At 59.2% G+C, this 57,671-nt stretch carries 48 protein-coding genes, 7 tRNA genes and 1 other annotated feature (2 of these 56 running past the window's edge); of the genes, 31 read left to right on the plus strand and 24 right to left on the minus strand.

The window, feature by feature from the left end; translation table 11 throughout:
- The 8 genes from DWY95_RS00310 to DWY95_RS00350 form a co-directional block, all read left to right on the plus strand.
- Window positions 1–117 carry the 3' portion of a LacI family DNA-binding transcriptional regulator gene (locus tag DWY95_RS00310; RefSeq protein WP_118551447.1) on the plus strand. It extends 948 nt beyond the left edge of the window, so 117 of the gene's 1,065 nt are visible here — the last part of the coding sequence; its start codon lies off the left edge, out of view; it ends in the stop codon at window positions 115–117.
- A 272-nt stretch (window positions 118–389) separates the two neighbouring features.
- Window positions 390–2,069: a substrate-binding domain-containing protein gene (locus DWY95_RS00315; protein ID WP_118551449.1), complete on the plus strand. Its 1,680-nt coding sequence runs from the start codon at window positions 390–392 to the stop codon at window positions 2,067–2,069.
- A gap of 18 nt (window positions 2,070–2,087) precedes the next feature.
- Window positions 2,088–2,990, plus strand: a complete 903-nt coding sequence (locus DWY95_RS00320) for an ABC transporter permease subunit (RefSeq protein WP_097793518.1) — start codon at window positions 2,088–2,090, stop codon at window positions 2,988–2,990.
- Window positions 2,991–3,006: 16 nt separating this feature from the next.
- Window positions 3,007–3,882, plus strand: coding sequence for a carbohydrate ABC transporter permease (locus tag DWY95_RS00325; RefSeq protein WP_015564190.1), 876 nt, complete (start codon window positions 3,007–3,009; stop codon window positions 3,880–3,882).
- 107 nt (window positions 3,883–3,989) lie between these two features.
- Entirely contained in the window at window positions 3,990–5,948 is a 1,959-nt protein-coding gene (locus DWY95_RS00330; protein ID WP_118551451.1) for a TIM-barrel domain-containing protein, read from the plus strand.
- 12 nt (window positions 5,949–5,960) lie between these two features.
- Window positions 5,961–7,619, plus strand: a complete 1,659-nt coding sequence (locus DWY95_RS00335; protein WP_118551453.1) for an alpha-glucosidase — start codon at window positions 5,961–5,963, stop codon at window positions 7,617–7,619.
- A gap of 15 nt (window positions 7,620–7,634) precedes the next feature.
- Window positions 7,635–8,294, plus strand: a complete 660-nt coding sequence (locus DWY95_RS00340) for a DUF624 domain-containing protein (protein ID WP_118551455.1) — start codon at window positions 7,635–7,637, stop codon at window positions 8,292–8,294.
- 249 nt (window positions 8,295–8,543) lie between these two features.
- Entirely contained in the window at window positions 8,544–9,065 is a 522-nt protein-coding gene (locus tag DWY95_RS00350; protein WP_118551457.1) for a helix-turn-helix domain-containing protein, read from the plus strand.
- Here DWY95_RS00350 and DWY95_RS00355 read toward each other — a convergent pair.
- Both DWY95_RS00355 and DWY95_RS00360 read right to left on the minus strand, forming a co-directional pair.
- Window positions 9,017–9,277: a hypothetical protein gene (locus tag DWY95_RS00355; RefSeq protein ID WP_112091996.1), complete on the minus strand. Its 261-nt coding sequence runs from the start codon at window positions 9,275–9,277 to the stop codon at window positions 9,017–9,019. The genes DWY95_RS00350 and DWY95_RS00355 overlap by 49 nt on opposite strands.
- 397 nt (window positions 9,278–9,674) lie before the next feature.
- Window positions 9,675–9,748: transfer RNA gene (locus tag DWY95_RS00360), tRNA-Arg, on the minus strand.
- Window positions 9,749–9,914: 166 nt separating this feature from the next.
- Between DWY95_RS00360 and DWY95_RS00365 the strand changes: the two genes are divergently transcribed.
- Window positions 9,915–11,291, plus strand: a complete 1,377-nt coding sequence (locus DWY95_RS00365) for a potassium transporter TrkG (RefSeq protein ID WP_118551459.1) — start codon at window positions 9,915–9,917, stop codon at window positions 11,289–11,291.
- 55 nt (window positions 11,292–11,346) lie between these two features.
- Here DWY95_RS00365 and pepT read toward each other — a convergent pair whose 3' ends face one another.
- Window positions 11,347–12,564 (minus strand): peptidase T, encoded by a 1,218-nt coding sequence (pepT, locus tag DWY95_RS00370; RefSeq protein ID WP_118551461.1) that lies wholly within the window; start codon window positions 12,562–12,564, stop codon window positions 11,347–11,349.
- A gap of 247 nt (window positions 12,565–12,811) precedes the next feature.
- Here pepT and DWY95_RS00375 point away from each other — a divergent pair, with 247 nt between their 5' ends.
- On the plus strand, window positions 12,812–13,006 hold the full coding sequence (locus DWY95_RS00375) for a DUF3873 family protein (protein WP_097792867.1): 195 nt from the start codon (window positions 12,812–12,814) through the stop codon (window positions 13,004–13,006).
- A 56-nt stretch (window positions 13,007–13,062) separates the two neighbouring features.
- Here DWY95_RS00375 and DWY95_RS00380 read toward each other — a convergent pair whose 3' ends face one another.
- On the minus strand, window positions 13,063–13,236 hold the full coding sequence (locus DWY95_RS00380; RefSeq protein WP_055189802.1) for a hypothetical protein: 174 nt from the start codon (window positions 13,234–13,236) through the stop codon (window positions 13,063–13,065).
- Between the two features lie 111 nt (window positions 13,237–13,347).
- Here DWY95_RS00380 and DWY95_RS00385 point away from each other — a divergent pair.
- Window positions 13,348–13,418, plus strand: a tRNA-Gln gene (locus DWY95_RS00385).
- Between the two features lie 342 nt (window positions 13,419–13,760).
- Window positions 13,761–16,505 (plus strand): Helicase associated domain protein, encoded by a 2,745-nt coding sequence (locus DWY95_RS00390; RefSeq protein ID WP_118551463.1) that lies wholly within the window; start codon window positions 13,761–13,763, stop codon window positions 16,503–16,505.
- Between the two features lie 65 nt (window positions 16,506–16,570).
- Here DWY95_RS00390 and DWY95_RS00395 read toward each other — a convergent pair whose 3' ends face one another.
- From DWY95_RS00395 to DWY95_RS00410, 4 genes are all read right to left on the minus strand, one after another.
- Complete coding sequence (locus DWY95_RS00395; protein ID WP_118551465.1) at window positions 16,571–17,707, minus strand: aldo/keto reductase; 1,137 nt, start codon at window positions 17,705–17,707, stop codon at window positions 16,571–16,573.
- Between the two features lie 18 nt (window positions 17,708–17,725).
- Complete coding sequence (locus DWY95_RS00400; RefSeq protein WP_118551467.1) at window positions 17,726–20,101, minus strand: YfhO family protein; 2,376 nt, start codon at window positions 20,099–20,101, stop codon at window positions 17,726–17,728.
- Between the two features lie 46 nt (window positions 20,102–20,147).
- Window positions 20,148–21,167 (minus strand): tRNA dihydrouridine synthase DusB, encoded by a 1,020-nt coding sequence (dusB, locus tag DWY95_RS00405; protein ID WP_097792809.1) that lies wholly within the window; start codon window positions 21,165–21,167, stop codon window positions 20,148–20,150.
- Window positions 21,168–21,588: 421 nt separating this feature from the next.
- Entirely contained in the window at window positions 21,589–22,914 is a 1,326-nt protein-coding gene (locus DWY95_RS00410; protein ID WP_118551469.1) for an MATE family efflux transporter, read from the minus strand.
- Window positions 22,915–23,426: 512 nt separating this feature from the next.
- On the opposite strand from DWY95_RS00410, the gene DWY95_RS00415 reads away from it, so the two are divergent.
- The 4 genes from DWY95_RS00415 to DWY95_RS00430 all read left to right on the plus strand — a co-directional run bounded on the left by DWY95_RS00415 (window position 23,427) and on the right by DWY95_RS00430 (window position 27,069).
- Window positions 23,427–24,533, plus strand: a complete 1,107-nt coding sequence (locus tag DWY95_RS00415) for an ABC transporter substrate-binding protein (RefSeq protein ID WP_118551471.1) — start codon at window positions 23,427–23,429, stop codon at window positions 24,531–24,533.
- 243 nt (window positions 24,534–24,776) lie between these two features.
- Window positions 24,777–25,703, plus strand: a complete 927-nt coding sequence (locus tag DWY95_RS00420) for an ABC transporter permease (protein ID WP_118551473.1) — start codon at window positions 24,777–24,779, stop codon at window positions 25,701–25,703.
- A 7-nt stretch (window positions 25,704–25,710) separates the two neighbouring features.
- The gene (locus DWY95_RS00425) at window positions 25,711–26,529 is read left to right on the plus strand and encodes an ATP-binding cassette domain-containing protein (protein ID WP_304999666.1); all 819 of its coding nucleotides are present in this window, start codon (window positions 25,711–25,713) and stop codon (window positions 26,527–26,529) included.
- Window positions 26,530–26,607: 78 nt separating this feature from the next.
- Window positions 26,608–27,069, plus strand: coding sequence for a GNAT family N-acetyltransferase (locus DWY95_RS00430; RefSeq protein ID WP_118551477.1), 462 nt, complete (start codon window positions 26,608–26,610; stop codon window positions 27,067–27,069).
- Window positions 27,070–27,150: 81 nt separating this feature from the next.
- Here the strand turns inward: DWY95_RS00430 and DWY95_RS00435 are convergent, their stop codons facing one another.
- From DWY95_RS00435 to DWY95_RS00465, 7 genes are all read right to left on the minus strand, one after another.
- Window positions 27,151–27,384, minus strand: a complete 234-nt coding sequence (locus tag DWY95_RS00435; protein ID WP_097792803.1) for a methylenetetrahydrofolate dehydrogenase — start codon at window positions 27,382–27,384, stop codon at window positions 27,151–27,153.
- 383 nt (window positions 27,385–27,767) lie between these two features.
- The gene (locus tag DWY95_RS00440; RefSeq protein ID WP_118551479.1) at window positions 27,768–28,583 is read right to left on the minus strand and encodes a TatD family hydrolase; all 816 of its coding nucleotides are present in this window, start codon (window positions 28,581–28,583) and stop codon (window positions 27,768–27,770) included.
- Entirely contained in the window at window positions 28,580–29,539 is a 960-nt protein-coding gene (locus DWY95_RS00445; protein ID WP_118551481.1) for a DMT family transporter, read from the minus strand. The genes DWY95_RS00440 and DWY95_RS00445 overlap by 4 nt, the downstream gene beginning before the upstream one ends.
- Before the next feature lie 12 nt (window positions 29,540–29,551).
- Window positions 29,552–31,555 (minus strand): methionine--tRNA ligase, encoded by a 2,004-nt coding sequence (gene metG, locus DWY95_RS00450; RefSeq protein WP_118551483.1) that lies wholly within the window; start codon window positions 31,553–31,555, stop codon window positions 29,552–29,554.
- A gap of 67 nt (window positions 31,556–31,622) precedes the next feature.
- Window positions 31,623–31,862: a binding site (T-box leader), on the minus strand.
- Window positions 31,863–31,939: 77 nt separating this feature from the next.
- On the minus strand, window positions 31,940–32,902 hold the full coding sequence (locus tag DWY95_RS00455; RefSeq protein ID WP_118551485.1) for a transglutaminase domain-containing protein: 963 nt from the start codon (window positions 32,900–32,902) through the stop codon (window positions 31,940–31,942).
- Window positions 32,903–32,964: 62 nt separating this feature from the next.
- Window positions 32,965–33,267, minus strand: a complete 303-nt coding sequence (locus DWY95_RS00460; protein WP_097792799.1) for a Dabb family protein — start codon at window positions 33,265–33,267, stop codon at window positions 32,965–32,967.
- Between the two features lie 91 nt (window positions 33,268–33,358).
- Window positions 33,359–33,676 carry a hypothetical protein gene (locus DWY95_RS00465; RefSeq protein WP_118551487.1) on the minus strand — a complete coding sequence of 106 codons (318 nt, stop codon included), beginning with the start codon at window positions 33,674–33,676 and terminating at the stop codon, window positions 33,359–33,361.
- An 865-nt stretch (window positions 33,677–34,541) separates the two neighbouring features.
- On the opposite strand from DWY95_RS00465, the gene DWY95_RS17495 reads away from it, so the two are divergent.
- From DWY95_RS17495 to DWY95_RS00515, 10 genes are all read left to right on the plus strand, one after another.
- Window positions 34,542–34,670 carry a hypothetical protein gene (locus DWY95_RS17495; protein WP_263287158.1) on the plus strand — a complete coding sequence of 43 codons (129 nt, stop codon included), beginning with the start codon at window positions 34,542–34,544 and terminating at the stop codon, window positions 34,668–34,670.
- Between the two features lie 464 nt (window positions 34,671–35,134).
- Window positions 35,135–35,818 (plus strand): F0F1 ATP synthase subunit A, encoded by a 684-nt coding sequence (locus DWY95_RS00475; protein WP_187116947.1) that lies wholly within the window; start codon window positions 35,135–35,137, stop codon window positions 35,816–35,818.
- Between the two features lie 98 nt (window positions 35,819–35,916).
- A complete protein-coding gene (atpE, locus tag DWY95_RS00480; RefSeq protein WP_015563599.1) occupies window positions 35,917–36,141 on the plus strand; it encodes an ATP synthase F0 subunit C in 225 nt (74 codons plus the stop codon).
- A gap of 17 nt (window positions 36,142–36,158) precedes the next feature.
- On the plus strand, window positions 36,159–36,650 hold the full coding sequence (locus DWY95_RS00485) for an ATP synthase F0 subunit B (RefSeq protein ID WP_118551489.1): 492 nt from the start codon (window positions 36,159–36,161) through the stop codon (window positions 36,648–36,650).
- Window positions 36,640–38,394: a F0F1 ATP synthase subunit alpha gene (gene atpA / locus DWY95_RS00490; RefSeq protein WP_118551491.1), complete on the plus strand. Its 1,755-nt coding sequence runs from the start codon at window positions 36,640–36,642 to the stop codon at window positions 38,392–38,394. Before DWY95_RS00485 ends, atpA begins: the two co-directional genes overlap by 11 nt.
- Window positions 38,381–39,265 (plus strand): ATP synthase F1 subunit gamma, encoded by an 885-nt coding sequence (gene atpG, locus DWY95_RS00495; protein WP_118551493.1) that lies wholly within the window; start codon window positions 38,381–38,383, stop codon window positions 39,263–39,265. Before atpA ends, atpG begins: the two co-directional genes overlap by 14 nt.
- 83 nt (window positions 39,266–39,348) lie before the next feature.
- Entirely contained in the window at window positions 39,349–40,761 is a 1,413-nt protein-coding gene (gene atpD / locus DWY95_RS00500) for a F0F1 ATP synthase subunit beta (protein ID WP_118551495.1), read from the plus strand.
- Window positions 40,761–41,168 (plus strand): ATP synthase F1 subunit epsilon, encoded by a 408-nt coding sequence (gene atpC / locus DWY95_RS00505; protein ID WP_097792793.1) that lies wholly within the window; start codon window positions 40,761–40,763, stop codon window positions 41,166–41,168. Before atpD ends, atpC begins: the two co-directional genes overlap by 1 nt.
- Before the next feature lie 177 nt (window positions 41,169–41,345).
- Window positions 41,346–43,949 (plus strand): peptidoglycan-binding protein, encoded by a 2,604-nt coding sequence (locus DWY95_RS00510; protein ID WP_118551497.1) that lies wholly within the window; start codon window positions 41,346–41,348, stop codon window positions 43,947–43,949.
- A 4-nt stretch (window positions 43,950–43,953) separates the two neighbouring features.
- A complete protein-coding gene (locus DWY95_RS00515; RefSeq protein WP_118551499.1) occupies window positions 43,954–44,646 on the plus strand; it encodes a peptidoglycan-binding domain-containing protein in 693 nt (230 codons plus the stop codon).
- A 44-nt stretch (window positions 44,647–44,690) separates the two neighbouring features.
- Here the strand turns inward: DWY95_RS00515 and DWY95_RS00520 are convergent, their stop codons facing one another.
- Window positions 44,691–46,031 carry a serine hydrolase gene (locus DWY95_RS00520; RefSeq protein WP_118551501.1) on the minus strand — a complete coding sequence of 447 codons (1,341 nt, stop codon included), beginning with the start codon at window positions 46,029–46,031 and terminating at the stop codon, window positions 44,691–44,693.
- Between the two features lie 164 nt (window positions 46,032–46,195).
- Between DWY95_RS00520 and DWY95_RS00525 the strand changes: the two genes are divergently transcribed.
- Window positions 46,196–46,876 carry a metallophosphoesterase gene (locus DWY95_RS00525; protein WP_118551503.1) on the plus strand — a complete coding sequence of 227 codons (681 nt, stop codon included), beginning with the start codon at window positions 46,196–46,198 and terminating at the stop codon, window positions 46,874–46,876.
- Window positions 46,877–46,934: 58 nt separating this feature from the next.
- Here the strand turns inward: DWY95_RS00525 and DWY95_RS00530 are convergent, their stop codons facing one another.
- From DWY95_RS00530 to DWY95_RS00565, 8 genes are all read right to left on the minus strand, one after another.
- Window positions 46,935–48,092: a hypothetical protein gene (locus DWY95_RS00530; RefSeq protein ID WP_118551505.1), complete on the minus strand. Its 1,158-nt coding sequence runs from the start codon at window positions 48,090–48,092 to the stop codon at window positions 46,935–46,937.
- Window positions 48,092–49,102, minus strand: coding sequence for a site-specific DNA-methyltransferase (locus DWY95_RS00535; protein WP_118551507.1), 1,011 nt, complete (start codon window positions 49,100–49,102; stop codon window positions 48,092–48,094). Before DWY95_RS00535 ends, DWY95_RS00530 begins: the two co-directional genes overlap by 1 nt.
- Window positions 49,103–49,172: 70 nt before the next feature.
- Window positions 49,173–51,242 (minus strand): ATP-dependent DNA helicase RecG, encoded by a 2,070-nt coding sequence (gene recG / locus DWY95_RS00540; RefSeq protein WP_118551509.1) that lies wholly within the window; start codon window positions 51,240–51,242, stop codon window positions 49,173–49,175.
- Between the two features lie 105 nt (window positions 51,243–51,347).
- Window positions 51,348–51,422: transfer RNA gene (locus DWY95_RS00545), tRNA-Cys, on the minus strand.
- A 28-nt stretch (window positions 51,423–51,450) separates the two neighbouring features.
- Window positions 51,451–51,526: transfer RNA gene (locus DWY95_RS00550), tRNA-Gly, on the minus strand.
- Window positions 51,527–51,563: 37 nt separating this feature from the next.
- A tRNA-Asp gene (locus DWY95_RS00555) sits at window positions 51,564–51,637 on the minus strand.
- A gap of 29 nt (window positions 51,638–51,666) precedes the next feature.
- A tRNA-Gly gene (locus tag DWY95_RS00560) sits at window positions 51,667–51,742 on the minus strand.
- A 36-nt stretch (window positions 51,743–51,778) separates the two neighbouring features.
- Window positions 51,779–51,854: transfer RNA gene (locus DWY95_RS00565), tRNA-Phe, on the minus strand.
- Between the two features lie 272 nt (window positions 51,855–52,126).
- On the opposite strand from DWY95_RS00565, the gene DWY95_RS00570 reads away from it, so the two are divergent.
- The 4 genes from DWY95_RS00570 to DWY95_RS00585 form a co-directional block, all read left to right on the plus strand.
- Window positions 52,127–54,118 (plus strand): toprim domain-containing protein, encoded by a 1,992-nt coding sequence (locus DWY95_RS00570; protein WP_118551511.1) that lies wholly within the window; start codon window positions 52,127–52,129, stop codon window positions 54,116–54,118.
- Between the two features lie 95 nt (window positions 54,119–54,213).
- Window positions 54,214–56,463: a DNA gyrase subunit A gene (locus tag DWY95_RS00575; protein ID WP_118551513.1), complete on the plus strand. Its 2,250-nt coding sequence runs from the start codon at window positions 54,214–54,216 to the stop codon at window positions 56,461–56,463.
- 13 nt (window positions 56,464–56,476) lie between these two features.
- Window positions 56,477–56,962, plus strand: coding sequence for a 23S rRNA (pseudouridine(1915)-N(3))-methyltransferase RlmH (gene rlmH, locus DWY95_RS00580; RefSeq protein WP_118551515.1), 486 nt, complete (start codon window positions 56,477–56,479; stop codon window positions 56,960–56,962).
- Window positions 56,963–57,117: 155 nt separating this feature from the next.
- Window positions 57,118–57,671 carry the 5' end (the start) of a glycine--tRNA ligase gene (locus tag DWY95_RS00585; protein WP_118551517.1) on the plus strand. The gene runs 868 nt beyond the window's last position, so the window shows 554 of its 1,422 coding nt (coding positions 1–554); its start codon is at window positions 57,118–57,120; its stop codon lies off the right edge, out of view.

A 57,671-nucleotide genomic window follows, 5' to 3' on the forward strand; every position in this document is an offset into this window, starting at 1 on the left:
CCGGTGGAGTGTAAAAATTACGTTCAGCCTGTTGAACTGATCCGCCGCAACTCGGTGCGCGAATCAACCCCCAACGCCGCGCCCTGGTCACAAGATCTGCACAAAACCCACAAATAATTCTTGTGGCATTTATCAGTTTCGTAGGAAACGTTGCGCAAAACCCACAAATAATTTTTGTGGTATTTATCAGTTTCGTAGGAAACGTTGCGCAAAACCCTTTTCAAATCCTCTTCGGTATTGTACAATGAGCTCGTCAAAAAGACACGCTGCGCAGCCTGTCAGAACGAGACATATACAAGCTGGAAGAGGATTTGTTTTTTGTATCCTGGATGGAGCAGACAAAAAACGAATTCCGGAAAATCTGACTGAACATCGTGGAGGATTTTATCATGAGAAAGATTTCGCGTAGATCATTTTTGAAGGCTGCCACCGTTGCCTGCGCACTCACCGCACTGACCGCCTGCGGAGGCGGCGATGAATCTGCCGCCGTTTCTGTGGCCAAGGACGAAAACGGAGCCTATGTGGACACCCTGACCATCACCCTGGGCCGTTTTGCGGAACCTTCTGCCGCTGCCCTGTTCCCGGAAGGCCAGACTTTTGAAGACAACGCCTACACCCGTTACATTGAATCCAAGCTCAACGTGGATCTGGTGGACAGCTTTGAAGCAGGCGGTGACGCTTTCACCAACCAGCTGGCCACCTGCGTCGCCTCAGGCGAACTGCCCGACATCATGACCGTCATCAGCTACGACACCTTTGTCGAGATGGTGAACAACGGCCTGACCTATGACATGACCGATGTGTACGAGGAGTACGCCTCTGACTACATCAAGAGCCTCTACGATTCCTACGACGGCCGCTGCCTGAGCATGGCAACCTTTGACGGCCGGCTGATGGGTATTCCCGGTACGAACCCCGACAACAGCGTCCCTGTCCTGTGCTGGATGCGCAAGGACTGGCTGGACAAGCTGGGCATCAACCCCGACCCCGACGGCGACCTGTGCATCACGCTGGATGACATCGCCGCTGTGGCCAAGGCCTTTGTGGACGCCAATGTAGGCGGCGGCAACAGCACCGTGGGCATGGCTTTTTCCGGCAATGATATCGGCGATGCCATGTGCATCGCCAACGCCATGGGCGGCTACATCGACCGATGGATCGAAAACCCCGACGGCACCATGAGCTGGTCCACCCTGGCGCCCGAAGTCAAAGCTGCCTGGGCCAAGATGAACGAGTGGTACGAGGAGGGCATCCTGGATCCCCAGTTCGGCACCCGCACCACCGATGACATCAACGCCATGATGATCAACAACGAGCTGGGCATCGTCTTTGGCGCATGGCATATCCCCGACTGGCGTCTGAGCAGCGTCAAGGCCCTGGTGCCGGAGGCCGAGTACATCGCCTATACAGTGGCCGATGACAACGGCATCGTCCACACCTACCACGAAAACGCCGCCGAGCGGTTCCTGGTGGTCAGCAAGGACTGCAAGTATCCCCAGGTGGCAGTGGAAATGCTGAACATCCTCTATGACGATCTGGCCCGCGCCACCGCGGAAACCGCGCCGGAGGTCATCGCCTACATCAACGCCGGCGGACACAACGAGGGCCGTCCCTATTACATGGAAGTCCTGCCCTCCAACAATCCCTCCATTTACTACACCGAGCACATGGCCGTCATCAACGGCGAGATGACCCCTGAGGAAACCACCATTGCCGAGAACAGAGGCTCTTCCCAGGCCATTCTGGACTACCTGAAGGATCCCCAGAACGTCACTGAGGAAACCCTGGGCGGTTGGCACTTCTATGAGTCCCGCATCATCGGCCTGGGCGCATCCATCGATGCGCTGGAAAAGAACGGCAACGCCGAATGGATCACCCCCAAGTATCCCCCCACCACCCCCACCAGCGAGCAGAAAAAGGCAACCCTGGACAAGACCGAGCTGGAGGCCTATGTGGCAATCGTGACCGGCGCACAGCCCATCGATTATTTCGATACCTTTGTCAGCGAATGGAAGCGTCTGGGCGGCGACGCAATCGCCCAGGAAGTCCAGGAATACTTTGCACAGTAACAAAGGGGGTGGAAACGGATGAAAAATCAGGTCAAAAAGAGCCACGCAAACCAGGCCTATCAACTGTATTACCACGGCATGATGCTCCCTGGTTTCATCTTCCTGATTCTGTTCAACTTTGTTCCGATGTTCGGCGCCATCATGGCCTTTCAGGACTACAGACCCGCCAAAGGTTTTTTCGGTTCTGACTTTGTGGGCCTCAAACATTTCAAATACCTGTTCGAAATGCCAGACAGCTTTGAGCTGTTCCGCAACACCCTGATCATCGCCCTGGGCAAAATCGTCTTGACCACCATCATGTCCATCGCCTTTGCGATTCTGCTCAATGAGGTCAAGAACCGGACCCTGAAAAAGTCGGTTCAGACGGTGGTTTACCTGCCTCACTTCCTGTCCTGGGTTGTGCTGGCTCTGGTCGTCAAGAATCTGTTCAACCTGGACGGCTCCGTCAACGCAATGCTGGGCACCTCGCTGAACTGGCTGGGCAGCAACTCCCTGTTCCAGCCCCTGCTGATCCTGACCGACACCTGGAAAGAGTTCGGTTATGGCTCCATCGTCTATCTGGCAGCCATCACTTCCATCGACTCGACCCTTTACGAGGCTGCTTCCATCGATGGCGCCACCTGGTGGAAAAAGGTCTGGCATGTCACCCTGCCCGGCATCCGCACCACCATCGTCCTGATGGCCGTCATGAATTTGGGCAACATCCTGAACGCCGGTTTCGACCAGGTCTATAACCTGTACAGCGCATCGGTCTATGCCACCGGTGATATTCTGGACACCTATGTGTACCGCGTCGGCCTGCAGGGCCTGCAGTACAGCTTCGGTACCGCCGTGGGCCTTTTGAAGTCCGTGATCGCCTTTGTTCTGATGATCGGCGCCAACAAGCTGGCTCAGAAGTACACCGACAGCAAAATTTTCTAAGGAGGTCCGTCTGGCAATGAAAGTTGATAAACTCCGCACTGTCATCATCTACATCATTATTATTCTGCTGGGCCTAGTCTGTCTGCTGCCGCTGCTGAACATTGTTGCCATCTCCTTCTCCTCCTCTGCAGCAGTGGAAGGCAACATGGTAGGGCTGATCCCGGTGGGATTCAGCACCGCAGCCTATAAGAAGATCCTGGAGGACTCCCAGTTCTGGCACTCCTTCCTGATCTCGGTGGAGCGGGTTGTGCTGGCCCTGATCATCAACTTTGTGCTGATCGTACTGATGGCTTATCCCCTCTCCAAAACCAACGCACAGTTCCGGGGCCGCAACATCTATGCAAACCTGATGATTTTTGCCATGCTTTTCAACGGCGGCATGATCCCCACCTTCCTGGTTGTCAAATCCTACGGCCTGCTCAATACCGTCTGGGCCCTGGTTTTGCCGGGAGCCGTGCCCATCTTCAATGTCATCCTGGTGATGAACTTCTTTGCTGCCGTTCCCAAAGAGCTTGAGGAAGCCGCCTTCATTGACGGCGCCAACCCGTTCCAGGTTCTGACCAAGATCTTCATCCCCATTTCCAAGCCGGTTCTGGCCACCGTATCCCTGTTCAGCATTGTGGGCAGCTGGAACGACTTCTACAGCGGCCTGATCTACATGTCCAAAGCCGCCTATTATCCCCTGATGACCTATATCCAGAGTCTGCAGATCAACGTGGAAGATCTGATCAAGCAGGGCAATCTGTCTGCCGTGGTGGATTCTGCCTCCCTGGGCAACACCAACCTCAATGCAGCCAAGATCGTTATTGCAGTTATCCCGCTGTTGCTGATCTATCCCCTGCTGCAGCGGTACTTCGTTTCCGGCATTGTGGTGGGCTCGGTTAAGGGCTAATTTGTATTCTTGTTAAGGGCTAATTGATATTCTTTCAGAGCGCTCCGGAGACGGGGCGCTCTGTCTGACAAAACAACCACTCAGTCACTTTTATTTGGGAGAACGGTATGATTCAAAAGTATCTCTATGGTGTCCCCTTTGACACCGAATCGGTGGTCGCACCAATCCCTGCAAGCCAAGGCGAACCCCCTGTGGGAACGGTCAAAACCAGCGAGTCCGGCTTCTGCTTTGCCTGCCCCCTGGCGGAGGGCGACCGGGTCTACGGCCTGGGCGAAGCCAACCGCGGCATCAACAAGCGGGGCTTTGTCTACGTCAGCGACAATGTGGACGACGGCCTCCACACCGAAAACAAGCAGCGAATGTACGCCGCCCACAACTTCATCGTGATCTCAGGCCAGCAGAATCTGGGGCTGTTCTTCGACTATCCCGCCCGGATTCGGTTTGACATCGGCTTCACCCGCAGGGATTGGCTGGAAGTCACCTGTGAGCGGGCCGACCTGGCCCTTTACGTCATCACCGGCGACAGCGCCTGCGATGTGGTCAAGCAGTTCCGGGCCATCATCGGCCGCAGCTACATCCCGCCCAAATTTGCCTTTGGCTTTGGCCAGAGCCGCTACGGCTACAAGACCCAGGCCGACTTTGAAGAGGTGGTGGCCAAACACCGCCAGGCCCACATTCCCCTGGACATGGTGTACATGGACATCGACTACATGGACCACTACAAGGACTTCACCGTCAACCCGGAGAATTTCCCCGATTTTTCCGGCTTTGTATCCAAGATGAAAGAGCAGGGCGTCCGGCTGGTGCCCATCATCGACGCCGGCGTCAAGGAGGAAGCAGGCTATTCGGTCTGCGACGAGGGCAAGGAAAAGGGCTACTTCTGCAAGCGGGACGACGGAACCGATTTTGAGGGAACCGTCTGGCCGGGGTGGAGCCACTTCCCCGACGTGCTGAACCCCGAGGCGCGGGCCTGGTTCGGCAGCCAGTACAAGGCTCTGACCGACTGCGGCATCGAGGGCTTCTGGAACGACATGAACGAGCCCGCCATCTTCTACTCCCGGGAGGGGCTGGCCGAGCGGCTGGATCATCCGCCGGTTCCCCATGAAGACGGCACCATCGATCATTTTGGCCAGGCCATCGGCTGGCTCAATCTGTCCAATGCGCCGGAAGACTACGCCCGCTTTTATCACAAGGTGGACGGCAAAATGGTCCGCCACGACCAGGTCCACAACCTCTACGGCTACAACATGACCCGGGCCGCCTCGGAGGGGCTGGCCAGCATTGCCCCGGGCAAACGGTTTCTGCTGTTCTCCCGGTCTTCCTGCATCGGGATGCACCGGTACGGCGGCGTCTGGACCGGCGACAACCACTCCTGGTGGAGCCACCTGCTGCTGAACCTCAAGATGCTGCCCTCCCTCAATATGTGCGGTTTCCTGTATGTGGGAGCCGACCTGGGTGGCTTCAACGCCGACACCAGCCGGGATCTGCTGCTGCGGTGGCTGGCGCTGGGGGTGTTCACCCCCCTGATGCGCAACCACTCAGGCTGCGACACCCGCCGGCAGGAGTTCTACCAGTTTGAGGGCCCCGAAGACTTCCGCAGCGTCATCGAGACCCGCTACCGGCTGATCCCCTACCTCTACAGCGAATACATGAAGGCAGCGCTGAACGGCGATATGCTGTTCAAGCCCCTGGCCTTCGTCTACCCCGAAGACGAGATCGCCCTTCAGACCGAGGACCAGCTGATGCTGGGCAATGAGGTGATGATTGCCCCGGTCTACACCCAGAACGCCACCGGACGGATGGTGTATCTGCCCGAGGAGATGCTGTTTGTCAAGTTCGGCCCTGAGGGCCGCATCACACAGGAAGTCCTCCCCGCCGGCACCCACTTTGTGAAGGTGGCCCTCAACGAGGTACCTCTGTTCATCCGCAAAGGCGCCTGCATCCCGGTGGCAGACCCCGCCCAGACGGTGGCCGACAGCGACCCCGCCACCATCCGGATGATCGGCTGGCCCGGAGCCAGCTATGACCGCTACGACGACGACGGGGTTACCATCCCCGCAGAATAAGGAGGAATTGCCATGGACCGCAAATGGTGGAAAGAAAGCATCGTATACCAAATCTACCCCAGCAGCTTCCAGGACTCGGACGGGGACGGCATCGGGGACCTGAACGGCATCCGTTCCCGGCTGGATTACCTGAAGGATCTGGGGGTCAATGTGCTGTGGCTGTGCCCCATCATGGACTCCCCCATGGATGACAACGGCTACGACATCTCCAACTACCGGGCCATCAACCCCCGGTTTGGCACCATGGAGGACTTCGACGCCCTGCTGGCCGAGGCCCATCAGCGGGGCATCCGCATTGTGATGGACCTGGTGGTCAACCACAGCTCGGACGAACACCCCTGGTTCATCGAGAGCCGCAAGTCGGTGGATAACCCCTATCGAGACTACTATATCTGGAAGCCGGGCAAAGACGGCCACGAGCCCAACAACTGGGGCGCCAGCTTCGGCGGCTCGGCCTGGAAATACGACCCCCAGACCGATATGTATTACCTGCACCTGTTCTCCCCCAAGCAGCCCGACCTGAACTGGGAGAACCCCAAAGTCCGGGACGAAGTGTTCAACATGATGACCTGGTGGTTTGACAAGGGCATCGACGGGTTCCGGATGGACGTCATCAGTATGATTTCCAAGGACCAGCGCTTTCCGGATGGCGAGAAACACGGACTGTATGGCAATGGCGGTCCCTACTATGTCAATGGGCCCCGCATCCATGAATTTTTGCAGGAGATGAACCGGCGGGTCCTCTCGAAATACGACATTATGACGGTGGGCGAGACCCCCGGCGCCACGGTGGAAAACGCCCCCCAGTATGCGGGGCTGGACGGCAAGGAGCTGAACATGGTCTTCCAATTTGATCACGTCGGCATTGGGGACGGACCCCTGGGCAAGTGGACCACCCAGCGCTACGATTTTATGCAGCTCAAGAAAATTCTCAGTCACTGGCAGACCGGCCTGGACGGCAAAGCCTGGAATAGCCTGTTCTGGGACAACCACGATCAGCCCCGGGCTGCATCCCGCTGGGGCGATGACTCGCCCCTCTCCGCCAAGATGCTGGCCACCTGCCTGCTGAGCCTGCAGGGTACTCCCTACATCTATGAGGGCGATGAACTGGGGATGACCAACGCCTATTTCAAAGATCTCAGCCAGTACCGGGATATCGAAAGTCTCAACGCCTTCAAGGAGCTGACCGGCGCAGGCTTGATTTCTGCAGACGAAATGATGGAGTGCCTGGCCCTCCGCAGCCGGGACAACGCCCGCACCCCGGTCCAGTGGGACGACTCCCCGAACGCCGGTTTTACCACCGGCACCCCCTGGATTGAGGTCAACCCCAACTATACCGCCATCAACGCCGCCGCCGAGGAAAAAGACCCGGACTCGGTGCTCAACTACTACAAGCAGATGATCGCCCTGCGCAAGAGCCATTTGGGGCTGATTTACGGCTCCTTCCAGCTTCTGGCCGAGGAGAACCCCCAGGTCTTTGCCTACCGGCGTACCCTGGCCGAGACCGGCGAGAACTACCTGATCGCTTGCAACTTCTCAGACAAGGACGCGGCCTTCACAATTCCCGCTGATTTTGCGGGGGCCCGGCGCCTGATCGGCAATTATCCTGACACCGCTCCCACCGGCGCTGTGACCCTGCGCCCCTATGAGGCCTTTGTGCTCCAGAAGTAAACCAGGTGATACCCTATGAATGACTTTTTCGACCTGGATGCCCCTCTGTTCCGTTTCTTAACCAGGGTTGCGGATATGGTGATTCTCAGCCTGCTGTGGCTAATAGGAAGCCTGCCGCTGTTTACCTTGGGCATTTCCAGCACAGCCCTCTATTATGCAGTGAACAAGTCCCTAATTGAGGACCGGGGAACGGTCAGCGAGGAATTTTTCCGGGCCTTCCGCCGGAGCTTCCGACAGGCAACTTTGAGCTTTCTTGCTCTGGCAGTGCCGGAGAGCATTCTGCTGGCTGACTGCTTTATGACCCATTACCTCAAGGGGCAACAGGCAGCGACGGGTAATCTCTGGATCATTTTTACGGTGCTGAGTACCTGTGGGCTGGCCTGGATGATCTACAACGCAGCCTATGCGGCAAGATTCGACGACCCGGTCAAAAAGACGGTATTGCAGTCCGGTGCCATGGCATTGCTCCATTTTGACAAAAGTCTGCTGCTTTTGGTGGTGCTGGCTGCGTTCGGCCTGCTGACAGCATTCTGCCCGCCGCTGATCCTTCTGGCACCTGCCGGATATGCGCTGTTTGCCCGGTGGGTCTTTGAGAAAAAGGTGTTCTATCAATATCTTCCCGATATAGACGATGGCATAGACAAAGAGAATAAAGACTGTTCCCATCAGGATTGATCGTTCCTCCAATTTGACCATTCTTTTCTAGAAACCATCGAAAGAATCTGTCTGGGCTTGGGAATCACCTTAAAAGACTTCTTTGATTCCTCATACTTGTAGTAAAAAGCCGCTCACCATGCTGGAAACTGATATGCTACCCCTAGAGTAGACAGAGAAAAAACAAAACTGAACTGGTCCGTAAAAAGTAGACAATAGACAAAAGACCTCCCCATGTAGGATAATAAAACTACATGAGGAGGCTTTGCTATGTCTAGAAAATATACAAAAATCGACCAATACGAAAAGCAGATTCTTTCCATGCGAGAAGAGGGAAAAACGCACAGAGAGATTGCCGAAAGTCTTGGACTGGAAAAAGAACAAATCAAAAAATGGCTCCGGCGTTACAGGATAAAAAAGGAAAAAATAGAATCAGGCATACCGATTCGAACAAGAAGGCAACACCGCAAGAACTCTGAGCCAAAAAACATCATCGCAGAACAGGCATATGAGATTCAACGCCTGAAAATAGAGAATATCCCATTTTTCAGGTGTGGAACGGAATACATTGACCTGCTTCTTATAGGGGCAGTGGGCGTACAGGCAGGTGCGGAATTTGAAATCAGGCCGATAGTACGGACACAGCTTGCAGCTGTCCGGGGCACGGTCAGAACCTTCGCCAGCGGCGATCACATGGTGCATGGAATGCTGAACATGGCGCAGAGCTTCGTTTCGCTTGTGGCTCACTTGGCATCACCTCGTTTCTCCAGCGGTGCCATCAGGTCTTTGTAGCAGGGAACCAGCACACAGGGCTTTGCCCGCTTGTAGGGGCAGCCTTCGCACTTGCTGGGGCCTTTGGGCGGCTCGATCAGATAGTAGCAGTTCTCTTTGCCGAGAACGCAGCCCTTCTTTCGGTTCTTCCAGAAGAAGCAGTGCCGGCAATCTGTCGGGCGGGAAGCGTGGTAGCGGATACCGTCCATCGTGACGGTCAGAACTTTTTTCATCGGTAAACCCTCCTTTGGTGGATTCGGGAAGTTCAGCCCGAAAACAAAAAAGCGCGTTCCTCTTTCTGTTCCGAGAGAACAGCGAGTGAACGCGCTATGTATGGAGAAAAGTGTTTTGCACGGTTTTGGGCGGGAATGTGGAAAATAGATTTACACAAATTATCTTGTATTTACATGGATTTACAGAAAAGCGGCTGCCAATTTTAGCAGAGAGCCGGAAAACAGAGTCCAAAAGGTGCTTTATGGGGCTTCATTAGCTGGAAGCCTGATTTTATTAGCTGGAACTGAAAATTCTGCTAATGGCATTAGCTGGCTAATTTTGGTGATCGGTTCAAAATGAAAAATGCGAAGATCGTCTTTTCCATGGGAAAAATGACCTTCGCATTTCGTAACAGGATGTCCCTACCCGGATTCGAACCGGGGGCGTTTCGCTTAGGAGGCGAACCCTCTATCCAGCTGAGGTATAGAGACAGAACCATACCTCATTATAATACCGCAAGTTGGAGAGAAAATCAAGTTGAACGAAAAAGAAAAAAGGTGTATCCTATAAGGGAGATGCCGACCCCGGAACGGGAGAGGCAAGAACGATGCTGCATCGGGAGCGCAGAGGCTGCCGGTGCGGGAGAAGGAGCACTTCATGGGAAAAACCAGAAAAAAGAAGAACCACCCCAAAGGTTGGCTGGTGGGCAGCAATGCGACACAGATCATCTGCGTGAGCTTTGTGCTGGTGATCGCACTGGGGACGCTGCTGCTGACGTTGCCGATCGCCAGCCGCAGCGGGCGGCTGGGCGTGGTGGATGCGATGTTCACCGCAACGAGCGCGACCTGCGTGACGGGCCTCGTCGTGCGGGATACGTGGACGCAGTTCACGATGTTCGGGCAGGTGGTGATCCTGCTGCTCATCCAGGTCGGCGGCCTGGGCCTGGTCACGCTGACCAGCTTTTTTGCACTGGCGGCCAAGCGGCGGATGGGCTTCCGGGACCTGCGGCTGCTGGGCGAAAGCGTTTCGGCCAGCGGCTATTCGCAGGCGACCGAGGTGCTGAAGATCGTCATCCGGCTGGCATTCCTGTTCGAGGCCATTGGCATTGTGCTGCTGGCGTGTGCCTTTGTGCCGCAGTTCGGGCTGGAAGGGGTCTGGATCAGCATTTTCACGGCCATCTCGGCGTTCTGCAATGCGGGCTTTGACCTGTTTGGCCGGTTTGGGCCGTATTCGTCGCTGGCGCCGTATGTCAACAACTATTACGTGCAGGCCGTCGTCATGTTCCTCATCATGGCAGGCGGTCTGGGCTTCATGGTCTGGGTGGAGCTGGGCGAATTTCGCAAAAAACGCCGCCTGTCCCTCCACGCGAAGGTCGTGCTGGCGTTCTCGGCCATTCTATGGGTCGGCGGCGCGGCGCTCATTTGTCTGATGGAGTGGTCGAACCCGGCCACCATGGGCGGGCTGTCGGTTCCGGGCAAGGTGATGGCATCGCTCTTCCAGTCGGTCTCGACCCGTACGGCGGGCATGAACACCATCGACCTGGCGGCCTGCGGGCCGGTCACCAAGCTCCTGATGAGCGTGTTGCAGTTCATCGGTGCGGCACCGGGTTCGACGGGCGGCGGCGTCAAGGTGACGACCTTTGCTGTGCTGATCCTGACCATCCGCAGCGTGGCGGAGGGCCGCGACGACTGTGTGATCGCCGAGCACCACATCGAGTCCAAGACCGTTTACCGCGCACTGACCATCATCATGCTGGGCATTGTGGCATCGCTGGGCTCGGCGGTGGTGGTCTACTACAACACCTCGGATGCCGTGTCCGTCATCGACGCCATCTTTGAGTCCTGCTCGGCATTCGGCACGGTTGGCCTGTCGGTGGGCGTTACCAGCCAGCTGAATGTCGGGGCCAAGCTGCTGTACATGCTGGTCATGTTCATGGGCCGCGTGGGCCCGGTCTCGCTGGCCATCAGCCTGACGGTCAAGCCCGGTGACAACAAGCGCAAGATCCTGCCGGTGGGGCATATCAACGTGGGTTGACAAGCAAAAAAGGAAGAGCGACATCGCCGCTCTTCCTTTTTTGCTGTCTCTGTATTTACTTGCTGTAGATCTCCACGATATTCAGCAGGACTTCGGCCGCCTTGTCCATCCGCTCGACGGTGGTGCACTCGCACACGCCGTGGAAGTTGAAGCCGCCGGTGCCCAGATTCGGGCAGGGGAGGCCCTTCCAGCTCAGGACGGCACCGTCGGTGCCGCCGCGGACGGGGACTTCCTCCGGGGTCAGACCGGCCTTTTCGATGGCCTTGCGGGCGTTCTCGACCAGATGGAAGTGCGGCTTGATCTTCTCGATCATGTTGCGGTAGCTGTCCTTGATCTCCACTTCCACGGTGCCGTCGCCGTACTTGCCGTTCAGGTAGCAGGCAATGTGCAGAAGGTTGTCCTTCTTGAACTGGAGCTTGCCTGCATCGTGGTCGCGCAGGATGTAGCCGAGCTTGGCCTCGGTCACATCGCCGTACATCTGGCACAGGTGGTAGAAGCCCTGACGGCCCTCGGTGGTCTCCGGGCGGGCCATGACGGGCAGGGCCTGGTGGAACTCCATGGCCACGTTGGAGGCGTTGATCATCGCGTCCTTCGCGGAGCCGGGGTGGACCGAGAAGCCGTGGACCGTGACGGTGGCGCTGGCGGCGTTGAAGTTCTCGTACTCGATGCCGCCCACATCGCCGCCATCGACGGTATAGGCAAAGTCGGCCCCAAAGCCGGGGATGTCGAACAGGGAAGCGCCCTCGCCGATCTCCTCATCGGGGGTAAAGGCGATGCAGAGCTTGCCGTGGGGGCGGCCCTCGGCGATGAGGGTCTCGGCGGCGGTCAGGATCTCCGCCACACCGGCCTTGTCGTCGGCACCCAGCAGCGTGGTGCCGTCGGTGGTGATGAGGGTCTCGCCCTTCAGGTCTTTCAGGAAGGGGAAGGTGGAGACCTTCATGACCATGCCGGTGGCGGGCAGGGTGACGTCGCGGCCATCGTAGTTCTCGTGCAGGACGGGGTTCACGTTCTCACCGGAAGCGTCCGGTGCGGTGTCCATGTGGGCGATGAGGCCCAGCGCAGGCTTGTCCTCGCAGCCGGGGGTGGCGGGGAGGGTGCCGTAGACGTAGCAGTGCTCATCCACAAAGGCGTCCTCGATGCCGATGGCCTTCAGATCCTCCACAAGGATATGGGCCAGGTCGAACTCCCGCTCGGCAGAGGGATGGGTGCCGGAATTGGGGTCGGATGTGGTGTAAACGCGGGCATATTTTAACAGTCGCTCATAAGCACGCATAGGTTGATGCTCCTTTGTTTTTTATTTGGTTCTATCATAACCGTTTTGGCCGGATTTTACAAGAGGGAAAGAAGCTGCGGCTTGCTTCTTATCACAAGATCTGGAATTGTCAAGAGGGAAGAAGCCCCGAAGTTCCGTCCGGTTTTTTGTGGAAACAGCGAATAGCGCCCGGCGGCGGGAAGTGCTACAATAGGACACGGCGTGTGCACGGCACACCCAAGATGAAACAAAGGAGAGCTGTGGCTTTATGGAACAACTTTATCTGATGCCCGGACAGGAACGCTGTGAAAAATTCCGAGATCCCAATGGGGTGCCCAAAGTCCGCTACTCCTACTGCTCGCTCCACGGTGCATTGTTCCACTGCGTCAGCCGCAGTGTGGAGGAGGCCCAGCGCCTGTGTGAGGACTGGCTCGTCGGGCAGGACCGCTGCTACCGCAACTGAAGAGCAAAAACGGACGCCCGGAGCGCACGATCTGCACTCCGGGCGTTCTTCTGCGTTCAGCCGATGATCTCGTATTGGAAGTATTCGCATTTGATCTTGCTGCCGACCTCGATCTCCGGTGGCAGGAGCGCCAGCGCAACGGGGTTCAGCTCGTCGCTGGCGATGTCGGTGCGGCGCAGGTTGACATAGTCGCCGTCAAAGCTGACGACCTCATAATACCAGGGGCCCATAGACCATCCCCCTTTCGTTTTTCTTTTATCATAAGGGACCGGGTCGGTTTTGTCAACGATGTTTTTGCTTGACAAATGGGGAACATTCTACTATACTTATACTCACGACAATGCGCCATCGCCAAGCGGTAAGGCAGGGGACTTTGACTCCCCCACCGCGTGTTCGACTCACGCTGGCGCAACTGAAGACCGTCTGCTGAAGGAAACGTTCGGCAGGCGGTCTTTGTGTTTGCAGCTGCTTCCGGGGCGGCGGAACATTTCGCAGACGGAGGCGCTGTGCTGCGGAAAAACAGGGCATTGCGGGAGGGCTGCGCCCGGCGGTTGTGCGGTGTTTCGTTTTGAGGATGCCCGAAGCTATGCCGGAAGTTGGTTGGGATGACCAAAAAATAATGGGAAAAATATCGTATTTTTTATCCGAAATCTTCTTTTTTGCCGGGAATGCTTGACAAGAAAGTGCTTTTTGCCATAATAGATTTATAAGAAAAATTCTTTGCAAGAAGATCGCTCCTGGAGGTAGAAAAACGATGCCGATCAGTTTGAACAAGGTCAACGCGGAGGCGTATGCAAAGGTTGCCGCTGCGTTGGAACAAAACGGAAAAGCAGCAGTGGAACATGCCACCGGCACGGGCAAGAGCTGCATTGCATGGCAGCTCATCGCGGACCATCCGCAGGCGTCGTTCATCTGGCTGGTGTACGGTGCGGCGCGGCTGACCCTGCGCAGGGAGGATGTCCGCCGCTACAACGACGGTGTGCTGCCGGAGAACCTCATCTTCTGCGACTGCGGTGTGCTGGCCGAGGCGTCGGCCGAGGAGTGGGTCCGGCTGGCCTCACGCAAGCCGGATTACCTGATCTTCGACTGCTACCATGAAGTGACGGCGGCCTGCTGGGCAAAATCGGCCCAGCGGCTGCTCCGTCTGTGCCCGGAGGCAAAGCTGCTGGGCCTGACAGTGCCCAACAGCACCGACCAGAAATGCCAGGCGGCCGCGGAACTCTTCGAGGGGACGGTCGTCTCCCGGATGACGGTCGGCGAGGGAATGGCGCTGGGCACCCTGCCGGTGCCGTCGAACTACGCCGCGATGCTCTGGCCGCAGGAAGGGCAGATGAACCTGCTCCGCGCCCGGATCAAGAACCTGCACCTGCCCGCGCAGACCAACGCGCTGAGCGCACAATACGATGAGATCAACTGGTCGGTGCGGCAGGCCGAGAACCCCATCGCCCTGATGCCCCGCGTCCTGACCGACACCCAGGGCCGCTATCTGGCCATCTTTGAGTCGGAGGACTACCTCGACGAGGTGCAGGAACAGCTGGAAGAGTTCCTCCGCACCGTGGATCCGAATGCCCATTTCTACCGTGCCGAGTGTGATTGCCTGCGCGACGCCGAGGCGGTGAAACAGTTCTGCACCTCCACCGAAACGGGGCCGAAGGTGCTGTTCTGCGTCAACTCGCCGGGCGTCCAGCAGCCCATTGAGGGGCTGGCGGGTGCCATTCTGGTCCGCGAGACCGGCGAGGCAGGCCGGTTCCGCCAGATGCTCTGCCGGGCGTTGGTGGCCTGCGGCCGCAAGCCCATCCCGGTGTTCGACCTGACCGCCCGGTTCGACGGTCTGGGCAATGGCCGTGTGCTGCAAAAGGAATGCACCACCGCTATGCTCCGCGCAGGCAGCGAACACCCCGGCTTCCAGCAGCAGAAGCCCATGCGCCAGAGCTATCACCTGTACTGCCGCCTGAAAAAGGAACTGGAAGCCCGGTGGGATGCTTTTTATGCAGCGGCGGCGGCTGTGGCCGCAGAGCGGGGCGATCTGCAGCTGCCCTATAACTATCTGACCGAGGACGGCCTGCCTCTGGGCCGCTGGCTGGAAACGCAGCGCCAGGTCCGGGCCGGGCAGAAGCCGGGCCGTCTGGATGCAGACCGCATCGCCCGGCTGGACAAGCTGAACATCGGCTGGAAGCAGCGCTCAGAGCTGGCCTGGGAAAAGGCCTTTGTCTCGGCGCAGAAGTACCGCGATGACCACGGCGACCTGCTGGTGCCGGTGCGCTACCGCGACCGCAGCGGCTTTGCCCTGGGTGAGTGGATCGTCTATAACCGTCAGCGCTACGTCAGCGGCAACCTGAGCCGCGCCCGCATCGAGCGGCTGGAGGGCATCGGCATGGTGTGGAACGCTTCCACCGACCTGTGGGAGCAGAGCTACGCCGCAGCCGCCCGCTATTATCTCGAACACAAAGACCTCGAAGCACCCATCAAGTACGTTACGCCGGATGGCTTCGCGCTGGGCGTCTGGCTCAGCAGCCAGCGCAGCGCCTATAAGAACGGCGAGCTGACCCTGGAGCAGGTCGAGCGGCTGGAAGCCATCGGCATCAACTGGGTCAACCGGAATGTCCGCAAGTGGCAGGAAAACTTCGAGGCCGCTAAGCGGTACGCTGAGCAGTTCGGGGATCTGGAAGTGCCCTCCAATTATGTCACACCGGACGGCATCCTGCTGGGCAAATGGATCGCCCGCCAGCGCTACGCCTGGCAGAACCCGGACAATTCCAGCGCCCGCGTCACGCCGGAACGCAAGGCCCAGCTGGACGAGATCGGGATGGTCTGGGATAAATACGACCCCTGGCGGGAGCGCTTCGAGCTGGCCCGGAAGTATCGGACAGAGCACGGAGATCTGGAGATCCCGCTGAATTATAAGACCGAGAACGGCATCTGGCTGGGCAGCTGGCTCTACCGTCAGCGTCAGTACCGCCGCACCGGCGACCCGCGCCTGGGCGAGGTGCACCGCCGCGAGCTGGACGAGCTGCTCAAGGACGAAAAGCCCCACAAGCAGAGTGCGGCACCCTCCGGCAAGGAGAGCCTGCGGGAGAAGAACTGGGAGCACAACTTTGAGGAAGCCGCCCGGTACGCCGAGGAGCACGGCAACCTGCTGGTGCCCTCCAATTACGTCACGGCCGGTGGGTTCCGGCTGGGCGTCTGGATGTCGAACCTCCGCGCTGCCCGCAAGACCCGGCCCGACTCCTTCCAGGTAACGCCGGAGCATGTGAAACGGCTGGACGGCATCGGCATGGAGTGGGACGCCCGTATAGCCAAGTGGGACCTGGCCTATGAACACGCAGCGGCCTATGCCAAGGCCAACGGCGACCTGCTGCCGTCGGCCACCTACCGCAGCGAAGACGGCTTCGGTCTGGGCGACTGGGTCCGCCGGATGCGCATGGCCCGCGCGGAAAATGACCCGAAGCTGACCGAGGATCGCATCCGCCGTCTGGATGCCATCGGCATGAAGTGGTAAACCATAAAAGCAAAAATACCGTGTCCCCACGCCGGGGACACGGTATTTTTTTGCTTGCGGGAAGATCAGAGTGCATCCAGTTCCGTTTGCAGCTGGGCCAGCGCAGTGCGGATGGGCAGGTGCTGGGGGCAGACGGCCTCGCACTTGCCGCAGCGGACGCAGTGGCTGGCCTTTTCGGCATCCGGGAAGCGGGCGGTCCACTGGTGCCGGACGGCGTCCGGCTGGCCGAACATCCCCAGCCGGTTCCAGATGCTGAAGTTGTCCGGGATGTCCACGCCCATGGGGCAGGGCATACAGTACCGGCAGCCCGTGCAGCCGATCTTGATGCGGCTGTGCAGGATGCGGGCCGTCTCGGCCACAGCGGCATCTTCCGCCGCGTTCAGGGGGCGGAAGGGCGCAAAGGTGGAAAGGTTGTCGGCCAGCTGCTCCTCGGCGCTCATGCCGGAGAGGATCAGGTGGACGTTTTTGTGGCTGCCCACCCAGCGCAGCGCCCAGGAAGCTGCACTGGCGGCGGAGTCGAGGGCGGTCAGCGGCGCCGCAGCGTCCGGCGGAAGGTTGGCCAGTGTGCCGCCCTTGATGGGCTCCATGATGATGAGCGGGATGCCCAGTTCTTCGGTCAGCGCATAGCCGCGGTCGCCCGCGATCTCCTCGGCGCGGTCGTCGGTGTCAAGGTAGTTGTATTGCAGCTGGCAGAAATCCCAGGGCTGGTCCCGCAGGATGTGTTCCAGCCCGTCCGCGTTGTCGTGGCAGGAGAAGCCGAAGTTCCGGATGCGCCCGGCCTTCTTCTCTTCCCAGAGCCAGTCCACGATGCCCAGCGCCTTGGCTTTGTCGTACCGTGCCCGGTGCAGGGAGTGGAGCAGGTAGAAATCAATGGTGTCCACACCCAGCCGCTCGAATTGACTGCGGTAGATCTGCTGGGCTTTTTCCAGCGAATCGCACTGCCACAGGGGCAGTTTGGTGGCCAGATAAAAGCTCTCGCGGGGCCATTTTGCGATGACCCGCCCCACAAACGGCTCGCTCTCGCCGCCGTGGTAGGGGTAGGCGGTGTCAAAGTAGTTGACGCCCGCGTCCCGCGCGGTGTTCAGCAGGGCTTCGGCCCGCACTTCGTCGATGCGGCCGTCCGGCAGGGTGGGCAGGCGCATGCAGCCGTAGCCCAGCAGGGAGGTGGTGATGCCGGCTTTCTTCCAATGACGCTGTTCCATAGAACGCTCTCCTTTTCTTCAGTGCTTCCGCTTTTTCCGATCGTCCCAGGCAAAATAGCTGGTGTAGGATACGAAGACTACGAGCGAAAGCAGCGTGACAGGCTTGCCCAACTGGATGCCGTCCGGCTGGTAGACAAAATCAAGGGTGTTTTCCCCGGCGGGGCAGAGCACCGCCATCAGGCCCTCGTCCACCCGCAGGATGTCGGTCTCCTTGCCGTTGACCGTGGCCGTGAAGCCGTCGTCGTAAGGCACCGAGAAGAAGACGAGGTTCGGGGCGTCCAGCGTGATCTCAGCGTGGAAGCCGGAATTGGTCATCTGGAACACCGAACAGGCCGAGGCCCGGCGGTCGGCGCAATCCTGCACGTAGCGGTCATAGGTCAGGTCGTTCAGCTCAGCGGCGGGCAGCGGCTGCAAATACTGGCTGTATGCGGCGGCATCCGCATCGGAGAGCACCAGCGCCCGCATCAGCAGATTGGAGCGGGTGACCGTCACGGTGGACTCGTAATCGTCCTCGGTGAGGTAGTAATCGTAGGTGAAGCCCATGGGGACGTAGTTGGTGTTTTCATAGAGGGTGTAGCCATCCAGCGTGTCGTAATAGGCCCAGCCCTCATCGGCCTCTTCGAGGAAGTCTGCCTGCCGGTCGGGCTTGGTGATGAGGTACTTCACGCTCAGCAGGCCCCGCAGCGCATAGTTGGAAAGCTCCGGCTGGCTGCGGACGTCCCGCTTGACGCCCAGCGCCGGGTAAAAGCTGAGGATGCTGGGGGCGGCGGTGCTGCCGAAGTATTGCAGGCAGCTCTTGTCCAGCCAGAGGCCGAGGTTGTCGTGAGTCTTGTAAGTGTCGATGCGCCAGTCGCCCTCCGGCAGGTCTTCCTTCAGGGCCAGGGCGCTGGTGTACTCTTCCACCAGGTCGCTGTCGGTGTTCCACTGGCCGAACTTGCCGATGCCGATGTGGGTGATGCCGAACAGGCAGCTGAACGCCAGCACCGCCGCCAGCATCCGCTGGGGCAGGCGCTTGTCGGCCCGCCACCGCTGCGCGACCCAGCGGTAGACCAGCAGCCCGATGAGGGCAAAGCCGAACACGGCGGCGTACTGGCCGGGATTTTGCAGGACGCCCAGCGACCATTCCTTGGTGCTGGCATCCTGCACCGGCACCAGCGCAAAGGCCAGCGTGGCAATGACGAGCCCGCTGATGTTCCGGGCCGGGCGGTCCAGCTCGACGGCGGGGTCTTCCAGTGCGTTGATGGTCATGGCGGCCAGGATGAGCACCGGCATATAGAACCACCGGGCGTAGTAGCTGGAATTGAGGGCATAGAAGGCGCTGTTCAGCACCGGCACCAGCGCAAAGACAGCGCAGGTGGCAATGATCCGCTTTTTGCTGTCGCCCTGCCGGGCGCGCCAGTAAGCCAGAGCACCGGCCAGACTGCACAGGGGCAGATAGGCGGTCATGCTCGTCCACTTGATGACGCCCTCAGACCAGATGGAGGTCATATAGGGTGAGTCGGGCGGCAAAATCCAGCTCAGCAGGATGGCAAGGTACTGCTGGGGCTTTGCGTAGGTCAGAAAGCCCCAGCCGGAGGACAGGTCGATGGTGCGGGGGTTCTGCAGCAGCGAGAGGACGGCGGGCCAGAGGATGACGGCCCCCAGCCCCACACCGAGGAGGCTTTCAAAGGCCAGATGGACGAACAGCCGGGGCGTGAGCTTGAAATCCCCCGCGCTGACTTTACAGATGAAGTAGAGGAGCAGGAAGAGCACCTGCCCCACAAAGAAGAAGTAGTTGTTCAGCAGGTTGACGCCGACCCAGAACGCGAACAGCCCGTGCCGCCCATGGTAGACGGCCTCGTCCAGCGCCCAGAGCATCCACGGGAAGAGGGCCAGCACATCAATGAAGTGGTTGAAGAAGATGTTGTAGAGCCCCCAGCCGGAAAAGGCATAGAGCACCGCGCCCAGCACGGCATAGTTTTGGTCTTTTACGTAGCGGCGCAGATACAGGTATGCGCCGCCGCCCGCCACGGCGAACTTGAGCACCAGCAGCGGGACCATGAGATAGGGGAGCCACCGCTGGGGGAAGAGCAGCGAGAACCAGAAGAACGGCGAGCCGTACAGGTAGAAGGAATAGGCGTTCAGCGCCCCGCTGCCCAGGTCGGTGGCCCAGGAGAAGGTGTTGTGGACACTGCCTGCGCCGTCCGGGTAGCCCAGCCCCTTGAGAAAGCCGTTCATGTAGCGGTAAAAACTGATCTGCTGGCTGTTGAAATCACCGGCGTAGTGGAAAAAGCCGCCGTCCAGAAGGTAGAACGGCAGGAAGATCAGCGCTGCCGTCAGCGCACACAGGCAGACCGTGAGCAGGAATTTGTTCTGTTTTTGCCCCAGAAGCCGGGGGCTGTGAGATGAAGTCATGGCAGAGAACCTCTTGTTTCAAAAAAATCCGGATCGTCCGGGAAGATCAGGGGAACGGGACCTCGCGTTCGTCGTCAGGGTCAAGCCCCGCTTTGCGCTGCTGGTCGAACACTGCCTCGATGAGGCGGTCGATGTCTTCCAGATGGGTCAGCTCGCAGCAGTACCGCCGCAGGGAGGCCGCCCCCTTCAGCCCTTTCATGTAGTGCATGGTCTGGGCGCGGGCCTGGGGCATGGCGACGAATTCGCCCTTCTGCTCCACCATCTCCTCCACCTGACGGCGGAGGGCGTTCATCCGGGCCTGCAGATTCGGCTCTTTGGGAGCCGGGGTGCCCTCCAGTGCGGCGTTCACCCGCTCGAACAGCCACGGGTCGCCCAGGGCTGCGCGGGCGATCATCACACCGTCGCAGCCGGTCTCTTTGACCAGAGCGACGGCGTCTTCAGCCGAATGGATGTCGCCGTTGCCCAGCACCGGCACATGCACAGCAGATTTTACGCGGGCGATGATCTCCGGGTCGATGCCGGGGGTGTACATCTGCTCCCGCGTCCGGGCGTGTACTGCGATGAGGGCCGCACCGGCCTGTTCGCATGCCTTGGCGCACTCGACTGCGGTGACGTGGTCGGCGTCCCAGCCTTTGCGCATCTTGACCGTGACGGGCCGGGAGGTGTGCGCCACTACCTGCTCGACGATCCTGCCGCAGAGGTCGGGGTCCAGCATCAGTTTGCTGCCGGCACCGCCGGAGACGATCTTCGGGGCCGGGCAGCCCATGTTGATGTCCAGAAAGTCGAAATCGTATTCCTCGATGGCGGCGGCTGCTTCACCCATGATCTGGGGCACTTCGCCGAAGATCTGGACGCCGTAGGGGGCGCCGTTGGGTTCGGCCTTGAGCAGGCTGACGGTTTTGTGGTCGTGGTAGACCAGCGCCCGGCTGGATACCATCTCACTGACTGTGAAACCGGCCCCGTGCTGCGCCATCAGGCGGCGGCAGGGCGCATCGGTGAAGCCTGCCATGGGGCCGAACACGGCCCGGTGGGGCAGGGTGATGTGTTGGATCTTCAAAGGTTCCATTGTGTTCCTCTTCTGCTTGACAAAACGATAAAAAATTACTATACTACAAATAGAGAAAGACGCTGGCTGCAAAATGGTCAGCTCCTCCTCGGCTCAGGTGTCAAAAAGAATGACCGCTTGCTTTGGTAGGGCAGAGGCGGTCATTTCTTTTTGCTGTTGGAAATCGTCCATGTAATCTGAAACGTCACAAAAACTGCACCGCCAATCACGGCGAGCAGCTGAAGCACTTCACTCAGCGTCATAGAACATCCCCCCTTCCGCATTGGCGTCAGGGGAAGCAAAGAAGAACGCGTTCCCCCCAACGCTTCGCCGGGGAGAGGAGCGTGACCACCTGCATTTGCAGACAGCGCCTATCAGCCAGATGGCTGCAAAAACAGTATATCATAAATGAAAGCACAGTACAAGCACTGTGCTTTTTGTTTTAGCTCTGTTGTTTTGCGCCGATCCTTGCCAGCAGCGCGGCCAGCGCAAGGCCGGCGGGGGCGCTGATCCAGGTGGACAGCCAGAAGCCCGAAAAGCCGATGCGGGGCACCAGCAGAACGCAGGCGGCCAGATTCAGCCCGATCTGCCCCAGGTTCGAGGCCAGATACAGCCCCATCTTCTGGGCACCGCGCAGCCGGGCCTCGCACAGATGCTTCTGCGCGGTGAACACATACGAGATGCCCTCAAAGGCCAGCATGGTGGAGCCGTAGGCGGCGGCAGAAGCGTCGGTGGTGAAGAGCCGAAGCAGCGGGCCGTTCAGCCCGATGCAGAGCGCTGCCACCAGCAGCGAGTAGAAAAACAGGATGCGCCGCCCCTCCCGCAGGCCGGTATGCACCCGGCCCGGCTGCTGGGCAGTGGTGTTCTGGGCGATGAAAAAGACGATGGACTGCACGAAACCGTACACCGGCATCATCAGCAGGCTGGAGAGCTTGCCCGCGCAGGAAAAACCCGCGATGGCCGCGACGCCCAGCCCGCCCAGAAGCCCCTGTTTGACCGTCGTGATGATGGTGCCGCTGGCCTGCTGCAGGGAGTTGGGGGCGGAAAGGCGGAAGATGTCCTTCGCGTAGCTTGCCTTGAGCATTTCCCGGCGGAAGGGCAGGCTCAGTTCGGTCTTGCGCAGGTGGGCCAGCATGTACCCCGCTCCGGCGATCTGTGCGGCAGCGGTAGCACCGGCCGCACCGGCGACCCCGAAGGGGCCGACGAGCGCTAGGTCCAGCACGATGTTCATCACGCTGGTGGCGACCACGGCCCGGAGCGGTGTTTTCGAGTCTCCGCAGCCCATGATGCACTCTTTGGTCAGGTCATAGAGCATCAGAAAGGGCAGGCCGACCAGATACACCCGCCCATAGAGCACCGCCTCGGCCAGGATCTGCTCCGGCGTCCGGATGAGCCGGAGCAGGGCGGGCAGGGTGAAAAAGCCCAGTGTGGTCAGGCCCAGCGCCAGCACAAGATCGACGAACAGCAGGTTGTAGAGCAGCTCGGCCATCTCCTGCCGGGTGGCCGTGGGCCGACCTGCTGCTACCAGCAGGCCGCCGCCAAGCTCCATGCCGCCGGAGATGAACAGAAAGAGCATCAGGATGGTGGAAGCATTGGAGACCGCTGCCAGCGCGTCGGCATCCAGCCGCAGGCCGATGATCATGGTATCGGCCACCGAATAGAACTGGGTGGCCACCATGCTCAGGATGATGGGCAGGGCGTACCGCAGCAGCGCCGGACGCACCGGCCCATGCAGCAGGGTGTTTTCGGTCGGATTCGTGAAGAACACCTTCTTTCGGAAAACTATAATGCACACAGTGTACGTTGTTTCACAAAAGAAGTCAAGGAAACGAAAACCGGATTCATCTGAACCATTGCATAGATGAAAAATTCCCTCTTGACTTTACACGAATAAAGTGTATAATGCAATCAAACCGATGAGGCGGAAGAGAACCTGCACAGCGCATCTGCTAGAGAGCCCGGAGGATGGAAACGGGCGAGAGCGGGGCAGGACTTCGTGGGCCGCCGAGGGCCGGGCAAACGAGAGCCAGTGCTTTCCAGTAGCTTGGGACGGAAGCCTCCGTTACAGGGCAGGGGAGTGTTGGCTCTCCGTGAGGGGCTCTGCAGCCAGCAGCTGGCTTGGGCAGAGCAAACAAGGTGGCACCGCAGAATCGTATTTTCGATCCTGTCCTTGTGGATGAACACACAGGGACGGGATCTTTTGTTATCATGAAAAGGCCCGTTCCGCAAGTGGAGCGGGTCTTTTTTACTGCCGCCCGCTCCAGGGAAGGAGCAACCGCTATGAAAACCATGAACATGATCTCCCGCCGCAATTTCCTCAAGGCCGCTCTGGGCGCTGCCGCTGTCTCTGCATTCAGCCTGACCGGCTGCGGCGGCTCGGCCTCGTCCGCTGCCTCCGGCACCGCATCCAGTGCGGTCGCCTCGTCGGCAGCTGCTTCGGCAGAAGCGGGCCAGACCTTCAAGGTGGGCATCGTCAACTATGTGGACCATGCCTCTCTGAACCAGATCGTCGCCTCCGTTGAGAGCCGTCTGGATGAGGTGGGCAGGGAAAAGGGCGTGACCTTTGATTATGCCGACTACTACGCCAACGCGCAGGCCGACCAGACCAACCTGAACCAGATCGGTGCCGACCTTGTGGCCGATGACGTGGACGTCATCGTGGCCGTGGCTACCCCCACCGCCGCCACCATGCTGGCTTCGGTCGAGGATACCGACATCCCTGTTGTCTACTCTGCGGTCACCGACCCGGTCTCTGCCGGTTTTGACGGCGAGGAGAACATCACCGGCACTTCCGATGCCCTGAACACCGACGCCATCATGAACCTTATCCTGGCCGTCAACCCGGATATTGACACCATCGGCCTACTGTACGACCTGAGCCAGGATGCTTCCACTCAGGCCATCGCGGATGCCAAGGCATTCTGCGACAGCAAGGGCATCCAGTACATTGAAAAGAACGGCACCACCACCGCCGAAGTTCAGATGGCGGCCGAAGCCCTCGTTGCAGCCGGGGTCAAGGCCGTGTTCACCCCGACCGACAACACCGTGATGACCGCGGAGCTGTCCATCTACGAGACCTTTACCGATGCCGGGATCATGCACTTCACTGGTGCCGACAGCTTCGCGCTGAACGGTGCATTCGTGGGCTACGGCGTCGATTACGTCCAGCTGGGCGAGGCCACCGCCGATATGGTGGTGGAGCTGCTCTGCGAGGGTAAGACCACCGCCGACCTGCCTTACCAGACCTTCGACAACGGCATTGTGACCATCAATACAGAGACGGCCGCAGCATTGGGCATGGATGATAAGACTTTGGACATGATCAAGGAAGCCTTCAAGCCCTACTGCACCGAGATCGTGCAAGTGACCACGCAGGAGAACTTCTGAAATGATAAATCGGTAACAGCCGGACACAAAGGGTAGGTTATCCGTTTGTGCAACCTCTCCGGCATTGCTTTGCAATGCCACCTCTCCTTGTAGGAGAGGCTCTGGCGAAGAGAGAACGTTTTTCGCTTTGCCAAGGGCTCCCCTACCAGGGGAGCTGTCGAACGAAGTGAGACGGAGAGGTTGTAGGAAGGAGAGCCTGCCCTTTGGGAGGATAAATACATTCTAACTAAAGGAGTACACACCATGCTGGCGAGTATCTTTTCGCTCAACGTGATCCAGACCGCGCTGGAATTGGGCTGCATCTACGCCCTCGTTGCGCTGGCTCTGTTCTTGAGCTATTCCATCCTGAACATTGCGGACCTGTCCACCGACGGCTGCTTCACGCTGGGCTGCGCTGTGGCCTGCCAGGTCGCATTGACCGGCCACCCCTTTCTGGCCCTGCTGGCGGCGATGGCGGCCGGTGTGTGCTCCGGTTTCATCACAGCCTTTTTGCAGACCCGCCTCGGCGTCGAGAGCATCATGGCGGGCATCATCGTGAACACCGGCCTTTATACCATCAATCTGGCGGTCATGGGCTTTTCGTCCACGCTGTCGCTGGTCAAGACGGACACGGTCTTCTCGCTGGCCAAAACAGCGCTGGCCTTTACGGGCGGCTGGTATAAGCTGGTGCTGGCCGTGGTGGTCATCGCGCTGGCCGGTGCCGGGATGGTGGGCTTTTTGGGCACCCGGCTGGGTCTGTCCATCCGGGCGACCGGCGACAACGCCGCTATGGTGCGGGCGTCCAGCATCAACCCGGCCTTTACCATCACGGTGGGCCTGTGCATCTCCGGTGCGCTGACGGCCCTGTCCGGCGGTCTGCTGGCCCAGTACCAGAAGAGCTGCGATATCAACGTGGGCACCGGCATGGTGACCATCGCACTGGCTTCTCTCATCATCGGCGAGACGCTGGTGGGCAAGCGCACCATGGTGCGCCGGGTGCTGGGCGTCGTGTTCGGCAGCTGCCTGTATCGCTTCATTGTGGCGGTGGCCCTGCGCTTCAATGTCCCGGCGGCCGCCATGAAGCTGGTGTCGGCCCTCATCGTGGCCATTGCCATCTCGATGCCGGCCATCCAGAACCGTCTGGCTTTTGAAAAGCGGAAGCATGCAGCCCAGAAGAAGGAGGCGGTCTGAGATGGAAATGCTGGAACTGAACGACCTGCACAAGACCTTCAACCCCGGCACGGTCAATGAAAAGGTGGCCCTGAACGGCGTCAGCCTCCGGATGGAAGCAGGCGACTTCGCCACCATCGTCGGCTCGAACGGTGCAGGCAAATCCACCCTGTTCAACGCCATTACGGGCGGCTTCATCGCCGACGAGGGCAGCATCACGCTGGGCGGGCAGGACATCACCTTCACCCCGGAATTTGAGCGCAGCCGGGTCATCGGACACCTCTTCCAGGACCCGCTCAAGGGCACCGCCCCGAACATGACCATCGAAGAGAATCTGGCGCTGGCCTACCTCCGCGCTGGCACGGCCCCCCACGCCATCTTCTCCCGCATCTCCCGGAAGGATAAGGCCCTGTTCCGCGAAAAGCTGGCTCTGCTGGATATGGGGCTGGAAGATCGGATGAAGCAGCCGGTGGGCCTGCTCTCCGGCGGACAGCGTCAGGCGCTGACGCTGCTGATGGCGACCCTTGTTACCCCGAAGCTGCTCCTGCTCGACGAGCACACCGCCGCGCTGGACCCCGCCACCGCCGAAAAGGTGCTGGAACTGACCCAGAGCATTGTAGCGGAAAAGAAGATCACCTGCCTGATGGTCACCCACAACATGCACCAGGCACTGGAGCTGGGCAACCGCACCCTGATGATGGATGCGGGCCGCGTCGTCTTCGACGTCAAGGGCGAGGAGCGCAGCCGGATGACTGTGGACGACCTGCTCGAAAAGTTCCGTGAAAACGCGGGCAAGGCCCTCGACAACGACCGCATCCTGCTCAGCAAGGTGGAAGCAGACAACTGAAAAGAAACTCAAAATGCCTTGTCTGGACCCGAAACCGTGTCAGACAGGGTATTTTTGATACAACAAGGAGAAAACGAGATGAAAATAACGATCCGTACCCCGCAAATGCAGGATTATGACCGATTTTCTGCGATTATGGATCAGGTGCAGCAGATGCATGTCGAGTGGCGGCCGGATGTCTACAAACCGGCGAGTCCGTTGATTACAAAAGGGGTGTTTGCTGAGCTCCTGAAAGGGGACAGCTGGTATATTGCTGAGACGGACGGCATCGTTGTTGGTGTTCTGGAAGTCTTCAAGCGCCATGTGGAAGGCCCGGCGCAGGTAACAAAGGATGTTTTGTTTGTCAGTACCATGGCGGTGGAGGAAGCGTACAGGGGCAAAGGCATCGGCCACCAGTTCTTTGAAAAAGTGAAGCAGCTCAAGGCGGAAAAGGGATGTGACACCATCGAGCTGCAGGTGAACGCCAGAAATAAAAAGGCGTATGAGATGTACCGGAACTACGGCTTTACGGAAAAGTCCATCAATATGGAACTGAAATAAGCAACAAAAAGAGCAGAGCGTTCCAGCCAGCTGGCTGGAACGCTCTGCTCTTTTTAATGCAATATACTGAAAACTCAGAACTTACTTCACATACTCAACGGTGTACTCGAAGCCATACTCTTCCTGCAGCTTCTTGACGGCAGGCTCGCAGTCCTCGATGAAGCTGGGTGCATAGACGGAAGCACCGTTGTGGTCCTTCTTGTAGTCCTCGACGATCTGCTGCAGCTTTGCCCAGCCCTCGTTGGCCTTGGCCTGATCGACGGTGTCGGGGAAGTTGATGATGAATTCGCGGTGCTGCGGAATACGAGCTTTCATAAGTGATATCTCCTTATAACAGTTTGGATTTTCAAAGTTGATCTATACAGAAGCTGATGTAAACTTCAGCTTTTGCAGGTGAAATGATGGGAGTGCAACCTCTCAGGCGCTTCGCGCCAGCTCCCCTAAATGGGGGAGCCACTGGCGAGTCGGTAGCGGTCGTACTGGACGAGCGAAGTTTTTCGCTTCCGGGAACGACCAGGCTCCGCTGTCGAGATTCATAACAGTAATACAAATGCCGCTGCCAATGAGGACAGGGCCCGGTGCTTTGCGCCCAATTGGGCCCAAGCGAACAGCAGAACTTACCCGGCCTGCCAATGGCTCCCCTACCAGGGGAGCTGGCATCGCGAAGCGATGACTGAGAGGTTATACGGCGTTAAACTTTACAACTGGTAGACCCGCCTTGCATTCTCAGCGGTCTGCCGGAACACTTCCTCAGTGGAAACGCCCTTGACCTGTGCGATGTATTCGCCCACATAGCGGATGAGCGAGCTGTCGCAGCGGGTGCCGCGCACAGGCTCCGGGGCCATGTAGGGGCAGTCCGTTTCCAGAACGAGCTGTTCCAGCGGCAGGGCCGCGATGGCTTTGGCGGCCCGTTTGGCCCCCTTGAAGGTGCAGGCCCCGCCGAAGCCGAAATAGAGCCCCTGCTTTGCCAGCCAGAGCGCATCGTCGGCACTGCCGGAATAGCAGTGCACGATGCCCTTGGGCTGGTAGCGTTTCAGCAGGGCGTAGACGTCGGCGTGGGCGTTGCGGTCGTGCACGATGATGGGCTTGTCCAGCTCCAGCGCCAGCCGGATCTCGGCCTCAAACAGGGCCAGCTGGGCGTCCTTTGGCACCGGCCAGTGATAGTCCAGCCCGCATTCGCCCACGGCCACCACCTTCGGGTCGTCGTAGTAAGGGGCCAGCACCCGCATCTCTGCGGCCCAGTCGCCGCCGTAGACCGACACCGTGGGGGCCGGGCCGTCCGCGCCGCAGTCCTCCGGGGCCAGCAGGCTTTCCGGATGGATGCCGATGGCGGCCACGACCCACGGATACCGGTGGGCCAGCTCCAGCACACGGGGGGCATCCCCGGAGTGGGTGGCCTGCTCGCAGACGCCGACCACGCCCTTTGCGGGCAGGCTGTCCAGCAGGGCGAAGCGGTCGACATCGAAGGCATGGGCGCTGTAATGGGCGTGGGTGTCAAAGATGGGGCCGGTCATAGCTTCTCCTTCTGGGCAGGGGCCTTGTTTACCAGCCAGATGCCCACGCACACGAACAGCAGCGCCGCCAGATACTGCCAGCGGAACAGCGGTTCGCCGTTGAGCACCGCACTGAGCAGCACATTGACCACCGGATTGACGAAACCAAAGATCGCGATGCGGCTGACCGGGTTGTTTTTCATCAGCAGCGCCCACAGGATATAGCCTGCGCCGCAGATGAAGGCAAGATACAGCATGACCAGCACCGCCAGCGCACCTTGTACATGCAGCCGACCGCCCATAACGATGCCCAGCACAAACAGCGCCAGACCGCCCACAAACAGGTTCAGAAAGCAGACGGCAAAGCTATCAGCCTTTTTGGTGACCGACTTGTTCCACGGGCCGGACAGGGTAAAGATGACGGTGGCTGCAATCATGCAGAACACGCCCCAGCCGCTGCCGCTGCCATGGTTGCCGATGGTGCCGATGAGCACACCTGCAAAGCCGATGGCGCAGCCCAGGGTCTTGGCGGGGGTCATGCGGTCCGCATTGCCGTAAATAAAGTGGGCAAAGATGACTCCTAAAAAACTCTGGGTGCTGTTCAGGATGCCGCCAAAGGCACCAGTGAGCATAGCCACGGCGATGTAGTAGAATGCATACTGCGCGGTGGTCTGCCACAGACCCAGCGCACAACACTCTGCCGCCACCTTGCCCCGGGGGAAATGCGGCGCATGTCCCTGCAGCAGGATGCTGCCCAGCAGCACCAGCACACTGCCCAGCATGAACCGCACTCCCGCAAAGCAGAAGATGGAAGCCGTGTTAGCGGGGTCGATGGAGAACAGCCGGTAGCCCAGTTTTATGAACGGAAAGGCTGAGCCCCACAGGATATTGCAGAGAATCGCCAGCAGCACAGCGCACACGGGTGTGCCAAAGATCTTATCCAGCTTTGTGGCGCGGACAGCAGAATTGATAGACATGATCTTCCTTTCTTAGTGGATGCGGCTGCCCACGGGGACATCGTCGCCGTAGAAGGCGATGGAGCAGCCGCCGTCAGCGGTGTCGGCAGCAAAGATCATGCCCTCGCTGACATACTTGCCCTTCATCATCGGGCGGGGGGCCAGATTGGCTACGATGCCGATCTTCTTGCCGATGAGGTCTTCCGGCTTGAACCACTTGGCAATGCCGGACAGGATGCAGCGCTCGCGCTCGCCGTCGAAGACGGTCAGATGGAGCAGCTTCTTGCTCTCCTTCAGGTTCTCGCAGGCACGGACTTCGGCCACGCGCAGCTCCACCTTGCAGAAGTCATCGAATGCGATCTCCGGCTCGTGGGTGAAGTCCACGCCGCTCTCCTCCGCAGCAGCGGGGGCGTTCTTGGCAGCTTCGGCCTCGGCTTTGGCCTTGTTGGCAGCCTCGGCAGCGGCCTTGCGCTTCTCGTCCTCTTCCTTCAGGTGGGCGATCTCCTTGGCCACGTCGATGCGGGGGAAGAGCGCGTCGCCCTTGTGGACGGTGTAGGTCTCCTGTGCGCCGTAGACGGTCTTGCTCAGGTCGAGCGCAGAAGCGTCCAGACCCAGCTGGTCCATCATCTTGGGGGCGGTGGAGGGCAGGTAAGCGTTCAGCAGGATGCCGGTCACGCGCAGTGCCTCGCACAGGTGATAGAGCACGCTCTCCAGGCGCTCCTTGTTGGCCTCGTCCTTGGCCAATGCCCAGGGTGCGGTCTCGTCGATGTACTTGTTGGCGCGCTGGATGACGGCGAAGATCTCCATCAGCGCCTGCGGGATAGTCAGGTTGTCCATGTCGGCGGTGACTTTGGCGGTCAGGCCGTTGATCAGGCCTTCCAGCTCCGCGTCGATGGCCTCGGTGCCCGCCGCATTGCGGACGGTGCCGCCGAAATACTTTTCGCACATGGCGACGGTGCGGCTGAGCAGGTTGCCCAGGTCGTTTGCCAAGTCGCTGTTGATGCGGTTGATGAGGGCCTCGTTGGTGAACATGCCGTCGTTGCCGAACGGGATCTCACGCAGCAGGAAGTAGCGGATGGCGTCCACGCCGTAGCGGTCGCAGAGGATGACGGGGTCCACGACATTGCCCACCGACTTGGACATCTTGCCGCCGTTCATCAGCAGCCAGCCGTGGCCGAAGACGCGCTTGGGCAGCGGCAGATCCAGAGCCATCAGCATGGCGGGCCACAGGATGGTGTGGAAGCGCAGGATCTCCTTGCCGACCATGTGCAGGTCAGCCGGCCAGAACTTGTCGTAATCGTGGTAGGTCTCGTTGCCGTAGCCCAGCGCGGAGATATAGTTGCTCAGTGCATCGACCCAGACGTACATGGTGTGCTTGGGGTCGAAGGGGACCGGGATGCCCCACTTGACGGAGGTGCGGGAGACGCAGGTATCCTGCAGGCCCTGCTTAATGAAGGCAATCATCTCGTTCTTGCGGCTCTCCGGCTGGATGAACTGGGGGTTCTCCTCGTAGAGCTTCAGCAGGCGGTCGGCGTACTTGCTGGTCTTGAAGAAATAGGCTTCCTCGTGGGCATCGTAGACCTCACGGCCGCAGTCGGGGCACTTGCCGTCCACGAGCTGGCTGTCGGTCCAGAAGCTCTCGCAGGGCTTGCAGTAGTGGCCGATGTACTCGCCCTTGTAGATGTCGCCCTGCTCATACAGTTTGGTGAAGATCTTCTGGCAGGACTCCATGTGGTAGTCGTCGGTGGTGCGGATGAAGCGGTCGTAGCTGACATCCAGCAGCTTCCACAGGTCTTTGACGGTGGCGACGATCTTGTCAACGTACTCCTTGGGGGTCACGCCGGCATCGGCGGCCTTATCCTGGATCTTCTGGCCGTGCTCGTCGGTGCCGGTCAGGAACATGACGTCATAGCCCTGCATCCGCTTGAAGCGCGCCAGCGCATCGCAGGCTACGGTGGTGTAGCTGTGGCCGATGTGCAGCTTATCGCTGGGGTAGTAGATGGGGGTGGTGATGTAAAATGTCTTGTGCTCACTCATGGGGATATGCTCTTCCTTTCTATCGTGGCTGTGTCACAAAAAAGCTCCCGCCCTGCCGGATGTGCCGGACAAGGACGGGAGCTGAACTTCCGTGGTACCACCTTGCTTCGCCGCGCTCTTGCGAGCGGGGCCTTGTGGGCTGGTGCCTGACCAGCCCACGCGCAGTAACGGGCGCACCCGTCGCAGGCTCAATCTTCACCTGCGCGGCTCGGAGGCCATCTTCTGCCCAGTGCTGCCTGCCCGCTTCCATCCTTCGGGCTTTCTGTCAGGTGCCTGCTGTGCATACTCTTCTCGTCAAAGCCAGTTTGTGTGTGTCAAAGGGGCAGAATAACCCCTTCTTACCATATAATACGCAAAAACGGTGGGTTTGTCAATGAGAAACGCTCAAATCATCCGCGCGGCGAACAGGCTCTGATCCATGCGCTGGAAGAAAACGTAGTGGTAATGCGTGCCGGTATAGTCGGCGGGGCAGGCGGGAACGGCGGAACGATCCCATGACAGGCCGGTGGATGCGGCATAACTGTTATCCGACAGCAGGAAGAATGCCTCGAAGCCGGAAGAGTCATCGCCCTGCACATCCAGAATGTACCACTGGCCGTCGATCTTTACGGTGTTCCACTGGTGGCTTGGATTGGAAGCCGCCGCGTCCGCATGAACGTAGCAGCATTCCACTCCGATGGAGTCGCAGAGAGCTTTCATGGCGCGGGCATAGCCGGAACACTGCGCCTGCCGGTAGACCAGCGCACCCCACGCCGTGTTGGCACGGTTCTTCGACCAGTCGGGGGCATAGGAGCAGAACTGGATGAGGTAGTCCCGCGCAGCCATGACCTTATCAACGTCGCTCATGGAAGAAAGCGGCAGGCTGGAAGCAAAGCGGCTGACGACACCGGCCACCTGATCAAGTTCAGTCTGGTTCAGCTTGGGGCCGTAGACCGTTCCCGGTGTATAGTTCCCGGCAGGGTAACCGTTGTCCATCTGGGCCTGTACCGTGGCGCTGGCCGCATTCATAAAAGCGATGTCCTCGGTGAGGATGTTGTTGATCTCGGTCAGCGTTCCGGCATCCAGCGTGGCAAGATTCCCCTTTGCGGAGCCGGTGGCGTAGAGGTTATCCAACACAAGGTCAACACCGTCATAGTAGGCGCGGACAGAATCTGAAACATTCTGTGTACCCAGCATGACCAGATAGGACTCGTGCAGGTCGGCGAAGTTGTTGTAAGCGTCGATCAGTGTCCGGTAGCTGGCCAGGACCGTATCGCCGGTGACACCAGCGGCCTGAACCGAAAGCGGACAAAGACAAAGGAGCATTGCAAGGAAAAGGGCTGTAACATTCCGAAGTGCTTTATTCATGATGCCATCCTCATTTCGTGCTATGGCCGCATCTCCGGGAGGATGCAGCTGGTGTAAGCATGTTAGACCTCGTAATCCAGGCAGACGCGGTTTTTATAGTAGGGGCGCACTTTGCTGTTGGCGACGGCGACATGGGCCGGATGGGTGGAGTAGCCCTTGAGCGCCTCGGCGGTCTCGAAGGTGGTGTCCAGCATCAGGTCGGCGTTGGAAGAGGGGAGCGCGTCGATGTTGACGCGGATGTCCACCAGACCGGGGATCTGACCGGCCAGTCCTTCCAGGCCCTCTTTGATGCCTGCCTTGACGGCGGCTTTTTCGGTGTCGGAAAGCTCATCCTTGAGCTGCCACAGAATCACATGTTTGACCATAAGAAAAATCCTCCTGCGTTTTTTCTCCATTGTAGCAGAGAATGGCAGAAGGAGCAAGAAAAATTTTGGAATGGAACCAGGCCGGAACGATTCAATCGGCGCTATGGTTCCAACTCTCATAGGCAACGAGATAAAGAAGATCGCCCCCGATGGCGACACCGAAGAGGATGCGGTAGACCAGCGATGTGACAGGTGTGAAGGCCAGGATCAGAAAGGCGAGAGCATTGAGCATGTAGAATACGCCGTTCTTTTTCTGCCAGAACGCGCGGTACTCAGGGTCGCGGACGTACTGGTTGAAGGGGAGTTTGATGAGTGGGTCCTTGCCCTGAAAATCCCGGATGCCGGAGATGAACCAGATCACGGCCAGCGCAATGTTGAACAGGGTGGAAGACGAGAAGAACGAATCCATACGATATACCTCCATCTTTTTCCACAAGTATAACATAGGGGGGTGAAAAAGCAAGGACGGGATTCAACCCGGAACGGAACATTCTGCCCGGAAAATGTGCGAAGGAACAAATAAAAAACCAGCCGGACGAGGCGGTTGCAAGCCCTCGTCCGGCTGGATACTTACTTCTTCGGAGTCATAAGCCTCTTCTCCTTGGATTTCCTCATTTTCGGAGTAAACGCTTCATAGGGTGACTCTCCTTAGAAACGATCAGAAACTGGGAATCTGGTTCAAGGGGAACTACTCGTTACTCGTGTGCATTGGACTGACCCTTCTCTTAACTGTTGGATTGCGGTAGTGAGATCATGAAGATGAATTTCATATTACCACATTCTTTCGAGTTAGATTTGCCGGGGATTCCATTGCTTAGTACATTGGAGTTGCTCCTTTTTGGTCATTCAAATATTCTCGTCCGCGCAAAAGCTTTCATCATGGGGATCACCTCATGCGGATCTATTTGAATCGCCAGGGGATTTATACTCGACAGACTGTTCTGTTTTCGCGTGATTGATGCTCAAGACCGGCTCGTTGTTGTGTTTTTATACGGGGGAAACATCCCATTTGTGGTGAGCCTCTGTTTTGCCTCTCAGCGAATCCCGACAGTCTGTCCGAACTGTGCGGGTTCCATATCGACCATCGGTCTCGCTCCTTTCTGCTTCAAGTCAGCGGGGTTAGCTCTCGTTTGAGCTTCTGCTGTACTTCTCTGGTTTCTGGCTTTATTATACACGACAAAGGCGGAGTTGTCTATTCGCAGAGTGTACAACAAATGAGGCGTATTTTTGCACCAAAAATCCAAAAAACTGGGATACATCAACTGCACCAAAATGTGGCGCTGAACACGGGCGGCGTGACCAACGCTGCCTTCCCCATGGCGCTGTGCTGGCAGATGTTCTACTGCGGCCCGCTGAGCCGTGCCATCTTCCGCCTGCTGTTCCGCCGGGGCGAAAAGCAGTGAACGGCTATATTAAATCTGTATTACAATTATATAAGATCCGTATCACAGCCGCGTTTGGGGGGGCTGCATCGCAGCCGGTCTGCCTATATAAATTTGATATACCGGATATACAAATAGTGAATAATGTGCCGATTTTGCCCCGTTTTTGACGCGGAAAACGAAGCGAAAGGAAGAGAATCCACTCGGAAATTGTGCAATTGGCATAAGACAAGACCGGAAATTTGCACAAAATACACAACACTTCTTCGGCCGTTGTGAAATGGAGTATAACAAAACGTAGAATGTTAGGCCGGGGGCTACAAAATTCGGCACAATCGTGCTATGATACGTCACGTAAAAAGCGCCGGGCAAGGCGTGAGCGAAGGAGGATGTGGGACGAGGACGTCTCGGCCTCCTGCTTTTTTTCGCGCATTGCAGCACTTTTTTGGAAAAACGATAACAAGGAAAGGAGATAGAGCAAAAGAATGAATGCGTTGACTGCTGCTTTGAAAGAAGAGCTGAACGTGGAGATGGTCTCGGTGTTCGGGCTGCAGATCCCGGAATCCGTGGTCGTCAGCTGGGGCATCATGGTGTTTCTGGTGCTCGGTTCGATCCTGCTGACGCGGAATCTGCGGGTCGATCACATCACCAGGCGCCAGGCCATCCTGGAAACGGTCGTGACTCTTCTCAACGATTTCTTCGTCGGGCTGCTGGGTGAGAACGGCAAACGGTATGTGCCGTATCTGATGAGTGTGGCGCTGTATATCGCGTGCTCCAACCTCATTGGTGTGTTCGGCATCAAGCCTCCCACGAAGGATCTGAACGTCACCGCAGCTCTGGCCCTGATGAGCATCGTGCTCATCGAATACTCCGGCATCCACGCGCGCGGCGGGAAAGGCTTCCTCAAGAGTCTGGCGGCTCCTACGCCGATCATGACGCCCATGAATATCCTGGAGATCGCCATCCGGCCCACCAGCCTGTGTATGCGACTGTTCGGCAATGTGCTGGGCGCGTTCGTCATCATGGAGCTGATCAAGCTCGTGGTGCCGGTGTTCGTCCCCGCAGTGTTCAGCCTGTATTTTGACCTGTTCGATGGTCTGATCCAGACGTATGTGTTTGTGTTCCTGACCTCCCTCTTTATGAAGGAGAGCCTGGGAGACGAAGAGTAACCTCTCAGTCTGCTGCGCAGACAGCTCTCCTGGCATTGCGGAGCAGGGACGGAGAAGTCGTACAAAAGAAAAACGATAAAAAGATAGGAGATTTTATTATGAACGGACTCGTAGCTCTGGGCGCTGGCATCGCAGCGCTGACTGGTATTGGCGGCGGCATCGGCATCGGCATTGCGACCGGTAAGGCAACGGAGGCCATCAGCCGCCAGCCCGAAGCATCCGGCAAGATCCAGACCAACCTGCTGCTGGGCGCTGCTCTGGCAGAAGGTACTGCAATTTTCGGCTTCGTCGTTGCACTGCTGATCATCCTGTTCCTGGGTTGATAACGGAGGCATGACGAATGCTGACACTGAATCTGAACCTTTTGTGGACGGTCGTCAACGTTCTGGTCCTGTTTTTGCTGCTGCGCAAGTTCCTGTACAGGCCTGTCATGAACATCATCGCAGAGCGCCAGAAGCAGGTGGACGACGCCCTTGCTGCTGCCGAGACTTCCAAGAACGAAGCCGCTGCGGCACTGAATGCTGCGCAGGATAAGCTGCGCAATGTGGACGATGAGGCCGCTGCCCGCCGCAAGGCTTACGAGCAGCAGGCGGAGAAGGAAAAGCAGCAGCTGCTGCTGGACGCCCAGAAGCAGGCTGACGCCATCCTTGCCGAGGGCAAGACCGCGGCCGAGGCAGAGCGCCAGCACAAGCTGCGCGAGGCCGACGCCCAGACCACGGCTCTGGCCCGTGCAATGTGCGAAAAGCTGCTGGCACGGCACCTGACCGCACAGGACGACGCCCGTCTGCTGGACGATCTGTTGGAGAAAGCAGGTGCAGGCAATGGCAACTGAATTCAGCCGTGAGTTCTTTGAGGAGAACCGGATCGTCAAGGCCGACCTGCGCGCTGCCCACCAGCTGCGCGAAGAGGACATCGCCCGCATCAAGAACGAGGTAAAGAAGCTCTACGACGCCACCGAGGTCATCCTGAACGTGGCCGTCGATGAGAGCCTGCTCTCCGGCTATGTGTTGCAGGTCGGTGACCGGATGTTCGACAACTCCGGCCGCCACCAGCTGGACCAGATGATGGCCGGCAAGCCCTCTCTGGCTACCCTGAAGACCCGCGTGGAGGATTATAAGCCCGCCCAGACCTCGGAAGAGGGCGGTGTGGTCATCGCCTCCGCCGACGGCATCGTGCAGGTCGAGGGGATGGACCGCGCCGTTTACGGCGAGATCGTCACCTTCGAGAACGGTGCCAAGGGCATGGTCGAGAGCGTGGAACCGGGCCGTCTGGGCATCATGCTGTTTGACGGGGCCGAGTCGGTCGGCGTCGGCACCCTGGTCACCCGCAGCGGCAAGCGCGCGGGCATCCCGGTGGGCGAAAAGTTCCTGGGCCGTGTCATCGACCCGCTGGGCGAGCCCATCGACGGCAAGGGCCCCATCGAGGCAGAGGGTTACAACCCCATCGAGAAGCAGGCCCCCGGCATTCTGGAGCGCCAGAGCGTGGATACCCCGCTTCACACCGGCATCCTCGCCATCGACTCCATGTTCCCCATCGGCCGCGGTCAGCGTGAGCTGATCATCGGCGACCGCCAGACCGGCAAGACCTCCATCGCCACCGATGCCATCCTGAACCAGAAGGACACCGGGGTGCTGTGTATCTATGTCGCCATCGGTCAGAAGGCTTCCTCCATCGCCCGCGTGGCCGAGGATTTGAAGAAGCACGGTGCCATGAGCTACACCACCATCGTAGCTGCAACGGCATCCGACAGCGCTCCTTTGCAGTACATCGCGCCCTATGCGGGCACCGCACTGGCCGAGTATTTCATGGACAAGGGCAAGAGCGTGCTGATCGTCTACGACGACCTGTCCAAGCACGCTGTGGCGTACCGCGCCATCTCGCTGCTGCTGCGCCGTTCTCCGGGCCGTGAGGCATACCCCGGCGACGTCTTCTATCTGCACTCCCGTCTGCTGGAGCGCTCCTGCCGGATGCGCGACGACCTGGGCGGCGGTTCCATCACCGCCCTGCCCATCGTCGAGACCCAGGCGGGCGACGTCTCCGCTTACATCCCCACCAACGTCATTTCCATCACCGATGGTCAGATCTTCCTGGAGAGCGCCCTGTTCAACGCAGGCAACCGCCCGGCCGTCAACGTCGGCCTGTCGGTGTCCCGTGTCGGCGGCGCAGCCCAGACCAAGGCCATGAAGAAGGCCAACTCCAACCTGCGCATCGAGCTGGCCCAGTACAAGGATATGGAGTCTTTCGCACAGTTCAGCTCAGACCTGGACGCAGAGACCCGCCGCCAGCTGGAACACGGCAAGGCCCTGACCGAGATGCTCAAGCAGCCGCTCTATCAGCCCAAGTCCGATGCCGAGCAGGTCGTCATCCTGACGCTGGCCTCCCACGGGATGCTGGACACGCTCCCGCTGGCTGAGCAGCGCGCAAAGGTCAACGCCTTTGTGCGGTCCTTCCACGCCGATGTTTCCGGCGCGATGGATGCCATCGCTTCCACCGGCAAGATCACGCCGGAGCAGGTGGACGCCATCCTGACCGCGTGGAAGACCTATGCGGGAGGGGAGAGCCATGCCGTCCAGTAAGCTGCTCAAGGAGCGGATCGAGAGCATTCAGGATACCATGAAGATCACGAATGCCATGTACCTGATCTCCTCCTCCAAGCTCCGCAAGGCGCGGCAAAACTACCAGAACGTTCTGCCGTATTTCACCCGGATGCGGGACACCATCTCCCGCGTCGTGCCGCATCTGCCGGACGAGCCGGTCCACCCGTTCTTCCATGAGCGGGAGAAGGAAAACCCCATCCGTGCCTATGTCGTGCTGACAGCCGACAAGGGCATGGCGGGTGCCTACAACCAGAACCTGCTCAAGTTCCTGAAAGAGCAGTGCGGCAGCGACCCCAATGCCCGCTTCTACGTCATTGGTCAGACCGGCTACCGCGCCCTGCTCCACAAGGACCCGCGCCTGGTGGAAGAGTTCCACTATGGTGCCACGGCTCCCACGCTGCAACGCGCCCGCGACATCACGGTGGACGCCATCGACGATTTCAAGTCCGGCAAGCTGGATGAGATCTACCTCATCTACACCAAGATCCAGAACGCGCTGACCAGTGAGCCGGTGATGGAGCGTCTGCTTCCGCTGGACCGTGAGCATCTGAAGCCCGCTCCGAGAGGTCTGGGTGACCCCCGCGGCGAGGTGGAGATGTTCCCGGACGCCAAAACGGTGTTCGAGCAGACGGCCCCCATCTACATGCACGGCATGATCTTTGGTGCCATGACCGAGAGCTTCTGCGCGGAGCAGAGCGCCCGCATGACCGCCATGGATTCGGCCACCAAGAGCGCCAATGATATGATCCACGAGCTTCAGCTCGAATACAACCGCACCCGCCAGGGCTCCATCACCCAGGAGATCACCGAGATCATCGGCGGCGCTGCGGCGGTGCAAAGTAACGAATAACCTCTCCGTCATTGCTGCGCAATGCCAGCTCCCCTGATAGGGGAGCTGGCGAGAGGTTTACACATTTTATGAAAGGCAATCGTATGATACAGGGAACTATTATTCGCGTAGCTGGCCCCGTGGTGGACGTTAAGTTCACCGAGGGCAAGCTGCCTGCCCTGCAGGAAGCGCTGACGGTGACCGCTGAGGGCACCGAGCGCACGATGGAAGTGGCGCAGCATGTCAACGAGACGACTGTGCGCTGCATCATGCTTTCTGCCAGCGAGGGTCTTGGCAAGGGGATGGTGGTCACCGCCACCGGCCACGGCCTGAACGCCCCGGTGGGCGAGGGCACCCTGGGCCGCATGTTCGACCCGCTGGGCCGCCCCATCGACGGCAAGGGCCCGGTGGACGAGCTGCCCCATTGGCCCATCCACCGCAAGGCTCCCAGCTTTGCTGAGCAGAAACCTGCAACCGAGATCCTGGAGACCGGCATCAAGGTCATCGACCTGCTGGCTCCCTACGCCAAAGGCGGCAAGATCGGCCTGTTCGGCGGTGCCGGTGTCGGCAAGACCGTTCTGATCCAGGAGCTGATCCACAATGTTGCCACCGAGCACGGCGGCTACTCCATCTTCACCGGCGTCGGCGAGCGCTCCCGTGAGGGCTGCGACCTCTGGGGCGAGATGAACGCCTCCGGTGTTCTGAACAAGACCGCACTGGTCTTCGGCCAGATGAACGAGCCCCCAGGAGCCCGTATGCGTGTGGCCGAGACCGGCCTGACCATGGCCGAGTATTTCCGTGAGGAGACCCACAAGGACGTCCTGCTGTTCATTGATAACATCTTCCGTTTCGTGCAGGCCGGTTCGGAGGTCTCCGCTCTGATGGGCCGTATGCCTTCGGCCGTCGGCTATCAGCCCACGCTGGCCAACGAGCTGGGCGCTCTGCAGGAGCGCATCACCTCCACCCGCGACGGCTCCATCACCTCGGTGCAGGCCGTCTACGTCCCCGCCGACGACCTGACCGACCCGGCCCCCGCCACCACCTTCGCCCATCTGGACGCCACCACCGTTCTGAGCCGTAAGATCGTTGAGCAGGGCATCTACCCCGCCGTGGACCCGCTGGCTTCCACCAGCCGCATCCTCGAAGCCGACATCGTGGGCGAAGAGCATTACCGTGTGGCCCGCAAGGTGCAGGCAACGCTGCAGCGCTATCAGGAGCTGCAGGACATCATCGCCATCCTGGGCATGGACGAACTGAGCGAGGAAGACAAGCTCACCGTCACCCGCGCCCGTAAATTGCAGAAGTTCCTGTCCCAGCCGTTCTCGGTGGCCGAGAACTTCACCGGCCTGCAGGGCAAGTATGTGCCTCTGGCCGAGACCGTCAAGGGCTTTGCTGCCATCGTGGACGGCCAGTGCGATGATCTGCCGGAGTGGGCCTTCTTCAACGTGGGCACCCTGGACGATGCCCGCCAGAAGGCCGCCGAGAAGCTCGCGGAGGAAAAGGGCGGTGCCGTCTGATGCAGAAGTTCATGCTGAACATCACCGCTTCCAGCGGCGAGTTTTATCAGGGCGATTGTGAGAGCTTGACCCTGCCCACCGGCGACGGTGTGTATGGTGTGCAGGCCGGCCACAGCCCGGTGCTGGTGGCCCTGCACATGGGGATTCTGCAATTCACCGTGAACGGGGAGACCCGCGATGTGCTGGTGGGCGACGGCATTGCCGAAGTGACCCCCACCTTCGTTCTGCTGCTGGTGGACAGCGCCGAGCGTCCGGAGGACATTGACCGCAACCGCGCCGAGGCCGCCCGCATCCGCGCCGAAGAGCGTTTGCAGCACAAGCAGAGCATGCACGAGTATTACCAGAGCAAGATTGCTCTTGACCGTGCCATGCAGCGCCTGCAGACTGCCGCAAAGTACAAGCGGTAAATCAGGCCGTTCCGTTTTTCCCTTCCAAGATACAACAAACAACGAACGCCCCCTGCCCGGTTCCGGAGCCTATGCCTCCGGACGGACAGGGGGCGTTTGTTTCATGCACCTTCCAACTCCTTGCCGAATACGCTGTGAGTGAACCAAGCGAACATTTCGGCAAAGGAGTTTTTGTTTATGGCGACTGGAATTCTGCGCATTCAGGCATTTGCGGCCCGGCAGTCGGCACCGGTGGAGGGGGTCACGGTGAACATCGTCGGCGACGGCTTCACCGCGGCCCGGATGACCGACGCCGAGGGCAATGCCGCGGACGTGACCCTGACCGCCCCGGACTGTGCCCTCTCGCTGGAGGAGGACAATACCACCCGTCTGCCCTATGCGGTGTGCAGCCTGACGGCCTCGAAGGCGGGGTACCGCACCGTCCGCATCCAGGGCATCCAGGTCTTTGCGGGGCAGGTGACGCTGGCCCAGCCGGAGATGATCCCCGAAACGGAGGAGGACCGGGACGTGGAGAACCCGCCCATCGTCATCCCGCCCCACCCGCTGTTTGCGGGCGGCGGGGGCAGCGGCAGAGCACCCACCGATCCGTGTGCGCCCCGTGTGCTGGACCGGGTCATCATCCCGAAGAACATCACGGTCCATCTGGGCAAACCGGCAGCTTCGGCCCGGAACGTGACCGTCTCGTTCCGCCGGTATATCGCCAACGTGGCGTCCAGCGAAGTCTACCCGACCTGGCCGGAGAGCGCCTTGCGGGCGAACATCCACTGCCAGATCTCGCTGGCGCTGAACCGCATCTACACCGAGTGGTACCCCAGCCGGGGCTACAGCTTCAACATCACCAACTCCACCAGCTACGACCAGTATTACGTCCACGGGCGGACCGTGTTCGATGTCATGGTCCGGCTGACGGACGACATCTTCAATACCTATCTCCGGAAGACCGGAACGGTCAATCCCTACTACTCCGAATACTGCGACGGCAAGTCCGTCACCTGTCCGGGTCTGAAGCAGTGGGGCACGGTCACGCTGGCAAAACAGGGCAAAACACCGCTTCAGATCCTGAAATACTACTACGGCAGCGACATCGAGATTGTCCGGACCAACAACATCCAGGCCATCCCGCAGAGCTACCCCGGCTCGCCGCTGCGGCAGGGCGATTCCGGCACGGCGGTGTTCACGCTGCAGCGGCAGCTGAACCGCATCGCGAAGGATTACCCCTTCTTTGGCAAGCTGACCGTGGACGGCGTCTTTGGTCCCCGCATGGTGTCCACGGTCAAAACGTTCCAGCGGCAGTTCAACCTGACCGCCGACGGCGTGGTGGGGCGGCAGACCTGGTATAAGATCAGCTATATCTACGTGTCGGTCAAGGATCTTGCCGAACTGACCAGCGAGGGCGAGACCTCCAGCGGCACCCTGTCGGACGGCAGCTGGGGCGGCACGGCTCTGCGCACCGGTTCCACCGGCAGCGCGGTGGAGCAGGTGCAGTTCTGGCTGAATACGCTGGCGCAGTACGAATCTGCTATCCCGTCCCTTGCGGTGGACGGCCGCTACGGCGTGGCCACGGCCAGCGCGGTGCGGGCCTTCCAGCGGCGGTACGGCCTGACCGTGGACGGTGTGGTGGGCCGCGAGACCTGGAACGCCATCTACAACGAGTTCCGGAGCATCCAGTCGGACAACGGCACCCCCAACGCCTACCCCGGCACGGCTCTGCGGGAGGGGGCCAGCGGCCAGAACGTGCGGCTCGTGCAGTTCTGGCTCAAGATCGCCCACACCGTCTATTCCAGACTGAACGACCTCACCGTGGATGGAACGTTCGGTGCGGCGACCACGGCGGCGGTAAAGCGGTTCCAGACCTACTTCGGCCTGACCAGCGACGGCGTGGTGGGCCGCACCACCTGGAACAAGCTGTACGAGGTCTACAACGACATCGCCAACAAACTGCTGTCGCCCAGCCTGCGGCCCGGCGAGTATCCGGGCATCCTCCGGCGGGGCAGCAGCGGCACGGCGGTGCGGGAACTGCAATTCTACCTCTACCTCCTGAGCGCCTATGAATCCAGTATCCCGGCGGTGGGCATCGACGGCAGCTTTGGTGCAGCCACCGAGAACGCGGTGCGGGCCTACCAGCGGTTTGCAGGGCTGACGGTGGACGGCATCGTGGGGCGGACGACCTGGGAGTCGCTCTACGGCAAGGCATCGGCTCTGCGCAGCAGCGGCCCGGTGGTCACGCTGAAACGGCTGCCCTACCCCGGTAAGCCGCTGACGGTGGGCAGTGAGGGCAGCGACGTGCTGTATTACACCATCCTGCTGCGGCGGATCGCCTATTACTTCGAGAGCGTGGAGGCACCGCCGCTGGCCACCGGCTACACCGGAGAGACTGCCGCTGCGACCCGCAGTGCCCAGGCGCTGCTCGGCCTGCCGGAGACCGGCATCGCGGACGCCGAGACCTGGACGGCGGTGGAGGCGCTGAGCCTGCAATTAGCGACCGGGATGCCCAACCCTGACCGGGATGCGGCACGGGAGATGGCATATCCGGGCCGGGCCATGAAGGAAGGGAGCGTCGGCCCGGACGTGATGCAGATCGAACAGTGGATCAACAGCCGGGCGAACCTCTGCTGCGGGGAGGGCTTCGTGTGGGATAATGCGTCCTTCGGCCCGGCGGAGACGGTGGCTGTGAAGGCCGCGCAGGCGCGGGCGGGCCTGCACCAGACCGGCACCGTTGACCGCGAGACCTGGGCGGCACTGCGGGCGCAGAGCTGCGCATGTGATTTGGAGGAGGGATGACCCAATGGCACGGCTGCTTATTTACGATGCCTACGAAAACAAGGTCTACACCTACAACAGCCTGAGCGAGAACGACCCCATGCCCTACAGCACCGGCCGGACCCTGACCCTGCGGGAGTTCCGGGGCAAATCGAACAGCCCTGTGCTCTGGACCACCATCGCGGCGATGGAGGCCTGGAACCTGACCCGCCGCACATACGGCCGCGGCATCCCGGTGGGGTATGCGTTCCGCCGCATCTGGGAGGGCGGCCACGGCACCCGCAGCCAGCACTATGCGGGGGTGGCCTTTGATGTGGGCCAGAGCCTCAGCCGGACCCAGCGCACGGCCATCTACAGGGCCGCCCGCGCGACCGGGGCGTGGGGCTACGTGGAGCCGCTGAGCCAGACGCCCACCTGGGTCCACTTTGACCGCCGCTACGGCACTCCCGCGTGCCGCGGCACCACAGCGGGCTTCCCCACCCTGCGGCGGGGGAGCCGGGGCTGCTATGTGATGATCCTGCAGGACGCCCTCTCGACGCTGGGCTACCAGACCGGGAACCGCATCGACGGCCTGTTCGGCACCCGGACGGAAGAGGCGCTCCGGGGCTATCAGCGCCGCACCAGCCTCGCGGTGGACGGCGTCTGCGGCTGCAATACCTGGAAAAAGATCACCACAGCCGTCATCGGCGTGGGCCGGACCAAAACGACGATCGACTGAACGAAAACGAGGGCAGGAACCGGTCTGGTTCCTGCCCTCGTCTGTCAGCGGCGGTGGATCTTCTTGGTCGGTCTGCGGCCATGCCAGACATTGAGCAGCCACCACAGGCCATAGATGGCGAGGGCGAGCAGGCTCATGACGATCACGACCTTCAGGTAGAGGCTGTGGAAAAAGTCCTGCACCTTCGAGACGGTGAAGAGCAGGGCGTTCTGGCGGACATCCTGCCCGGCAATGAGGTTGACCACACCGATGGTCTCACCGGCCAGCTTGAGCTCCACCGTGCCGATGACGTCGCCCTGATGGATGGGGGCGGCGGCATAATCGGGCAGATGGAAGTATTTCTGGGTGACGGTGCCGTCGCCGGAAGAGGGCAGCAGGGTCATCATGTTGTCGTCGGGGTAAAGCTGCAGCGTGTCGGTGTCGGATGAATACTTCACCGGGATCTCGGCCAGAGCCTGGTCGGTGTCCAGCGCGGCCTGGATGGAGAAGCTGTCGAACACCCAGTCGATGAGCTTGGTCGTCTCACACAGGGCCGGGCGGCGGTTCGCATAGCCGTAATCGTCGCAGGTGTCGGGGCTCTGCATGATGCAGAAGATATAGGTCGCGCCGTTCTTGTTGGCCCAGGAGACATAGCTCTGGTCGCCGTTGTCGTTCTTGTAGGCCATCACGTCGCAGATGCCGCCCTGCATCGCGCTGCGGTAGAACTTGCCGCCGCTCGTTTTGTTCAGAGCCACGTTCTGGCTGACCAGAACGAAGCTTTTGGCGTGTTTTTCCTTGGCGGGCATCGTGAAAGTCGGTGCGCTGGAGATCTCCCGGAAGGCATCAAAGCTCATCAGGTAGCGCAGGATGAGGTACATGTCCACGGCGGTGGTGGTGTTGCCGCTGTCCAGGCCGCAGGCATCGGTCCAGGTGCTGCCCGTCGTGCCGATGCGCTGGGACAGGGTGTTCATCTGGCTCACCCACCCGGTCAGGTCTCCGCCGGAAAGTTCATACGCCAGGCCCATCGCGGCCTCGTTGGCGTTCCGTGTCACCATGGCGTAGAGCGCTTCCCGGTAGGTGAAGGTCTCGCCGGAGCGCATGTCTGCGTTGTCGGAGTTGTGGACGTAATCCGAGATGGCGAACGGCATGGTAAAGGTGTTGTCGAGCTGGTCGGCGTAGTTGGTCATCACCAGAGCGATGGTCATGTATTTCGTCAGGCCGCCGGCCGGCACCTGTTTCTGGCTGTCCTTGTCGTAGACGATGATGTTGGTGTCGGTGTTCACGATGTAGGCGCTCTTGGCCTGCACCTCGTAGACGGGGCTGGGGTCGAACATGGCGCCTGCCGTCACAGCCAAACAGCTGAACAGGACCGCCAGAGACAAAAAGAGGGCAAAAATACGTTTCATGTGGACAATTCCTTCAAAAAGCGATAAAATAGAAAGACCGGAGCGCAGGATGCGGCCGGATAGGACAACAGGAAGAAGCCGGAGCTTCATTCTTTTATAATAACAGGTTTGCCCTGCGGAGACAAGGGCTTTTAACAGCTTTCACACAGGGCGGGAGGAAACGAATGGTATATCTGACGGGAGACACCCACGGCGACATCGACCGGTTCAGGCACGGCAGGCTCCGCTGGCTGAGCAGGCGGGATACCGTGGTGGTGCTGGGCGATTTCGGGTTCGTGTGGGACGGCAGCAAGGAGGAACAGAAAAAGCTGGACTGGCTGCGCAAACGCCCCTACACGCTGCTGTTTCTGGATGGCTGCCATGAGAACTACGACCTGCTGGCCCAGTACCCGACCGAGGAGCGGTTCGGCGGAACGGTCCAGGCGCTGGGCGGCAATGTCTACCATGTCTGCCGGGGCAGTGTGCTGACGCTGGAGGGCAAAAAATATCTCTGCTTCGGCGGGGCCGAAAGCCAGGACAAAGAGGAACGGGAGCCTGGGGTCAACTGGTGGCCGCAGGAGATGCCCTCGGATGAGGAATATGCCCGCTGCGAAAAGACGCTGGAAGAAAACGGCTGGCAGGTAGATTATGTGCTGACCCACGACGCCCCAAGCAGGTTCCTGGATTTTACTGCGCTGGCGCTGGGCGAGTCGAACCGGCTGCACCTCTTCCTCGATAAGATCCTGCTGAAGCTGCACTACGAAAAATGGTTCTTCGGCTGCTACCACAAGGATGTGGCCCTTTCCACCAAGAGCCGGTGCGTTTTCTGCGAGATCATTCCGATAGAAGAACGACATACAAAATGAGAAAGACACGACTTATAGAAGGGGCAAAAGAAACCCTCATAAGTCGTGTCTTTTGGCTTTACAAGTTAAGGCAAGCGGAGAGAAAATTTTGTGCGGCATCAGGGTCTATTGAAAAATCGAAATTTTCAACGACAGATTCAAGTGCTTTTCCATCGTATTGCGTCACGCCGCGTGAGTTTCTTCCAGCCCAGTGTTTCATGATTCGAGTGCCCGACAAAAGTTGACGATTGAACATGGAACATAGACGTGTCTGAATGGTCCGGTCTTTGTCAATTGCAACGACATAAATCAAATATACGCTCTTTTCCGTAGAAAGAAATGAAAGCAATTTATCAATATTATAGGCTTTTGGATTGCTGGATAAAAATAAAATTTTAGTTTTTATATCGGTTTCTGTGAGATAATGGTCAAACTCTCTTTCATAGTCTCCGAGATTGTCTGAAGTGAAAACTTTGGGCAAGGGGTGATTTGCGTGCAAACACCCTATTAGAGTGGCCTTGAGATCATCCTCGGCGGTAATCAAGTATTCAATGATACGTCCGCGCAAGTTTACGTTGTCTATGAATGCGGCAATCGCTATTTCGGATTCCACTGCATGGACGCGATGTGCTAGATCATCATTTAGGATTTGATATTCTTCAGAGTGTAAAAAAGACGCGGCTCGCGAAACGGCGTTATAAATAGAACAGATTTGTGATTCCGTAGGAGAAAATCGTTTTCCGGTTGGTGCAATATGATTCGTTGCTTCTACGAGACGCTCAAGATTTTCTTCAAAAGTATAGTTTTCATGAGAGGTATAAAGAAACTCAAAGTTTTCAGGAGTATTTTCAATGCCTTCAAACACACGCATGATGTCGCTGCCATTGAAGCTGCCTTTTATATTGTCGCGTCGAAGAGCTTGGGAAGAATGACTGATCTTTTTAAGAAATGTTGCATTTGCAAGCATGAGATAATTGCGAGCTGGGGTGACCAGGCAAACGAAAAATGGTCTATCATCGTATCGGTGGAGAACAGAAAGAGATAAAACTGTATTGCCAAAGTTTCTTGTAGCTGCTTTGCAGAAGCGAATGGAAAACCACTCACAATAGAATACACTGCGTTCCTTGATCAAGTGGAATTTCTGCTGTACAGAAGACTGCAAAAGTGCTTTATCAGCAATGCCGTTCTGACTGAAAATATACTGTGTAAGCTGTTCTATAATATCTCTGTTGTACATCAGAGTTCTCCTTGAAAGTCAAATAAACTTTTTTGAGCGTCAGAAGCAGAAGTGTCCTTTTTGGATTTTGTATGAACGGAATTCTGCTCAGCCAAAGAATTTCGCTCCCAAAATACACCGTTGATATAGCCTTGGATTCCGGGATTTAGCTTGGCCATTTCAAGTCGTTGTTCTGCCCAAACACAGTATTGAGATTCCATTTCGATGCCAATATAATGTCGAAGAAGCTTTTTTGCGACAACGCTGGTTGTGCCAGACCCTAAAAATGGGTCCAAAACAAGATCGCCTTGAGAAGAACTTGCGAGTAAGATTTTGGCAATCAATTTTTCGGATTTTTGTGTTGGATGTGCAGTGTTTTCAGCCATGGACCAAAAAGGAATTGTGATGTCATCCCAAAAGTTTGATGGACAGGTGTCACGATAATTACCTTGTTCCGTTTCATTCCAGTCTTTTGGTTTTCCATTCACTCGGTAAGGGGCAATTACCTTTTTTCTGATTTTGACGGCATCAAGGTTGAAAACATAGTGGTCACTGTTGGTAGCAAACCAAATGTCTTCCATCCCATTTTTCCAGTTTGCTTTTGCTCCACGACCCTTTTCTCTCTGCCAGGTGATTCGATTTCGAACGTGGAAAAATTCGCTTAAAATATTTCCAACGATCAGACTTGTTTCCCAGTCACAGCAAACATAAATTGAGCCGGTTTTTTTTAGTAATGGCTTTACTGCACGGAGCCATTGTCGTGTATAGTTTTCATAATCAGCACTTTTTTTCTTTGAAAAGGTAGTCTCATGAAATGTTTTTGTGAGATTATACGGCGGGTCAGCAACGATCAGGTCAACGCTCTCTGGAGGCAAAAGAGGGCAGACCCGAAGCATGTCTCCGAGAATCGTTTTGTCAACTACATGACAAAGCGTGGACTGATTTTGCGTAACGGTGATACAACGGTCAAGATACATTTTTCCTTCGCTTAAAGGCGTGTCGATCGTTTTATTTCTACTGGCTTTAGCCATGGCAAACTCCTTGGGTGAAATTTTTGTAACGGTTGTGACGGATAGAGGTAAAATAGAAACGTTGTGGATCTCAGTTCATCGCACCGGCCTTTTCGAACATCTGCTCGACCTGCGCGGCCAGAAGTGCGTGGTCTGGTGCGGTGAGGCGCGGGTCTTCGGCCAGCAGGGTGGCAGCTTCGCTCTGCGCGGCGTGGAGGGTGCGGGTGTCGTTCATCAGATCGGCGATCTGGAGGGTGGGCAGGCCGTGCTGGCGGCTCCCGAAGAAGTCGCCGGGGCCGCGCGTTTCCAGATCGTACTGTGCCACGGCGAAGCCGTCTGCCGTGGAGCAGAGGAATTTGAGCCGCTTCTGGACCGGCTCGCTCGTGTTGTCGCTGACGAGGAAGCACCAGCTCTCCGCCGCACCGCGGCCCACCCGGCCGCGCAGCTGGTGCAAAGCGCTCAGGCCGTAGCGCTCGGCGTTCTCGATGACCATGACCGTTGCGTTCGGCACATCCACGCCGACTTCGATGACGGTGGTGGAGACCAGCGCGTCCAGCTGCCCGGCCTTGAAGTCCTCCATGACGGCGGCTTTTTCCTTTGGCTTGAGCTTGCCGTGCATCAGGCCGACCCGGCGGTCGGGCAGCAACGCCTTGGCGATGTCTTCATAGTAGGTCTTCACGGCGTTCAGCCCGCCGTCGGGGGTGTCCTCGATGGCGGGGCAGACGATATACACCTGCCGCCCGGCGTTGATCTCCCGGTCAAGGAAGCCGTAGAGGTCCCGCCGCTTCTTCCCGGTGATGCACCGGGTCTTGACCGGCTTGCGGCCCGGCGGCAGTTCGTCGAGGATCGAGATGTCGAGGTCGCCGTAGAGGAGCAGCCCCAGTGTGCGGGGGATGGGCGTGGCGCTCATGACCAGCAGGTGGGGGTTCTCGGCTTTTTCGGCCAGCAGGCCCCGCTGCCGCACCCCGAAGCGGTGCTGTTCGTCCACCACGGCCAGACCCAGCCGGGCAAAGGCGACCCCCTCGCTGAGGATGGCGTGGGTGCCCACCACGAGGTCGGCTTCGTCGTTCCGGATGGCGGCCAGCGTGGTGCGGCGGGCGGCGGCTTTCATGCCGCCGGTCAGCAGGGCGACCCGCATCCCGAACGGGGCCAGCATCCGGTTCAGGTTCTCGGCATGCTGGGAAGCCAAAATCTCGGTGGGGGCCAGCAGTGCTGCCTGATAGCCGCTGCGGATGCAGGCCCAGATGGCGGCTGCCGCCACCAGCGTTTTTCCGCTGCCCACATCGCCCTGCAGCAGGCGGTTCATGGACTGCCCGCCCGCCATGTCGGTCAGGATCTCCGTCACAGCCCGCCGCTGGGCCCCGGTGGGGGCGAAGAGCAGCGCGTCCCAGAACGGCTGCGGGTCGAGAAGCTGCATCGGTGCCCCGGTGGCGGCGCTGCCCCGGTTCTTCATCCGGCCGATGCCCAGCTGCAAAATGAGAAGTTCTTCGTAGATGAGCCGCCGCCGGGCCGCAAAGGCGGCTTCCTCGCTCTCCGGGCAGTGGATGGCCCGCACAGCCTCTGCCTTGGAGAGCAGGCGGTATTTCTGGCGCATCTCCGGCGGCAGCGGGTCGGGCAGAAGCTCGGCATGGGGGAGCAGCTGGCGGACACACCGGGCGATGACGCTGCTCGAAAGCCCATCGGTCTGTGGGTAGACGGCCTCGAAGGGGGCGGCGGTGATCTGCGCCTCGGTGCGCACCTGCGGGTTGACCATCTGGCGGCGGAGCATCCCGCCGGTCACGATGCCCTGAAAATAATATGCCTGCCCCAGTTCCAGCTTCTGGGCGGCGTAGGGGTTATTGAACCAGGTGATCTCCAGGCTGGAAACATCGTCCCCTGCCGTGATCCGCTCCATCCGCCGCCCGCCGGGCAGGATGCGCCCGCCGGGCTTGGCGAACACCTCGGCCTTCACGACGCACTCGGTGTCGCAAGGTGCCTCGGCAATGGAGTAGGGCTTTGAAAAATCCATATATCTGCGCGGATAGTGGCAGAGCAGGTCCGCCAGCGTCACGATGCCCAGCTTCTCGAACCGCTCGGCGGTCTTGGGGCCGACGCCTTTCAGATACCGCACCGGCGTATCGGGGGTCAGGGTGGTGTGGGTCTCGGTGGTTTGAGCGGGCATGGCATACGCTCCTTTCTGCACAGGATACCGCTATTGTAACACGGGGAAGGGGAGGATGCAACAAAACAAAAAGATTCCCGAACGCTTTCACGTTCGGGAATCTTTTGGAGGTGACGACCAGATTTGAACTGGTGGATGAGGGTTTTGCAGACCCTTGCCTTACCACTTGGCCACGTCACCATATTGGAGTGAATATTTCCACTCCATTTGGAGCGGCCGACGAGGCTCGAACTCGCTACCTCCACCTTGGCAAGGTGGCGCTCTACCAGATGAGCTACGGCCGCATATTCGGTGCATTTATCCCTGCACCATTAGGATGAGCGACCCGGATCGGGCTCGAACCGACGACCCCCAGCGTGACAGGCTGGTGCTCTAACCAACTGAGCTACCGGGCCATATTGGAGCGGATAATTCCACTCCGTTATGGAGCGGCCGACGAGGCTCGAACTCGCTACCTCCACCTTGGCAAGGTGGCGCTCTACCAGATGAGCTACGGCCGCATATTCGGAAGAACAGATCTCTGTTCTTCTGAAAGGTGGTGCCTCCGATCGGAATCGAACCAATGACACGGGGATTTTCAGTCCCCTGCTCTACCGACTGAGCTACAGAGGCGCACCGGACGATGATTATTATACCCGAAATTCTGGATTTGTAAAGAGGAAAATGCAAATTTTTTCGAAAAAAATCAGACTTTTCTTGAAAAATGCGTCCGGACGATAAATAATAGAAGTGGATTTTTGATGCTTTCCGGCCGGGCCGGGCCGACGGCGGGGGACGAAACGCAAAATTGACATTGACAACAACCTATGGTTTAATAGAAAACTAGAAAACGATTCGGCCGGCAAAGGGTACGGGGCGTATCCGTGCAGACCGGGAGGGTGAACATGGCAAGAAAACAGGAATACGGTAACGAGAGCATTACTTCATTAAAGGGTGCGGACCGCGTCCGCAAGCGCCCGGCGGTCATCTTTGGCTCGGACGGTGTGGAGGGCTGCGCCCATTCGATCTTTGAGATCGTCTCCAACTCCATCGACGAGGCCCGCGACGGCCACGGCGACACCATCAACGTGACCCGCTGCAAGGACGGCAGCGTCATCGTCGAGGACTTTGGCCGCGGCATGCCCGTGGACTGGAACAACGGCGAGGGCCGCTACAACTGGGAGCTGCTGTTCTGCGAGATGTATGCAGGCGGCAAATACGGCGAGGGCGAGGACAACTACGAGTTCAGCCTGGGCCTGAACGGTCTGGGCCTGTGCGCCACCCAGTATTCGTCTGCCTGGATGACGGCCGACATCTACCGCGACGGCTATCATTATCATCTGGACTTCAAAAAGGGCGAGAACGTCGGCGGCCTGCAAAAGGAACCTTATAAGGGCCGCCGCACCGGAAGCATCATCCACTGGAAGCCGGACGACGAGGTCTTCACCGACATCGACGTGCCCGGCAGCTATTACAAGGATGTGCTGCGCCGTCAGGCCGTCGTCAACGCGGGGCTGACCCTGAACTTCACCGACGAAAAGGAGAAGGACCCCGCCACCGGCAAGGCCTGGAAGGAGAGCTGGTGCTACGAGCACGGCATCGCCGACTACGTGGCCGAGACGGCGGGCGAGGACACCCTGACCCCGGTGTTCAGCTGCGAGAGCGAGGCCACCGGCCGCGACCGCGAGGACCAGCCGGAATATAAGGTGAAGATGAGCGCGGCCTTCTGCTTCTCCAATAAGGTGCAGCTGCTGGAATATTACCACAACTCCTCCTGGCTGGAGCACGGCGGCAGCCCCGAACACGCGGTGCGCACGGCCTTCGTCTACCAGATCAACAAGTACCTGAAGGACAAGAATCTTTATAAGAAGGGCGAGAGCGCCATCAGCTTTCAGGATGTGCAGGACTGCCTGGTCTATGTCTCGTCCAGCTTCTCCACCCGCACCAGCTACGAGAACCAGACCAAGAAGGCCATCACCAACAAATTCGTCTCGCAGGCGATGACGGATTTTTTGAAGCACTATCTGGAAGTCTACTTCCTCGAAAAGCCGGAGGAAGCCCAGAAGATCTGCCAGCAGGTCCTGGTCAACAAGCAGAGCCGGGAACACGCCGAAAAGACGCGCCAGAGCATCAAAAAGACGCTCTCCACCCAGATCGACCTCGCCAACCGGGTGCAGAAGTTCGTGGACTGCCGCACCAAGGATGCTTCCCGCCGCGAGCTGTATATCGTCGAGGGCGATTCGGCTATGGGTGCCGTCAAGCAGAGCCGCGACAGCGAGTATCAGGCCATCATGCCCATCCGCGGCAAGATCCTGAACTGCCTCAAGGCCGACTATGCCCGCATCTTCAAGTCGGACATCATCGTGGACCTCATCAAGGTGATGGGCTGCGGCGTCGAGCTGGGCGGCAAGCACAACAAGGAGCTGGCGACCTTCAATCTGGACAATCTGCGGTACAACAAGATCGTCATCTGTACCGATGCCGATGTGGACGGCTACCAGATCCGCACCCTGGTGCTGACCATGCTCTACCGCCTGACGCCCACCCTCATCAACGAGGGCTATGTCTACATCGCGGAGTCGCCGCTGTACGAGATCACCACCAAAGACCGCACCTATTTCGCTTACACCGAGCCGGAGAAGGCGGCGTTCCTGAAGGAGATCGGCGAGAAGAAATACACCATCCAGCGCTCGAAAGGTCTGGGTGAGAACGACCCGGAGATGATGTGGCTGACCACCATGAACCCGGAGAGCCGCCGCCTCATCAAGGTGCTGCCCACCGATGTGGAGGAGACCGCCCGCGTGTTCGACCTGCTGCTGGGCGACAACCTCGCCGGACGCAAGGAGCACATCGCAGAGCACGGCGCAGAGTATCTGGACGATCTGGATGTGTCTTGACCTCTCCGTCCATGCTGCGCAGTGCCGCTGCTCCTGACAGGAGAGCTGTCGAGCGTGAGCGAGACTGAGAGGTTTATTTAGAGGATAAAAGAAGAATGGCAAAACGAACAACAAAGAAAACACTCAAGCCGGTCCGCCCGCAGCTGGGCGACGGCGTTGAGATCCTGAATGCGGGCAGTGTGCTGGAAGACCCCATCACCCGCACGCTGGAGACCAACTATATGCCCTATGCGATGAGCGTCATCGTCTCCCGCGCTCTGCCGGAGATCGACGGCTTCAAACCCGCCCACCGCAAACTGCTGTACACGATGTACGGCATGGGCCTGCTCAAGGGGGCCCGCACCAAATCCGCCAACATCGTGGGCAGCACCATGCACCTGAACCCCCACGGCGATGCGGCCATCTACGACACCATGGTCCGCATGGGCCGGGGCAACGAGAGCCTGCTGGTGCCCTATGTGGACAGCAAAGGCAACTTCGGCAAGGCCTACAGCCGGGATATGTCCTGTGCAGCGGCCCGTTACACCGAGGCCAAGCTCGAAGGCGTCTGCGAGGAGCTGTTCCGGGACATCGACCGGGAGACGGTCGATTTCGTCCCCAACTACGACGGCACTACCACCGAGCCGACCCTTCTGCCGGTCACGTTCCCCACCATCCTGGCCAACAACACACTGGGCATTGCCGTCGGCATGGCCTGCAACATCTGCTCGTTCAATCTGGTCGAGCTGTGCAACACCACCATCGCCCTGATGAAGGACCCCCGGCATGACATCTCCACCACGATGCCGGCCCCGGATTTCGTGGGCGGCGGCCAGATCTTGTACGACGAAGCCCAGATGCGGGAGATCTACGAGAACGGCCGCGGCAGCGTCCGGGTCCGTGCCCGTTATAATGTGGTGCCCGGCGAGAACATGCTGGAGATCACCCAGATCCCGCCTACCACGACGGTGGAAGCCATCATGGACAAGATCGCCGAGCTGGTCAAGGCCGGAAAGATCAAAGAGATCAGCGACATGCGCGATGAGACCGACCTGAACGGCCTCAAGCTGACCCTCGACCTCAAGCGCGGCGTGGACGCCGAAAAGCTGATGGCCAAGCTGTTCAAGACCACCCCGCTGGAAGACAGCTTCAGCGCCAACTTCAACATTCTGGTCTCCGGTCAGCCGAAGGTCATGGGTGTGCGGGAAATTTTGAATGAGTGGACGGCGTTCCGGATGGAATGCGTCCGCCGCCGTACCTTCTTCGACCTTCACGGCAAGGAAAAGCGCCTGCATCTGCTTCAGGGTCTGGCCGCCATCCTGCTGGACATCGACAAGGCCATCCACATCATCCGCACCACCGAGGAGGAGACCGAGGTCGTGCCCAACCTGATGATCGGCTTCGGCATCGACGAGGTGCAGGCCGACTATGTGGCCGAGATCAAGCTGCGCCACCTGAACCGGGAGTACATCCTCAAGCGCACCGGGGAGATCGAGCAGCTGGAGAAGGACATCGCCGACCTGAACGACATTCTGGCAAAGCCCGCCCGCATCCGGAAGATCATCATCAAAGAGCTGACGGATGTTGCCAAAAAGTACGCCCAGCCCCGCCGCAGCGAAATCCTGTACGATCTGCCGGAGGAGGAGAGCGGCACCGAGGAAGAGGTCATCCCGGATTATCCGGTCACCGTCTTCTTCACCCGCGAGGGTTACCTGAAAAAGATCCCGCCCCAGAGCCTGCGCACCGCCGGTGCCCACAAGCTCAAGGAGGGCGACGAGATCATCCAGCAGGTGGAGACCCGCAACAACGTGGAGGCGCTCTTCTTCACCGACCGGCAGCAGGTGTACAAGGTGCGCCTGAACGAACTGGAAGACGGAAAAGTGGCGCAGATGGGCATTTTTATTCCGGGCCGTCTGGGCATGGACGAGGGCGAGAACGTTCTGGCCATGGTCATCACGAGCGATTATTCCGGCTTCATGCTCTTCTTCTTTGCGAGCGGCAAGTGCGCCAAGATCCCGCTGAACTCCTATGCCACCAAGCTGAACCGCCGCAAGCTGCTCAAGGCCTACTGCGACAAGGAAACGCTGGCGAAGATGGTCTTCCTGCCCGAAGAGACGGAGCTTGCCATCCGCACCAGCGCGGGCCGGATGCTGCTGGTGGGCACAGCGCAGATCAGCGCCAAGGCCACCCGCGACAGTCAGGGCGTGGCGGTCGTCACCCTGAAGAAGAACCAGCACATCGCGTCGGTCGTTCCGGCGGAGACGCTGGAACTGGCCAACCCCCACCGCTACCGCGTCCGCAGCCTGCCCGCCACCGGTGCCCTCATCCGCACCGAGGACGAAGGCGAGCAGCTGACGCTTCTGTAAAGGAGACGACACTATGCAAAACATCGACCTGATCTGTGTGGGCAAGCTCAATGCAAAATACTTTGCAGAGGGCGTGGCCGAGTACCAGAAGCGTCTGGCGGCCTTTGCGTCCTTCCGGATCATCGAGCTGCCGGAAGAAAAGATCGAGGAGAAGAACGCCTCCGATGCGGTGGTGAAAAAGGCGCTGGAAAAGGAAGGAAAAGCCATCCTCTCCAACGTCCGCAAAGGTGCAGCCATCGTGGCCCTGTGCATCGAGGGGAAACAGATCTCCTCGGAGGAGCTGGCCTGCTTCCTGGCCGACCGCGCAGGCAGCGGGGCAGGGGATGTGGCCTTCGTCATCGGCTCGTCCCACGGGCTGGCCGATGAGGTCAAGCGGGCGGCGGCGCTCAAATTCAGCATGGGCCGCATCACGATGCCCCATCAGCTGGCCCGCCTGGTGCTGACGGAACAGCTCTACCGCGCCTGCACCATCAATGCGGGCATGAAATACCACAAGTAACGGCCCGCAGCGCCCGGCCCCCATATTTGGAGGCGCAAAGCATTGACGGAGCGGGCAAAACATGGTAGCATAAAGATATACGGCAGTTGGGAAAGCTGCCGCAACACAACACACGACACGGCAAGCCAGCCGCGGACGGAAAGGATGTTATTACAATGGAACAGAGCGAAAAGACCCTTGATATGATCGTCAACCTCTGCAAGAACCGTGGTTACGTGTTCCCCGGTTCGGAGATCTATGGCGGTCTTGCCAACAGCTGGGATTACGGCCCGCTGGGCGTCGAGTTCAAGAACAACGTCAAGAAAGCATGGCTGAAGAAGTTCGTGCAGGAAAGCCCCTACAACGTGGGCCTGGATGCAGCCATCATCATGAATCCGCAGACCTGGATCACCACCGGTCACGTGGCGGGCTTCTCGGACCCGCTGCTGGACTGCCGCGCCTGCAAGGCACGTCACCGTGCCGACAAGCTCATCGGCGACGAGCACCCCGAAGTGAACGTCGATGCCATGAGCTTTGACGAGATGGACCAGTTCATCGCCGAGCACGAGGACATCGTCTGCCCCGTCTGCGGCAAGCATGACTTCACTCCCATCCGCAAGTTCAACCTGATGTTCAAGACGGCCATCGGCGTCACCGAGGACAGCTCCTCGACCTGCTACCTCCGCCCGGAGACCGCACAGGGCATCTTCGTCAACTTTGCCAACATCCA

This window comes from Faecalibacterium sp. AF28-13AC, assembly GCF_003478405.1.
GTDB classification, from domain to species: Bacteria; Bacillota; Clostridia; order Oscillospirales; family Ruminococcaceae; genus Faecalibacterium; species Faecalibacterium prausnitzii_E.

Coding starts and splice junctions, on each gene's coding strand:
- DWY95_RS00530 (WP_118551505.1), bottom strand. CDS start 48,092: ATGTACAACAGAGATATTATAGAACAGCTTACACAGTATATTTTCAGT.
- DWY95_RS00395 (WP_118551465.1), bottom strand. CDS start 17,707: ATGGAACAGCGTCATTGGAAGAAAGCCGGCATCACCACCTCCCTGCTG.
- DWY95_RS00430 (WP_118551477.1), top strand. CDS start 26,608: ATGAAAATAACGATCCGTACCCCGCAAATGCAGGATTATGACCGATTT.
- DWY95_RS00340 (WP_118551455.1), top strand. CDS start 7,635: ATGAATGACTTTTTCGACCTGGATGCCCCTCTGTTCCGTTTCTTAACC.
- DWY95_RS00525 (WP_118551503.1), top strand. CDS start 46,196: ATGGTATATCTGACGGGAGACACCCACGGCGACATCGACCGGTTCAGG.
- DWY95_RS00350 (WP_118551457.1), top strand. CDS start 8,544: ATGTCTAGAAAATATACAAAAATCGACCAATACGAAAAGCAGATTCTT.
- DWY95_RS00520 (WP_118551501.1), bottom strand. CDS start 46,031: ATGAAACGTATTTTTGCCCTCTTTTTGTCTCTGGCGGTCCTGTTCAGC.
- dusB (WP_097792809.1), bottom strand. CDS start 21,167: ATGGAACCTTTGAAGATCCAACACATCACCCTGCCCCACCGGGCCGTG.
- DWY95_RS00400 (WP_118551467.1), bottom strand. CDS start 20,101: ATGACTTCATCTCACAGCCCCCGGCTTCTGGGGCAAAAACAGAACAAA.
- DWY95_RS00425 (WP_304999666.1), top strand. CDS start 25,711: ATGCTGGAACTGAACGACCTGCACAAGACCTTCAACCCCGGCACGGTC.
- DWY95_RS00485 (WP_118551489.1), top strand. CDS start 36,159: ATGCTGACACTGAATCTGAACCTTTTGTGGACGGTCGTCAACGTTCTG.
- DWY95_RS00390 (WP_118551463.1), top strand. CDS start 13,761: ATGCCGATCAGTTTGAACAAGGTCAACGCGGAGGCGTATGCAAAGGTT.
- DWY95_RS00570 (WP_118551511.1), top strand. CDS start 52,127: ATGGCAAGAAAACAGGAATACGGTAACGAGAGCATTACTTCATTAAAG.
- DWY95_RS00375 (WP_097792867.1), top strand. CDS start 12,812: ATGGAACAACTTTATCTGATGCCCGGACAGGAACGCTGTGAAAAATTC.
- DWY95_RS00380 (WP_055189802.1), bottom strand. CDS start 13,236: ATGGGCCCCTGGTATTATGAGGTCGTCAGCTTTGACGGCGACTATGTC.
- atpA (WP_118551491.1), top strand. CDS start 36,640: ATGGCAACTGAATTCAGCCGTGAGTTCTTTGAGGAGAACCGGATCGTC.
- DWY95_RS00320 (WP_097793518.1), top strand. CDS start 2,088: ATGAAAAATCAGGTCAAAAAGAGCCACGCAAACCAGGCCTATCAACTG.
- DWY95_RS00465 (WP_118551487.1), bottom strand. CDS start 33,676: ATGGATTCGTTCTTCTCGTCTTCCACCCTGTTCAACATTGCGCTGGCC.
- DWY95_RS00420 (WP_118551473.1), top strand. CDS start 24,777: ATGCTGGCGAGTATCTTTTCGCTCAACGTGATCCAGACCGCGCTGGAA.
- DWY95_RS00365 (WP_118551459.1), top strand. CDS start 9,915: ATGGGAAAAACCAGAAAAAAGAAGAACCACCCCAAAGGTTGGCTGGTG.
- atpG (WP_118551493.1), top strand. CDS start 38,381: ATGCCGTCCAGTAAGCTGCTCAAGGAGCGGATCGAGAGCATTCAGGAT.
- DWY95_RS00445 (WP_118551481.1), bottom strand. CDS start 29,539: ATGTCTATCAATTCTGCTGTCCGCGCCACAAAGCTGGATAAGATCTTT.
- DWY95_RS00440 (WP_118551479.1), bottom strand. CDS start 28,583: ATGACCGGCCCCATCTTTGACACCCACGCCCATTACAGCGCCCATGCC.
- DWY95_RS00415 (WP_118551471.1), top strand. CDS start 23,427: ATGAAAACCATGAACATGATCTCCCGCCGCAATTTCCTCAAGGCCGCT.
- DWY95_RS00515 (WP_118551499.1), top strand. CDS start 43,954: ATGGCACGGCTGCTTATTTACGATGCCTACGAAAACAAGGTCTACACC.
- DWY95_RS00535 (WP_118551507.1), bottom strand. CDS start 49,102: ATGGCTAAAGCCAGTAGAAATAAAACGATCGACACGCCTTTAAGCGAA.
- DWY95_RS00460 (WP_097792799.1), bottom strand. CDS start 33,267: ATGGTCAAACATGTGATTCTGTGGCAGCTCAAGGATGAGCTTTCCGAC.
- atpC (WP_097792793.1), top strand. CDS start 40,761: ATGCAGAAGTTCATGCTGAACATCACCGCTTCCAGCGGCGAGTTTTAT.
- atpD (WP_118551495.1), top strand. CDS start 39,349: ATGATACAGGGAACTATTATTCGCGTAGCTGGCCCCGTGGTGGACGTT.
- DWY95_RS00510 (WP_118551497.1), top strand. CDS start 41,346: ATGGCGACTGGAATTCTGCGCATTCAGGCATTTGCGGCCCGGCAGTCG.
- rlmH (WP_118551515.1), top strand. CDS start 56,477: ATGCAAAACATCGACCTGATCTGTGTGGGCAAGCTCAATGCAAAATAC.
- DWY95_RS00355 (WP_112091996.1), bottom strand. CDS start 9,277: ATGAAAAAAGTTCTGACCGTCACGATGGACGGTATCCGCTACCACGCT.
- DWY95_RS00335 (WP_118551453.1), top strand. CDS start 5,961: ATGGACCGCAAATGGTGGAAAGAAAGCATCGTATACCAAATCTACCCC.
- recG (WP_118551509.1), bottom strand. CDS start 51,242: ATGCCCGCTCAAACCACCGAGACCCACACCACCCTGACCCCCGATACG.
- DWY95_RS00455 (WP_118551485.1), bottom strand. CDS start 32,902: ATGAATAAAGCACTTCGGAATGTTACAGCCCTTTTCCTTGCAATGCTC.
- DWY95_RS00315 (WP_118551449.1), top strand. CDS start 390: ATGAGAAAGATTTCGCGTAGATCATTTTTGAAGGCTGCCACCGTTGCC.
- DWY95_RS00475 (WP_187116947.1), top strand. CDS start 35,135: ATGAATGCGTTGACTGCTGCTTTGAAAGAAGAGCTGAACGTGGAGATG.
- atpE (WP_015563599.1), top strand. CDS start 35,917: ATGAACGGACTCGTAGCTCTGGGCGCTGGCATCGCAGCGCTGACTGGT.
- DWY95_RS00325 (WP_015564190.1), top strand. CDS start 3,007: ATGAAAGTTGATAAACTCCGCACTGTCATCATCTACATCATTATTATT.
- DWY95_RS00435 (WP_097792803.1), bottom strand. CDS start 27,384: ATGAAAGCTCGTATTCCGCAGCACCGCGAATTCATCATCAACTTCCCC.
- DWY95_RS00330 (WP_118551451.1), top strand. CDS start 3,990: ATGATTCAAAAGTATCTCTATGGTGTCCCCTTTGACACCGAATCGGTG.
- DWY95_RS00575 (WP_118551513.1), top strand. CDS start 54,214: ATGGCAAAACGAACAACAAAGAAAACACTCAAGCCGGTCCGCCCGCAG.
- pepT (WP_118551461.1), bottom strand. CDS start 12,564: ATGCGTGCTTATGAGCGACTGTTAAAATATGCCCGCGTTTACACCACA.
- metG (WP_118551483.1), bottom strand. CDS start 31,555: ATGAGTGAGCACAAGACATTTTACATCACCACCCCCATCTACTACCCC.